Below are 56,656 nucleotides of genomic sequence, written 5' to 3' on the forward strand. Positions count from 1 at the left end.
CCCCACGGGAGGCCGCGCATGAGCATGCACGGCGCACCGCTGCCGCCCCGGTCCTGCCTCGACCGCGGCACGCGCAGCCCGACCAACGACAGCGAGGTGAACGCCATGCGTGCGGCTGCCTGGCATCGCCACGGCGTCGCCGCCCTGCCGATCGCCGAGATCACCGACGACTGGCTGCGTCAGGCCATCACCAACGAAGCCAATCGGCGCTGGGGGCGTCGCAACGGGGAGAACCACGATGGCCGGTAAGCGCAAGACCAAGGCGTCGAAGGCGAAGCCCGATGATCTGGCGAAGCCTTCGAAGTGGCGGCTCCAGCATGGCGGCTTCTCAGAGCCGGTTCGCGAGGAGGATCCCGACACGGGGTCGCCCGTTGCGCATCGACGTGCCGTGGACACGCTCGGGCTGATGCTGGCCAACGGCAACATCACCCCGCAGATGCACGAGGCGGGCTGCATTTTTCGCACGCTGTTCCGCAGCGCGGCGATCGACAGCATGTCCACGTCGCAGCTGATCCGCCTGCCCGGCTCGACGGCAGACCGGCTCTCCAACCGCCAACTCGACGCGCGCCGGCGAGTGCTTGCGGCGATGGATGCGCTCGGAGGACACGACAGCCCGGCCGGCTCCTGCATCTGGTTCGTCGTAGGCCTCGAGATGTCGGTCCGTGAATGGGCGGCCCGTCGAGGCTGGAGCGGCAGGCCAGTGCCGCAGCCAATCGCGGGCGGCATTCTCGTCGCAGCGCTCGGCATTCTGGCCATGCACTTCGGACTGACGCCACGCGAGCAAGCGGCATGAGATGATTCGGCTGCAGAGTTTTGGCTGCCACGGTCTCCACCCCGACACTCGTCAGCGGCGAGTGTGAACACTCGGCGGAACTCAAACATCGCCGCAGTGGCTGTAGAGCCCCGCTTCTTCAGACGCCTTTTGCAGCCCGTCGAGCAGGAGCAATATACTCGAGTCGCTGGCCACCAGAACAAAGGATCCAATGTGCCCGTCCGTGCGCTTTCGATGCAGGAAAGCCAATCGGCTACTGCCCTTCGCTCCCTAGGCATGATCACGCGCTGGGAGTGGATGGCGGCGTTCGATACCAACGGCACAACATGCATCAGCTTCCGCACCGACAAGCTGAGCGACCGAACGGATCCCGATCAGGAGATGCAGGATCATTGGGCGAATGGTGGGTCGGTCATCATTCACCACAACCACCCAAGCGATGAGAGCCTTTCCTGCGCCGATTGGAACGCACTGCTGAAGTTCAGCGTGTCCGAGATCTTTGCACATACGAGCGATGGCTCATGTTTCTATGGCAAGATTCTCAACCCGACGACCACCTCTGCGGCCCTCGTTAACTTTGATGCAGCGGGTAACGCGGGTGAAGGTGTTTTGATCGCCGCTCGTCTGGGCCATCCTCAAGCGCTAGGACACTGCGCCGGGCTGCTGCGCAAGCACGTCGTTGCCGAAGCTCTCTCTTCGAAGGGTCACGTCGACTACCAGTTTAGCCCAGGCCCCATTTGGCAGTCTGTGCTCTCGCCCTGGGCGCAGACCCTGCCGTTGGCGATTCAGGCTGCAGCGAACGAGCTGTGAGAGCTTGCAAGCCGGCGGCCTGATCGATTGACGAGTGGTCCGGCATCGCTCGTTTTCGAAGCTGGCGCAGAAGCGGTGGACGTGATGCTCGAGGTCAGTGGGAGCTCAATGCACCCGAGGTTGCTGTTACAATAGACCCCATGGCGGCGCGCAAATCGAGTTGGCTATGATGGTGACACGTCGAGAAGGTGCGTCGAGCACCGCGGCTCCCGAGCCACTCGCCAGCTGATCAGCCACTGTGGCTCTCGAGCCGCAGGGTCCTTCCTGGCCCCGCCGTATGCGGGGGGCGGAAGCGCGCAACATTCCTAGCGCCAGGCTATTTTTCCAGGTTGCCACGGCGCCGCGTTGCCAGCCCCGTCAGGCGGCACCTTTCACCACCACCATCGATTCCAGCAGGTGCGCATGCCCCAGGCCCCATGGTCTGCGAGCGCCGTCGAGGCGCGCGCGGTCGCTTCCCTGCTGCCCTATGTCGGCAACGCGCGCACGCATTCCGCCGATCAGGTGGCACAGATCGCGGCCAGTATCCTGGAGTTCGGTTTCGTGGCGCCCGTGCTGGTCGATGAGCGCGGCGAGGTCATCGCCGGCCATGGCCGGCTGCAAGCCGCCAAATCCCTCGGCCTGGAGACCGTCCCCACCATCACCCGCGCCGGACTGACCGATGCGCAGAAGGCCGCGTACCGCCTGGCGGACAATCGCATCGCGCTGAACGCCGGCTGGGACGAGGCGCTGCTCGCCGCCGAGGTGGCGAATCTGCAGGAGATGGGCGGTGTCGATCTGGCGCTGACTGGCTTCGACGCAGGTGAGCTTGATCGCCTGCTGGCCGGCATGGAGCCGGTGGCAACGGACCCTGGCAACGCGGCACTTGCCAGCCCGGCCGTTGCCAGCGCCGAGGCCCCTGGCAACGAGGCGCCGGCGGACGATCCCGCGGACGCTGATCCGGAGCCGCCGCGCCAGGCGGTCACCCGTCCCGGCGACCTCTGGCTGCTGGGCGATCACCGCCTCCTCTGCGGCGACAGCACCGACGCCACCTCCGTGGCGCGCGTGATGGGTGATGACCGCGCCGCGCTGCTGTTCACCAGCCCGCCCTATGGGAACCAGCGGGACTACACCACCGGCGGCGGCACCGATTGGGATGCTCTCATGCAGGGCGTGTTCCAGCATCTCGACGCCGCCATACGCCCGGACGGCCAGGTGCTGGTAAACCTGGGGCTGATCCATCGCGACAGCGAATGGGTCCCCTATTGGGCCGCCTGGCTCGACTGGATGCGCGCCCGCGGCTGGCGCCGCTTCGGCCTCTACACCTGGGACCAGGGGCCCGGCCTGCCCGGCGACTGGAACGGCCGCCTCGCACCGGCCTTCGAGTTCGTCTTCCACTTCAACCGCCAGGCGCGCCAGGCGAACAAGATCGTGCCCTGCAAATGGGCCGGCACGCCGAACAAGGGCAGCGGCCTGCGCGCAGCCGACGGGACCATCTCGGAATACCAGCATGCGGGCCTGCCGGTTCAGGACTTCCGGATCCCCGACAATGTGCTGCGCCTGACCCGCCATAAGGGCCGTGGCATCGAGACCGAGCACCCCGCGGTGTTCCCGGTGGTGCTGCCAGAATTCCTGATGCGCACCTACACCGACGAGGGCGAGGTCGTGTTCGAACCGTTCGGCGGCTCCGGCACGACCATTCTCGCCGGCCAGCGCACCGGCCGCCGCGTGTGCGCCATCGAGCTGGCGTCCGCCTATATCGACTTGGCGATCGCCCGCTGGCGGATGCTGCATCCCGACCTGCCGGTGACGCTGGCAGATGATGGCCGCGATTACGAGGCTGTCGCCGCGGCCCGCATGGAGGTCACTGCCGATGCGGCCTGACCTTCAGGTGGAGATGATGCCGGTGGCATCGCTCGCGGCCTATGCCGCCAATGCGCGCATGCACCCCACCGAGCAGGTGGCGCAGCTGGCGGCGTCCATCGCCGAGTTTGGCTTCAACGTGCCGGTGCTCGTAGATGATGCCGGCGTGCTGATCGCGGGCCATGGTCGCGTGCTGGCCGCTAAGGCCCTCGGACTCGACGCGGTTCCCGCCATCCGGCTCGGCCATCTCTCCGAGGCGCAGGCGCGGGCCTTTCGGCTGGCCGACAACCAGCTGGCGCTGAATTCAACCTGGGACGAGAGCCTGCTCGCTGCCGAGTTGCGGGAGCTTCGCGCCGACGAATTTGACCTCGGCCTGATCGGCTTCGACCAGGCAGCGCTGGATCGTCTGCTGGCCGATGCCGCGGGCGACGTCCCGGCTGCCGCCGGTGATCCCGACGCGCCGGCGCCCGAGCCACCGGTCGTGCCGGTCACGCGGGCTGGCGACCTCTGGCAGCTTGGGCCCCACCGGCTGCTCTGCGGCGATGCCACCAGCGCGGTCGACGTCGCGCGCCTGCTGGATGGCGCTACGCCGCATCTGATGATCACCGACCCACCCTACGGCGTGAACTACGATCCGGAATGGCGAAACGAAGCCGGCGTCTCCGCGACGATGCGCACCGGCAAGGTGGCGAATGACGATCGCGCCGACTGGCGGCAGGCCTGGGCGCTGTTCCCCGGCGACGTCGCCTATGTCTGGCACGCAGGCGTGCACAGCCGCACGGTGATCGACAGCCTTGAGGCGACGGGCTTCGTCATCCGCAGCCAGATCGTCTGGGCGAAGTCGCGCTTCGTGCTGGGGCGCGGCGACTATCACTGGCAGCACGAGCCCTGCCTCTATGCCGTCCGCAAGGGCGCGACCGGCCACTGGCAGGGTGCACGGGACCAAGCCACGCTCTGGGCCATCTCCAATGGCGGCGACGAGGATGCCGCCACCGTGCATGGCACGCAGAAGCCGGTGGAATGCATGCGCCGCCCGATCATCAACAACAGCGCCGCCGGCGAGGCGATCTATGATCCGTTCCTCGGCAGCGGCACCACGCTGATTGCCGCGGAGACGACGGGGCGGGTCTGCCACGCGGTGGATATCGACACGCGCTATGTCGATGTGGCGATCCAGCGCTGGCAAAATCTCACCGGCAAGGCTGCGGTGCTGGCGGGTGAGGACCGGGTGTTCCGGGACGTGGCCGCGGCGCGTGGTGTCGCGCTCGCGGCATGATGCGTCAGCGGGGTGCCGTCGCAACCTTCCGGGCGGCATCGAATGCGGCGACAGCGGCGGGCCAATCCAGCCTGGCGTCGTCGCCAAGCGTCTGCACCGACCCGAGGGTTACGCGGCGGCGCGACCAGTAGTTGCCATCCAGCGTGGCGAGCCAGCCGGCCAGCCCCTGCGCGGCGAGCGCCGCCGCGGCTGATTCGACCTCCGCCTCGCTCGGCGGTGCGGCGCGCCCCATGGTCACGTGCCGACCGTCCTGCGCGAGGATGATCCAGCGGCGCTCGGCGGGCATCAGCCCGCCTCCTTCTCGCTCTGCCAGGTGGCGTATTCCACCGTGGCGTAGATCGCCCGTCCGTCGCTGGCGGTGCAGACCTGGATGGTCGCGCGGCCCACGCTGTCGGTGCTGCGCGGCGCGGTGGCGAGCAGCTGCTGCCAGGCGGCGCGATCCTGGGGGCCTTCGGCGGTCTCGTGCGGGAGGGTGGTGGTGGTCATCGTCATCTCCGTCTCGGCGGGGCGGGATGCCCTGCGCGTGACGGACGATTCGCGCTGTGTCGGAACGCAGCCAACTCAATAGAGCGCCGGGAATCTGGATGATCCCCGGCGCTCCTGATCATGTTCAGTGGCGTGGCTGAGATGCTTCATTCCGCCAGGGCGTAGATGGTGAAGGAGCCCTTTGCGCCCGTCTTGTTCGGCCCGACCATCCGCTCGCGCGACTTCACCTCGACCGCGTGGCCCTTCTTCTTCAGCCCGGCAAAGAAGCCGCGGACCGTGTGCTGCGCCCAGCCGGTGGCCTCGGCGATCTGCGCCACCGTCGCCCCTTCAGGGCGGCGGAGCATGGCCAGCACCTGCTCTTGCTTGGTGCCCTCGCGCGGCTTGCGCGGCGCGCCGGGCTCGCGCGCGATGCGGGTGGGCTTGCCGGCGAGCAGGGTGCGGAGCGCTTCCATCGGCGCGTCGAGTGCACCGATCATGTCGCCCTCGCGGTTGGCCTCGTCATCCCAGGTGGCGAGGATGGCCGCGGCGGCTTCGCGCAGGCTGGCGCGCGGCGTGGCGGCGCGCGCAGCGAGAGCTTGGTCGAGCAGGGCGATCTCCTCCGTCAGGGGCGCGGCCTGGGCGGCTTCGGGCGCCGGGGCGTCCTGTGTGGCGGGCTCCGCGGCCGGCGCCACCGTGCGCGCCGTGTCGGGCACGCTGCCCTCGATGCCCGAGCAGTCGGGCTCGCCGGCCCCCGCGTCGCCCTCGTTGGGGTCGATGCCGATGGCGCGCAGCCCCTCGTCGGTGATGCGCGCGACGATCCAGGTGCCGTCCTCATCCTGGCGCCAGCCCAGGCCGACATGCTCCCGCGGGGCGTTGATCTCGGTGAGCAGGTTGTTCTTGATCAGGCTGCGGAAGACCGCGTTGCGGGCTGCGGCGGGCAGGGTCTTCGGTGCGCGGGCGAGGCCCATCTCGTGCTGCGCGGCGGCGCTGAGAATCACGCGCTGGGTGTCGGAAAGCTGGGTCATCGTGGTGGTCTCCGGTTCCGGGTGCCGACCGTCGGCCCCTACTGCCGGGAGCCCCGCCGGCGTGGCCGGTCGGGGCGGTGCGGGAGTGACCCGCGTCAGGCCTGGTATTCGCCGCGGCGGAAATGCTGATCCGCGATGTCCTTCAGCTTCGCGGTGGCATCAGAAAGCCAGGCCGCCTCGCCCCAAAGCACCTCCTCGGGGTCCGCGCCGAAATGGTCCGCGCTGGCCTGGGTGAGTTCGGCGAGGAGGGCGTCGAATTCGGCTTTCTTCGCGAGGAAGGCGGCCAGGCTGCGTTCCTGGTTGCGGGCGGCGCGGGCTTCGCGGTCGGTCATGCTGGTCTCCGTCGTGGTGCAGGGCGGGGTGCTCTGCGTGTGACGGACCATTCGCGCTGTGCCGCGCACGAGCCAAGCAAGATGGAGCAGCGCGGAATTGCTAAGTTTCGGCGGTCTGGATCACATCATGATCATGCCGGTCGCCGGCCTGGAGCGCCTCCCGGCGCACATCATTCTTGCCAATTTTTGCCAAGCCAGGGTATCGTCTGGGATATGGGCACCATGAACGTCTCCCTACCGGATGGGCTGAAATCCTTCGTGGATGAGCAGGTCGCCGCGCGTGGCTACAGCACCAGCAGCGAGTATGTCCGCGAGCTGATCCGCAAGGACCAGGAGCGCGAGCGCCTGCGCGGCCTGCTGCTGGACGGCGCGGCATCTGCTCCGACGGCGCCAGCGGATGACGGCTATTTCGACACGCTCCGCCGCCGCGTCCGCCAACAAACGCAGGCGTGACCGCCAAGCCAGTCATTCCGCGGGAAGCGGCGCAGCGGGATATCGACCAGGCCATCGCCCACTACGTGGCGGAAGCCGGCGCGCCGGTTGCACTGGCCTTCATTGATGCGCTGGAGCGGGCCTTCAGGCGGATCGCGCAGCATCCGGCCGTGGGCTCGCCACGCTACGCCTTCGAGTTGCGGCTGGAAGGGCTCCGCGCCTGGCCGCTGCGGCGCTATCCCTACTTGGTGTTCTACGTCGAGCGGGAGGACAACCTCGACGTCTGGCGGGTGCTGCATGCGCAGCGCGACATCCCGGCCTGGATGCAGGAACCCGAGGCGCCATAGCCCTTCCACTGCGCGGATGCCGCTTCGCTGAATTGATGGAGCCGCACATGCCGGCGAACGTCTCCGCGCCGGCGGAGCGCGTGGCCTCGCAGCGCGAGGTAGCGCGCCGGCTCGGCATCTCGCACACCGCGCTGCAGAAGGCCGCGCAGGCTGGCCGCATCGCGCAGGAGCCGGGCGGCGGATGGGACGTCGAGAAGGTCCGCGCCAGCCTCGCGGCCAGCAGCGATCCGGCGCGCAAGACGGCGGCCATGGTGGCGCCGGCACCGGCACAGCCTTTGCCTCCGCCGGCACCGCCGCGGCCAGCCTTCGTCACCCCGCCCATACCGGAGCCGCTGCCCACGCCATCTGCGGGAGGCAGCAGCTTTCACAATGCGCGCACCGCCAACGAGATGCTCAAGGCGCAGGAGCGCAAGCTCCGGCTCGATGAGCGTCGCGGCCAGCTGGTCGAGAAGGCCCGCGCGCTCATGCTTGTGCACCGGCTCGCCAAGGAGGAGCGCGATGCCATCCTCGCCTGGCCAGCCCGTATCGCCGCGGAACTCGCGGCCGAACTCGGCGTCGACGCCCATCGGCTGCAGACGCTGATGGATGCACGGCTGCGGCAGCACCTGGCCGAGCGGAACGACGTCCGCGTGGCGGTCGCATGATGACCGGCGAGCAGATCATCGGCGAACTCGGCAATTTCGACGGTGCCGCCGAGATCCTGCAGGCCTGGCGCGATGGCATGGCGCCGGAGCCGGCGCTGCTGGTCTCGGACTGGGCGGACAAGCATCGCATGCTCGGCTCCCGCGGCAGCGCCGAGCCGGGGCCGTGGCGGACCAACCGCACGCCCTATCTGCGCGACGTGATGGACGCGCTCTCGCCGGCACACCCGGCCCGGCGCGTGGTCTTCATGAAGGGCGCGCAGGTCGGCGGTACCGAGTGCGGCAATAATTGGATTGGCTACGTCATCCATCACGCGCCAGGCCCAATGCTGGCGGTGCAGCCGACGACGGAACTGGCCAAGCGCTTCTCCGACCAGCGTATCGACCCGCTGGTGGAGGAGACGCCCGCGATCCGGCAGCGGGTCGCCCCGGCGCGCTCGCGTGACAGCGGCAATCGGCAGCTATCGAAGGAGTTCCCTGGCGGCCAACTGGTGATGACCGGCGCCAACAGCGCCGTCGGCCTGCGCTCCATGTCGGCGCGCTTCCTGTTCCTGGACGAGGTCGACGCCTATCCCGGTGACGTTGAGGGCGAGGGTGATCCGGTCGCGCTGGCCGAGGCTCGGGCGCGCACCTTTGGCTGGCGCCGCAAGACGCTGCTGGTGTCGACGCCCACCATTTCCGGCCTGTCGCGCATCGAGCGGGAATACCTCGCCTCCGACCAGCGACGATTCTTCCTGCCCTGTCCGTACTGCGCCACGATGCAATGGCTGCGCTTCGAACGGCTGGTCTGGGACAAGGGCGAGCCGGACAGCGCCCGCTATCTCTGCGAGGCCTGCGACGGGGCGATCGGCGAGCAGCACAAAACGGCGATGCTGGCCGGCGGCGAGTGGCGGCCCACCGCCATCCCTCAGGATCCGCACGCAATCGGTTTCCACATCTCAGCGCTCTACTCGCCAGTCGGCTGGTTCTCCTGGTCGCAGGCGGTGCGGGATTGGGAGGCAGCCCAGGGCGACGACCGCGCCATCAAGACGTTTCGGAACACCGTGCTGGGCGAGACCTGGCAGGAAAGCGGCGAGGCGCCGGATTGGCAGCGGCTCTACGATCGTCGCGAGGAATGGGCGCCGGGCACGGTCGCGGCCGAGGGGCTGCTGCTGACGGCGGGTGTCGACGTCCAGCGCGACCGCCTCGAGGCCAGCATCTGGGCCTGGGCACAGGACCGGCAGTCCTGGCTGATCGAGCACCGCATCCTGGTGGGCAATCCGTTTGAGGCTGCGGTCTGGGACGAACTGCGCGGTCTGCTGGGTGAGACCTGGCGGCATGCCTCTGGCCATCGGCTCGGCCTCGCCATGACGGCGATCGACAGCGGCGACGGCATGACCACCGCCGAGGTCTACAGCTTCGTGCGCCGCGCCGGTGCTGGCCGCGCCATCGCCGTGAAGGGTCAGGACGGGCTGCGCGCGGCGATCGGCCAGCCCTCGGCCACGGAGGTGCGGCGGAACGGCCGCAAGCTGGGTGGCCTGAAGGTCTGGCCGGTCGGCTCGTCCTTCCTAAAGGGCGAGACATACGGCTGGCTGAAGCTGGAGCGGCCGACCGCGGAGAGCGGCGATCCGTTCCCGCCAGGATTCGTGCATCTGTCGCTGCATGCGGCCGGCGAGGAATTCTGCCGCCAGCTCACCGCGGAGCAATTCGTCGCCCGCGCCGGCCGCAACGGCTTTCGCCGGCTGGAATGGGTGAAGACGCGGGAACGGAATGAGGCATTGGACTGCCGGGTCTATGCTCGCGCTGCTGCGGCGGCACTCGGCATGGATGGTTGGGGGGACGGCCGCTGGGCACGGATGGCGGATGCGCTGTCGCTGCCAGCAGGCGAAATTCCCACCGGCGGGAATGTCGCTCCTCCATCGCCGCCGCAGATTGCGACTGACACCCAACGCCCACGCGGCTGGCTGGCGCCACGCAGCGGCTGGCTTCGCTGAGAGGAGGACGATCATGGACCCGACCGTCCTCGCCTGGGCGCTCGCCCAGCCCGCTGGCACGCGCGCCGCAGTCCTGGCCGCCGCCTTCACCGGCGGCACCACGCGCGTGACCTTCGACGGGCGCACCGTGGAATACCGCTCGCTGGAAGAACTGGGCCGCGCCCTGTCGGTCCTGCACGCCGCGGAGAACACTGCGGCCCGCCGCCCCAGCGTGACCTTCGCCAGCTTCTCCCGCGAGGGCAGCAGGTGATGGGCCGTCTCCGCGATGCATGGCACGCGCTCCGTGGTTATGCCGCGGCGCAGGACAGCCGCGCCTCGAGCTGGGCGGCCTCGGGTGGCAACGCTACGGCCGAGGTCGGCGCCGCTGCCCCCACCGTGGCACGCCGCGCCCGCGACGCCGTCCGCAACGACCCCTACGCGGCCCGCATCGTCGATCTGTGGACTGGAAATGCCGTCGGCGCTGGCATCACCACCCGCTGGCCAGACAAGCCGCACGCCGAGGCCTGGCGGCGCTGGTCGGACAGCACCGCCTGCGACGCCGAGGGCCGGCTCGACCTCTATGGCCTCCAGGCTCTGGTCATGCGCGCCGTCGTCGAGAGCGGCGAATGCTTCGTCCGCCTGCTTCCGGCCGACATCACGCCGGCCAATCCGATCGGCCTACGCCTGCAGGTGCTGGAGAGCGACCACCTCGACGTGGCACGTCAGGGCGTCATCGAGGGCGTCCCCACGCTCCAGGGCATCGGCTTGGGCGAGGCTGGCGAGCCGGTGGGCTACTGGCTGCATCGCGTGCATCCCGGCGCGTCCTGGGTTCTGCCGGGCGGCGCCACCTGGTTGAGCAGCCAGCGTGTGCCAGCCCGCGACGTGCTGCACATTTATCGCAAGCGCCGCCCCGGCCAGCTGCGCGATGTCTCCTGGCTGGCGCCGGTGCTAACGCGCCTGCGCGACCTCGGCGACTACGAGGCCGCGCTGCTAATGAAGGCCAAGATCGAGGCCTGCCTGGCCGCGGTCGTCTCGGAGGATGGCGACGACGCGATGACCGGCCCCGCCTCGGGCCTGCTCCGCGACGCGCAGGGCCGCACTGTGGAGAGCTTCGAGCCGGGGATGATCCTCTATCGCCGCGGCATGGGCAGCGTGGAGGTGGTGAACCCTTCCGGCGGTGGCTCCCACGCCGCCTTCGCGCGCCGCGCGCTGGAGGCCTCCGCGGTGGGCACCGGCCTGACCTACGACCAGGTCGCCGGCGACCTCACGCAGGCGAACTACTCCAGCCTGCGCGCCGGCAAGATCGAATTCCGCCGCCTCTGCGAACAGGTGCAGTACGGCATGCTCATCCCGATGCTGGTGCGGCCCGTCGCGGACCGCTTCCACGCGCAGGGCGCGCTGCTCGGGCTGTGGGGCGCCGAGGTGCCGGACGGCCTGTCCCACGTCCCGCCGGCGCACGAGATGATCGACCCGCTCAAGGACACCACGGCGCTGATCGCGCAGGTGCGTGCCGGCTTCGTGCCGCAGCCCGAGGCGGTCGGCGCCTTCGGATACGACTTCCGCCAGGTGGTGGAGATGATCCGCGAGGCCAATGCCTTGCTGGATGAGGCGGGCCTGTCGCTCGACAGCGATCCCCGCCGCGTCGCCAAGTCGGGAGCGGCCCAAGATGCCGCCCAGCTCGCCGCCATCGAAATCGCCGCCACCGGTGCTGCCTCGCCGCGCACCGAGCCTGCCCCAGGAGCATACCCATGATCGCAGGCGCCTACGACTGGACCGATGACATGCTCAAGATCAAGAGCATGCAGAAGAAGTTCCGCGACAGCTTCAACGGCACCGAGATCAACCCGGCCCGTTGGGAGATCGCGGCGACCGGCGGCGGCATCACGCACACCGTGGCCGATGGCGCAGTCACCATCTCCACCGGTACCACGCTCGACGATGAGCTCACCCTCACCAGCCGGACCACCTTCACCATCCCGCTCCGAGTCATGGTGGCGGTGAACATGAGCCAGCGCATCGTCGGCCAGTCCGTCTGGCTCGAGCTGGTCAGCATCGACCCCACCACCGCCCAGCCGGACGGGCGCAGCGCCGCGGGCTGGCGGCTGGATGGCGCCAGCGCGACGCTCGCGAACTACGAGGTGCAGAGCGAGGGCGCCCCGCGCCTCGGCAGCGCCTCCGGCAGCACCATCCCGACCACGGCCCCGGCCGGCTGGTCGGTGCTGGAGCTCGAGCCGACCAACGACGAATGCTACTTCCATGGCCGCCTGCTCGACACCACGGCGGCGCGCTCGAATTCCTATGTCCGGCACCAGCAGATCCCGGAGCCGAATGCGCTGTATCGGTTCCGGATCCGGGTGCGGAACCGCCAGTTCATCAGTGGCGTCTCGGCGGTGGCGAACAATGGCGGTGGCGCGGTGCGTATCACCCGCGCGGCGCATGGCTTTGTCACCAATGATGTGGTGACCGTCGCCGATGTCTCCGGCGTACCCGGCGCGAATGGCACATTCACGATCACGGTGATCGACGCGAACAGCTTCGACCTCGTCGGCTCGACCTTCACCGGCGCTTATCTGAACACCGGCTGGGCTTCGGTCTCGCGCAACCTCGCGCCGGCCTCGAACACCGACATCAAGGTCCAGTTCGTCACCATCGCGGACTATGCTGAGCTGACGACGGAGATCACGGCGGGCCGCGGGCAGTCGGTCGCTGGCCAGGGGCTGGGCGTGAACGTGCTCAGCACCGTGCCGCCGACGGTCACGCCCGTGGGTGGTCAGGCGCGCAACACCAGCGGCGCCGTGCCGATCCTGGCCGCCACCGGCTACTCCGCCAACCCAGTTGCGGTGACCACGGCGCGCGGTGTGGACCTGCTGGCGACGCTGATCGGGGCGCTGGTGACCAAGCCCTACGCCATCCCTGAGGCGGACTGGCAATACGCCGCCGCCGCGGGCGGGATCATCAACACCACCGACGTGGTGCTCCGGGCGGCGGCCGCGGCCGGCATCCGGAACTACGTGACCTCGATCGACATCCGCAACGCGCACGCGACGGTCGCGACGGAGGTGGTGATCAAGGACGGCGCCACCGTGATCTGGCGGCAGCTGCTGCCGGCGGCGATGGCAGCGCCCGTGGAGATCACCTTTCCCACGCCCCTGCGCGGCACCGCGGCCACGGCGATGAACGTCGCCTGCCTCACCACCGGCGCACAGGTCTACGTCAACGCGCAGGGCTTCGCCGCGCCGTAGCGGCGCTGCCCAGGAGAACGCCTCATGACCGAGCCGATCGAACCGGAGGGGCCCAGCCCCGCGCCGGATCGAATGCCCGACGCTGGGCAATCGATCACCGCCTGCCGCGCGCTCGCCGCGCCCGTCACTGTCAATCGGGCAGCCCGCACCGTCGAGGTGGTGTGGTCCACCGGCGCCCGGGCCCGCAACTTCGTGCCGCCCTATGGGCCGATCCTCGAAGAACTCGACATGCGCCCCGAGGCAGTGCGCATGGATGCGCTGCGCTCCGGGCGTGCGCCCGTGCTGGACACCCACCGCCGCGCCGGCACGCGCGACGTGCTCGGCCGCGTCACCGCCGCCCGCCTCGAGGCCGGACGCGGCTACGCCACGCTGCAATTCAGCGGCGCCGATGACGTCGAACCGGTCTGGCAGCGCGTCGCCGACGGCACGCTGCAATCTGTCAGCGTCGGCTACCGGGTCCACCGCTACGAGCCGCGGCCCGACGCAGCAACCGGCCAGACCATCCACCGCGCCGTGGATTGGGAGCCCTACGAGATCTCGATCGTGCCCGTCCCCGTGGACGCAGCCGCCGTCGTCCGTGGCGAGGGGGACCAGGGCACCCCCGCCACCGCCATCGAACCAGCCCTGACCATCCCCGAGGAACCCACCATGCCCGAGACGACGCCGGCTTCGCCGGATCCTGCGCCGGCGCCGCCCGCGCCGCCCACCATCCCGCACCAGGAGGTCCCCGTGACCACGACGCCCGCCAGCACCCCGCCCGCCGCGCCGCCCGAGCCGACCCGCGCCATGCCGCCCACGCCTGACCTCGACGCCATCCGCGCCGAGGCGGAGCGCGCCGCCGTCGAGCGCATCGCCGGCTATGAGCCGGTGCTGGCCGCCGCCCGTGGCCTGGTGACCGCCGACATGCTCGACACCATGCGCGAGGCCGCCATCCGCGACCGCGTCTCGCCCGAGGTGCTGCGCGGCCGGCTGTGGGAGGCCTTCACCAGCGGCGCCGCTCGGCCCTCCCTGCCGGCGCGGCCGGACACCGGCCCGTCCAACGAGGACCCGTCGCAGCTCCTCGACGCGATGGCCGAGGCGCTCGCCGCGCGAACCATGCCCGGCTACCAGGCGCCGGCCACCGGTCGCCACACCGAGTTCCTGGGCTGGCGCCCCTCCGACATGATCGGCGAACTGCTGCGCGCCCGCGGCGAGCGCAACGTGCCGCGCAACCCGACCATCCTCGCCGAGCGCGCCTTCCACACCACCAGCGACTTCCCGGCGCTGCTCTCCGCCGCGGCCAACAAGATGCTGCTGGCGGCCTATGCGCCTGCGGCGCCGACCTACCGCACGCTGTTCCTCCGCCGCGATTTTCGGGACTTCAAGCCGCACCGCCATCTGCGGGTCGGCGACTTCCCGACGCTGCTGCCGCTGTCGGAGAATGGCGAGGTCCAGGCCGGCACCATGTCCGAGAGCCAGGAGCTGGTCTTCCTGCAGACCTTCGCGCGGCGCATCCGCGTCACGCGGCAGATGCTGGTCAACGACGATCTCGGCGCGTTCACCGATTTCGCCTCCATGATCGGCCGGCGCGTCGCCGACTTCGAGAACGCCACGGCCTATGCGCTGGTGAACAGCGCGGCCGGCGACGGCCCCACGCTCATCACCGGTGCGGCGGCGGTGTTCGGCACGGCAGCGGCGCGGGCCAACAAGGCGGGCGCCGGCACCGCGCTGGACCTGCCGAACCTGGCGCTGGGCCGTGCCGCGGTCATGCGCCAGAAGACCCTCGACGGCCTGCCCATCGCGGTCGGCGCGCAGATGCGCCTGTTGGTCGGGCCGAACCAGGAGCTCGCCGCGCGGCAGCTTACCGTATCGGTCCAGGCGACGCAGACCAGCAACGCGAACGTCTATGCGGGCTTCGTGCAGCCGCTCGTCGAGCCGCTCATCCCGGCGAACCGCTGGTACCTGTTCTCGGATCCGCTGGCGGCACCGGTCTATGTCTACGGCTACCTCAATGGGGCGGAGGGGCCGCAGGTGACCACCGGCAATGTCCAGGGCGTGGATGGCGTCGAGGTCTCGGTGATCTTCGACTTTGGTGTCGGCGCCATCGACTGGCGCGGCGCCTGGTTCAACCCGGGCACCTGATCCCGGCTCCTCCCTTCCATCGTGAACCCATGCAGAGGCCGCCCCACCGGGCGGCTTCTGCGTTTCTGGAGACCTCATCCCCATGCGCAACTATGTCCAGCCGGGCGACAGCCTGGCGCTGGCCGTCCCCTATGCGGGCGGCGTCACCTCCGGCCAGGGCGTCCTGGTTGGCGCGCTCTTTGGCGTGGCCGCCGTTGATGGCGTGCAGAACGCCGTCATCGAATGCCAGACCAAGGGCGTCTTCGACATCACCAAGGAGCCGGCGCTGGCCATCACCGCCGGCGCCCGCGTCTTCTGGGACAACACCAACCGGCGCCTCACCACCACGGCCACGGGCAACTTCCAGGTGGGCCTCGCCACGGTGGCGGCGCTGGCGGGCGACGCCACGGTCCGCGCCGTGCTGCTGCGTGTTCCGGCGTCCGGCGCATGAGCCTCGATCCGAAGGCCACGCGGGGCTATCGCAACCGGAACCCGGGCAATATCGAGCACGTCACGGCCAACATGTGGCAGGGGCTGGCCGAGCCGCCCTCGGACGGGCGCTTCTGCCGCTTTATCAGCCATGAGTTCGGCATCCGCGCGCTGGCTGCGCTGCTGGTCACCTACCAGGACCGGCACAAGCTGCGGACGCCTCGCGCGATCATCGAGCGCTGGGCGCCCAAGGTGGAGAATGACACCGCCGCCTATATCGCGGTGGTGGCGCGGCGGATCGGGGTAGGGCCGGACGATGCGATCGACCTGCATCGGTACGATCACCTGCGCCCGCTGGTCGAGGCCATCATCCACCATGAATGCGCCGGCCTGACCTATCCGGCGCCTGTGATCGATCGCGCCCTGACCCTGGCCGGCGTTCCGCCCGCCGCGCCGGCAACGCTCCGCGAGGTGGCGGCGGCCACGGGAACCGGCCATGGCGCGGTCCTGGTGGGCGCGGCGGGCATCGCCACCGCGGTGGCGCAGGCCGCACCGGCCATCCAGGCGCTGGGCACGCTGGCGCCCGCCGTCGCCATCGCGGTCATCGCCGCCGCGGTGGTCGGCGTGCTCGCCTGGCGGCTGCGGCGGCCAGCGTGAGCGCTTTCACCGCGGCCATGGACGCGTTGGCCGCGGATCCGAACATCGGTGCGGATGCGAGCTATCGCGCAGGCGGGACCGGTGCGCCGGTCCTGCTCCGCGTGTTGCGCTCGGCGCCGGACCGGCTCGGCGATGCCTTCGGCACCAGCGTCATCCAGGCCTCGGACGTCCTGACCGTCGCCATCGCCGTCCTGCCCACCGTGGATGCCGACGACACCTTCACCCTCGCCGCCGACACCCTGATCGTCCAGCACGCCGAGCGGGACGCGGCCGGCATCGCCTGGCGCGTCTTCTGCCGCCGATAGGAGCACTGCCATGATCGACCCCGAACGCATCGGCGGCATTGTCGGCGAGGCGCTGCTCGCCGGCGCGCTCGGTGCGCTCGGGGCGATGGCACGCTTCTCCTCCACCGACCGGCCGCTACTGACCCGCGCCTATCTGCTGCACGCGCTGGCCGGCGGCAGCCTCGGCACCGGCGCCTGGCTGATCGCGCACGCGTTCGAGCTCGACGGCTGGTGGCTCTTCGCTGTCGCGTGGCTGGCCGGCACGCTCGGCTATGCCGCGCTGCACGACCTGCTGCTGCGCATCCTCAGCCGCAAATTCGGCGGGCGCTGATCCATGCGGCTTGGTGCCAGCATCGTCGGTGATCTTCGCAAGGTGCTGGCCGATAAGGTGCGCGCCGGTGAGCGCGCGGCCATGACCGCCATCCGCGCCGAGACGGAGCAGGTGAAGGCTGAGTTGCGCAGGCAGGTCACCACCGCCTTCTCCGGCAACGCCCGCGGCATCGCCAATGCCTGGCGGTCGATGATCTTCCCACGCTCCGGGCAGTCGCTGCGGCCTGCGGGGCTGGTGTTCACCAAGGTGCCGAACGTCATCGACGCCTTCGAGCGCGGCGCGCTGATCCGCGCCAAAGGCGGCGGGAAGTTCCTCGCCATCCCGACCGGCTTCAACGCGGCGCGTGGCAGGCGTGGCCGCGGTGAAAAGGGCATGCGGGTCACGCCGGCGCAGATGGTCGCCTCCGGCCAGGCCTTCCTCCGACCGTTTAAGTCGGGCCGGGGCTTCGTCTGGTGCCTGCCACTGCGGCAGGGTGAGCAGACCGGGCGGCGGCGCCGGACCCGGCTTGTGGCCGGCGGCGTCACCGAGGTCGGCACGGCCAACCGCAAGGGGCGAGAGGCCTGGGCCCGCGGGCTGCTGGAACAGGGGATGGTGCCAATGTTCCTGCTACTGCCCCAGGTGAAGCTCGCCCAACGGCTCGACGTGCGCGGCGCGGCTGAGCGTGGGCTGCGCCGGCTGCCGGGGCGCTTCGTGGCGGCCTGGGAGCGCGAGAGCGGGAGGGCCGCGTGAGCGCGCGCGAGACTGCCATCGCGGCGCTGCACAGCCGGCTCGTCACCTCGCTCGCAGTTCGGAACCCCGCGCCGATCGTGCTGCGCGGCGAGACCGTGCCGCAGCGCATCCCCTCGGGCGGCATCGTCATGGTCCGCGACGGCGAGACGGTGGAGGAGACGCCCATCCTCTCGCCGCTGGCCTGGCAGGTCGAGCAGCGTGCCGAGATCGAGGTCACCGTCGCCGGCACCGCGCCCGCCGCGCGCAACACCCTGCTCGACGCGCTGCTGGTGGATGTCGCCGCAGCCATCACCGCCAACCGCACCCTCAGTGGCGCCGTCGAATGGGCGCAGCCCGGCGGCGCGTCCTTCGAGGATGTCGAATTCGAGGGCGCTGCCGCGGCCCGCGCCGCCGCTGTCCCCGTCACCCTCTGGTTCACCGTCGCCGGCTCGCCGCTGGCCTGATCCCCCTCCAGGAGAAAGCCCATGCCCCGTGCCATCGGCGCGAATTGCCGCCTGCTCATGCTGCCCGAAACCACGTATGGCACCGCGCCCGGCAGCAATTGGCGGCGCATGCCGTTCCTCTCCTGCGACCTCGGCGCCGAGCAGCCGCTGCTGGATGCCGACGTTATCGGCGTCGGCAGCAACCGGGACCCTGCCGCGCCCTTCCTCGACACGGTGACCGTCGCTGGCCAGGCGGTGGTGCCGGTCGACCTGATCAACATCGGCCATTGGCTGCGCCTGCTGCTGGGCGCGCCCACCACCACCGGCACGACCAACTTCATCCACACCTTCGGCTCGGGCGCGGCGTCGCTGCCCAGCAACGCGATGGAGATCGGCTATCCCGATGTGCCGTCCTTCGACGTCTGCACCGGGGTGCGCGCCGACACGCTGGAGATGGACTTCACGCCGACCGGCGCGGCGACGGCCACCTTCGGGCTGCTCGGCCAGGGTTCGGTGCGCACGGGTGCCACGTCAGGCGGCACGCCGACCAGCGCCGCCTACACGGCCTTCAACAAGGCGCAGGGGAGCATCACCCGCAGCAGTGTGGCGCTGGCGCAGGTGACCGGCGCGCGGCTCATCTATGCCAACGGCATGGAGGCGGTGCGCACCATCCGCGCCGATCGCCGCGTCGAGGGCGTGGATCCCGGCATTGCGCGCTGCACTGGCCAGATCACCGTGCGCTTCGAGAACACGACGCTGCTCGCCCAGGCGCAGGCTGGAACAGCGGCGGAGTTCGCCCTGGCCTTCACCATCGATGCGAACCGTAGCCTCACGATTGCGCTACACGAGGTCTATCTCGCACTGGCCAAGACCCCGATCGAGGGGCCTGCCGGCGTGGAGGCCAGCTTCGACTTCAGGGCGGCGTTCAACGCCACGGCGACGCGGATGATGACGGCGGTGCTGCGGAACCAGCAGGCGGGGACGGAGTATGCATAATGACTGCCGACGTTTCTGAGACTGGATAAGAACAAAAGGCCTAGGCATGGCTCCCTTTGGGCGCTGAACTAACCAATTCACGTTGGGTCAGTGCGGGTGAGTCAGGATATAAGTTAAAAGGGAGCTGTGCTTTAGTGACAGACGAAGCTCTCTTTCTTCCGCATTATTAACCTTGAAGTTAACAATCGTAGCGTTCCAACTGAATTTTTTAGTTCTTGGTATGGTAGGCCTGCACGCGAGGCTGTTCCTGCCCGGGGGTCGCACGGGTCACGGTCGACTCGAAACAGGTCGCCGCATGTCTCCAGTCGCCGGAGGGCCCTAGCGATGGTGCGCGGCTGCCGAGATAGGCCCAGCGCCCGGGTTCCCTTAGCTTTTTCGGACTGTGATGCGATGCGTTCTAACCGCGTACAAGGATGTTTGCCGCATGCCGCAAGGGGGCCTCGTCCGAAGTGTGCCTCAATATTCAAACGGAGTAGAAATGCTCGAACCGAGCTACATTTTTCGGATAGGCGATGCTACCGTCCAGCTATGCTGTTGTTGCACATCTCCGATATCCACTTCCGGGCACCCGATTGCGTGAACCCGGCGCTCGACGCTGACCGACCGTTCCGTACGCGGATGGTCCAAGACGCCCGTGCGCGAGCAGAAAAGCTCGGGCCTGTCAGCGCTATCCTGATCGGCGGAGACGTCGCGTTCAAGGGAGACCCACAAGAGTACCAGGCAGCGTTCACTTGGTTCAACGAACTGGCCGAGGCCTGTGGCTGCCCGCTCGAGCGCGTGTTCGTCATTCCCGGCAACCATGACGTCGACCGCAGCGTGATCACCCGTACCCCTGCGACCCGCAATGCGCAGCAGGCGATCAGGCAGGCGCCAGCCCATAGCCGAGAGCGCGAGTTAAGGACACAGTTCAGCGATCCGGAAACCGGCCGGGCGTTGCTTGCGCCCCTTACGGCCTACAATGAATTCGCCAAGCTCTTCAGCTGTCAAGTCTATCCGCCCGAGCACCTCTTCTGGAAGCAGGACCTTTCGCTCGGGGACGGCGTGCACCTGCGCATCTATGGCCTCACCTCGACCCTGCTCTCAGGAGCCGGCGGGCGGGACGATGGCCGGGAGAGCCTGTACCTCAGTCCGCTCCAAACCGTACTTGACCCGGTCGATGACGTTGTGAACTTGGTTCTGTGCCACCATCCCCCTGATTGGTTCATGGACCAGGATGAAGTTCAAGACGCCTTCTGCGCCCGTGCCGCCATCCACCTGGTGGGTCACAAGCATCGGCAACGTGTCACGCAGGACACGGACTACATCCGCTTCGCCGCTGGAGCAGTGAATCCCGATCGGAACGAGAGCGGCTGGCAGCCTGGCTACAACCTCATCGACGTCAGCGTGACCGGCTCAGGCTCAGAGCGGGTGATCGAGATCGAAGCTCACCTCCTGCAATGGCAATCGAATCCAGAGCAATACAGACCTGTCCTCACCCGCCAGGGAGAGCCGGTCGTCCGGCACCGAATAAGCATTCCTACGCGGACACATAGGATCGCGGCAACTCGCGACGCGGCCCCGATCCCAGTGGCGGAATGCGAGGTCGCGCCGGCAGACGCTGACGTGGAGGCCGCGATGAGCGATGCAAGCACGCGCAATCTGGTCTTCCGGTTCTGGAACATGACAGTCAGCCAGCGCCGCGACATTGCATTGCGCCTCAAGTTGATTGAACGAGACGAGCTGCGCCTACCTGAGCCGGAACGATATGGCCGCGCGCTATTGCGCGCCGGCGAGCGTGGCCAGATCGAGGCGCTCGCCCACGAGATCGCACAAGTAGAGGGCAGATAATGGCGAACGCACAGCTGCCAGCGATGCATGCTGATTTCCCGCGCTGGCACACGGCGATCGGCCTGGGGGACGACGAAGCCCGCCGACAGGCTCGCTGGGCGGGCGTGAGCACGATCGCAGCGGACGGCGATTCGATGAATATCGAAGCGCTGCTCCGGCTCGCTTACAAGAGCCGACAACCCGCTGCCGCTGCCCAGGTCGCGAAGATTCGCGAAGCCTACAAGGTCGCGGACCCCGCGTTCGAGATGAGCGGGAACGACCGGGAGATGCAGGTGCTTGCAGGCGCCGCCTTGGCGGAACTGATGAATCGTGGGGGCGTGGCGGGAGCCGAGGCTGCACTTGCGGTGAGCGGCGCCGCGCTGGGAGGGGCGCGTAAGGCCAACCTGCCGATCGACCTCCTGGTTCTGGCCGAAGATGCCCTCGACAGGCTTGCGGATTCCGCTCGAACACGCCCCTCGCTCAAGATGCACACCCAGACCGAAGCGCCGAAGCTCGATTTCGCGAAGGCGATCGCCAAGGCCCAGGAAGCCCCGAACGGGCCGGGGTTCGCCGAGGCTCTTGTGCTGGCTGCCGAGGCAACGCGTGCTGCCTTGACCATCATGACGCGGCGGCAGACTAGCGCCGTGAACGCTTTGGACGCGTTCATAAGTGTGCAGGACGAAGAGCTGCAGATGCTGTGGTGGCTCATCGGCCAGCGCAGCGAGGATCTCGACTGCGCCTTCGATGCGGTCCCGGATGCTGCGCAAGCCCTAGTGTTCGCTAAGGAATTGGCTGGTCACACTAACGAGTCCCCGGGTCCCCCATCGATCAAGGGCATCTTGTCGCGGGCCGGACTCAAGGAACGCCGTAAGTTCCCGCTCGCGACAGCGATCAACGCAGTCGACCCGGCGTGGCTGGCGAGCGTCGTCCCTGAGAAAGAGCTTTCCCCCGTCTCGACCCCGATTCACTTTGGCATCAAGCGGCAACTCGAGACGGGGGCCGGCGACGCGTGGGTCGCCGGATGGGCGGCGGCTGTCGGCGTCCCGCCAACGCTCGCTTTTTCGCAGCTGGCCCTCGGCGTCCAGTTCTATCGGGAACGCCTGCTCGTCCTGTTCGGCGATCAGTGATCAGCATGGCCGATGGCGAAGAAGTTGATGATCGGGTTCAATGCGCCAACGCGGATTGCCGCGTGGCCGAAGATGGCAAGTGCGTCGAGGGCTTCGAACTCGTATCTTGTCCACATTACGGGCGCGCGGCAGCCGAACCGGATCAGGCGGCCGTTGATTCCGATGAGCTCGAGGCAACGATCGCGATCGGATTGCCGGGCGCAGATACCTTGACCCCGGACGACGTGTCCCACCTCCTCCGCGCCGGCGAGACGCGGGTCATCGCCGTTATCGGGCCGAGCGACGCAGGAAAGACCAGCCTGATCGCCAGCCTATACGATCTCTTCCAGGACGGTCCGGTGGCCGGCGTGGGATTTGCTCGATCTCGCACGCTGCACGCGTTCGAACGAACCTGTCACGACGCGCGGACTGCCTCGCGCCGAGGCGTCCCGCACGTCAGTCGCACCCCACGCGGCAACGTCCGCTTCTACCACCTCGATCTTACCGGCGGCGTCGCTGGCGAGGCGCTCGCGCTCGCCTTGGGTGACCGGGCCGGCGAAGAGTACCGCGGTGCGGCCGACGATCCCTCAATATCGCGAAGCTTCGCCGAAGTACGAAGTGCCGATTCGCTTACGCTGCTCGTCGATGGGGAGCGGCTCCTGGATGCAGGCGCGCGGCATAATTTGCGCAACGAGCTCACCTTGATCCTCCAGGCGCTCGTCGACGAAGGGTCGGTGAACGCCAGGCAACGTTTGGCGGTGGTTCTGACCAAGCTCGATGCGGTGCAGACCGCAGCAGAGGCGGCCCGCGCGGAAGCTGACTTTCAATCGTTACTCGCCCAGCTCCGCCGCCTCTTCGGGGCTTTGTTCGCTGACATTTGCCCATTTAGGGTTGCGGCCTCACCGAAGACGGACGCTTTGCCACGTGGCACAGGTGTTTCAGAACTCATGACCTTCTGGCTGGAGCCTTCAATCGCGCCCGTTGCTAATCGCGCAAATCCGCCGAACTACGCCCGAGCTTTCGCTCGACTGCGCCCGGTCGCTGAGCCGGAGGCCGAAGCGTGAGCGATCAGTCAGTGATCATCATCGGTTTGCCGGAGTCAGGGAAGACAACTTTCCTGGCCGCACTGTGGCACCTGATCACCGATCGAGACGTCGAGACGAAGTTGCGGTTCCACACGCTCAAGGATGGCGACGCGACGCATCTCAACGAGATCGCCGCGCGATGGCGGGACGCCAAGATCCAGGATCGCACGGCGGTCGGCGGAAGTCGGCTGGTCAGCATGAACTTAAAAGACGCACAGAACTCACCGGTTCGGGTGACCTTCCCTGATGTTCCGGGCGAGGCATACCGGCGAATGTGGGAAGATCGAGACTGCGAGCCGGAGATTAGGGACGTTCTGCGCGCTGAAGGCGTCCTACTGTTTATTCACTCCGATGCGATCGCGCCACCGAGGTGGGTGGTTGACGAGGTTGCCCAATCTAGAGCGCTCGGCCTTGAAGTGCCGGACGGCCAACAGGCACCTTGGCATCCGCGGCTCGCTCCGACACAGGTTCAGTTGGTCGACTTGTTGCAGTTGCTACGAACGCCGCCGCTCGATGTCGGGCCGCGCAAGCTTGCCATCATGCTGTCGGCTTGGGACAAAGCCGAAGGAGAGGAATTGGCGCCTTTCGCCTACGTCGAAGCCAAGCTGCCGCTGCTAGCTCAGTATCTGCGGGGCGGTGCGGACGGGTGGAGGTTCCGTATCTATGGCGTCAGCGCGCAGGGCGGCGACTACGATCCCGTCGACTTGGCCGCGGCGCGTCGGCCGGAAGCTGAGGCGCTGCGCCGGCTGGATCGGCCATCAACGCGCATCCGTCTCGTCAGCGCCGGGCCAGAAAGCCACGATTTAACGGAGCCACTCGCATGGCTCATGGAGTGAGGCGCGCCCCGACGATCAAGGTTCATCAGTCACTCCATGGCTACGCCGACGGCCACCGGCAGCTTGCCGTTTCGGTGCCAATCAAGCCCAAAGACGCGAAGACGATGCTGGTGCTCAGCGATTTGTCGGGGCCAGGAGCCTCGATCGACGCCGCCGGATATCTCACCGGGTACCCGCTGACCGACTCTAAAATGTATGCGTTCGCGCGCACTTGGCCGGCCCCAGAGATGTCGCGCCCCGGCTGCGTCTGGACTCACACACTGCTCCTCGACTTCGGCGATATCGCGACTCTGAGCGACGCGTCGGCGGTCTTGGCGCGGTTTCGCAGACCGGAGAACGGAGACAGCGCGGCGTACACAATGACATTAGAGGTGCCAACGGGTTCCGACGCCGCTCCCGTGCCGGTCGATGCGGGGCCCTATGCGCGAGCGCTGTTGGCAAGCCTGTACGGCAGCCCTCGCAAGCGAATTATCGCGCCTCGCACGGTCAGCAGCGACGTGGACGCGCTCGTCACGGCTCTCTGGGGACAGCAATGGCCGCGGCTGAGGCGGTCCTTCCGATTCTGCACGTTTGCTTTGGCGGATCGCTCGACGGAAGGAGGTGTATTCGATCTTCAGTTCCTGCCGTCCCTAGATAGGAGCGTGCGCATCCGTTTCCCGAACGCCGCGGAGGCAACGGAGCAAGCTGAAGATGACGAGAAATGGCTGGGGGAGGCCCTAGCAGATTTGCTCGCACCCGATGCGCGTGACCTGCGAACCTTCCTGCGACGGATTGGAGGGGACGTCGCGTCGGGGCGTAGCGCGTTCCGGCCGCTCTGTCGTCTCCACGGACTAGTCAACTCGTTCGCGACTACCCCGGCATCGATCGACGCCGCGATCTCCCTATTGGAGGTCGAGCTTGGCTCCGCCCAAGCCCGTGCGGCGAGGAGTTTGGTCGCGTCCGCCGCGCTCGACCACACAGATCGTCTTGATGGCGCCGCAGTGGATTTCATCGTCCGTAACCTCGACTTGGCTGACTTGGCGAACGTGGCGAGGAGCGGCAGAGGACTCGGCGCTCGAATCTGGAAGCAGGACCCGACCCTGCTTGTTGATATGCTCGAGGGCAGCGAACGCCAACAGCTTGTAGCCAGAGACACCCTTGCCGATCTCGATACATCTGATTTGTTGGCTGGGCTTCGGGCGAGTCAGGGGGCGGCTGAAAAGGCCCTGGCGCTCCGCCCAGATTTATTGATTTCGGAGGGACTCTGGCGCGCTAACGTCGTTCCCATTGATCTGGCCTTCTCGACGCTCGCCGACGCACCGGAGCTGCGCCAGCGCGCTGTCGACGCAATGATCATGGCCGGCCGCGATGATCTGAGTACGCGCGCTCTCGGCGAAGTAGGCGCATCCGGGCTGTTGCGGCTAGTCGCACGCCACCACGGGGCGCAGGAACTCGACGGTAGTCGACTACAGAACTGGTTGCGCCCCGCACTTTCTGACCCAGGCACGGTGGCGGAGTTCCTGAGCGAGAAGACAGCCCCTTCGTGGTCCGTTCTCGCCGCGATAGCGGCATTTTTGCCACCGGATGCCGTCCCGAATGACTACGGTGCCGATCCTTGGCTTATTGCTGTACGCGCGGTGGCAGAGTCTCAGCGATCGGAACCTCCCGTTTTTCTGTCGGCGTACCTCTTGAGTCGAGCACTCGGATTTAAGTCTCGCGATCCCGGCGAACTTGCCCAGATTGGATTCGAGCAAGTTCACGATGCGGCCAGCCGTGATCAATTACCAGAAGATGCCTGGCACGTGCTCCAGACCCGGCTACCGTGGTCGTTCAGTTGGTTAGACTGGGACCGGTGTCCGCGCATCCGCGCAGCAGTCGCTGACCTTTTCGTCGATCGTGATTTATCACCCGACGTTTTTGCGCAAGTTGCTGCCAATGATCGCCTTTTCAGCATGCTGATAGATACGGTCGCTCGGCGCGGGCGGGGTCGCCGGTATCTCAAAATTGTGCGACGTTGTATGCAAGAAATGGAGAAAATCTCATTCAGTAACAAGATCCGAGCTATTGATGCAGTAATCAAATAAATAATCATCTTATCGTTGATTTGATTTTTTGTTCTATATTAGACTTGACTAGCAGTAGCTCAGATCAGCGCGGCATCGAAAGTTGCCAAGTATGCGCTCCGGTATCGACGGACCTTTAGGGCGAAGATAGACCCGTTCTTAGCCGATCGGATTTTCAGCCCGACTGATTTTCCCCCAGAGCTCGGCTCGATCAGTGCGTGCCTGCGCCACTGGGGATACCCGTGCCCAACAGCCCTGGAGACCCTCATGCTCACTCTCGACCTTCCGGTCGAGCCGTACTGGCTCGACCTGCCGCGCGGCGTCCGCGTGGAAATCCGCCCCGTCACCACCGCCGTGATGGCCGCCGCCCAGGCCGGCTCCGCGCGCCGCCTCGGCGCGCTGCGAGCCTCCGAGGCCGACCTCGACCCCGACATGGCCCGCGGCCTGGCCTTCGCCTTCCTCGTCAAGGCGCTGGCCCGCCACGCCGTCACCGCCTGGGAGGGCGTTGGCGACGCCGCCGGCAAGCCGCTGCCGCTCTCCCCCGAGGCGGTCGAGCGGCTGATGGACATGGACGAGATGGCCGCCGCCTTCTGGGATCGCGCCACCGGCCCCGTCGCCACCGTGGCGCTGGAGGGAAACGGCTGAGGGCCCGCGCCGAATGGCACTTCGGCCAGGGCCCTGACTACTGCCGCGGCTGCGCGGCGCTCGATCGCGACTGCGGTCTCACCTGTCCCTACGCCGCCCACGCGCCGGCCAGCGTCGAGGGTGCCGCCGTCTGGGCCGCCGGCACCGCCTGTGCCGGGGCGACCATGGCCGGCCTCGACCTCGACATGCCGGCCGCACTCGCCACCGCCCGCGAGATGGGCGCCTCCGGCTGGGCAGCCGCCGAGTTGCTGCTCGCCATGCGCATGGGCCTCGCCGCCGGTGCCGCCGCGCACCGCACTGATCCCCCCGGATCCTGACCACCCGACCAACGCAGGAGGCGTGACGCATGGCTGACGCCACCCGCCGCGTCTCGGTCCGGCTGTCGCTGGACGACGCCGCCCGCGTCAAGCAGGAGCTGCGCGAGGTCGGCGAGACCGGCCAGCGCAGCCTGGAGCGCATCCAGGGCGGCGCCGATCGGGCCTCCCGCGCGCTCGACCTGCTCGACGTCGCCGTGCGTGGCGTGCAAATCGCCGGCCTCGCCGCCGGACTGCGCGCGGTGGTCGTCGCCGGCGACGCGCTCACCCAGTCCATGGGCCGGCTCAACACCGCGCTGGGCTCCGTCGAGCGCGCCGGCGAGATCTACGACCGCCTCTATCGCGACAGCCTGCAGACCGGCGTGGCGGTGCGCGAGAGCGTGGACGCCTTCGCCCGCTTCTCGATCGCCGCGCGCGAGATCGGCGCCACCTCCGACCAGGTCGCCACCCTTGTCGGCGGCCTCCAGCGCATTGCCATCGCGTCCGGTGCCAGCCAGCAGGAAATCGCCTCATCTACCCAGCAGCTCGCCCAGGCGCTCGCCTCCGGCACGCTGCAGGGCGACGAGCTGCGCTCCATCCTGGAAGGCCTGCCAACGCTGGCGCAGGCGCTGGCGCGCGAGCTCGGCGTTTCCATCGGTGAGCTCCGCAAGCTCGGCTCCGAGGGCAAGCTCACCGCCGACACGGTCTTCCCGGCCCTGCTGCGCGCCGTCGAGCGGCTGAACGGCGAGTTCGAGCGTGCCCCGCTCTCGGTCGGTCGCGCCTTTGGGCAGCTCACCGCCGCGGCCGACCAGTTCCTGGCCCGGCTCGACCAGGCGATCGGCCTATCCAACGCCCTGGCCCGCGCGCTGTCCGGTGCCGCCCGCGTGCTGGACGGGGTGCGCCGCGGCTCCGGCCTGCTGCTGCCCAGTGAGCAGGAGGCGGACCGCCGCGCCCAGGCCGAGGCGCTGCGCGCCCAGATCGCCCGCCTCGAGGCGGAGAACGACGGTCGCGACAGCCTGCGCTCGCAGCCGCGACGCGGCAGCATCCGCGGCGGGCTTGTCGGCACCGCGCAGCAGCAGGCCGGGGTGGACCGCGCTGCCCGGCTGGAGGAGCTGCGCCGGCAGTACACGGAACTCCAGGAGGAAATCACCCGCGGCGAGCAGGCCGCCGGCGAACGCCAGCGCACGGAGCAGGAGGCCGCAGCTGGCCAGGCCGCCGAGGCGCGCCGTCGTCGCACGGCCGCCGATGCCGAGGAACTGCGCAAGGCGCTCGACGACCGCTTTCGCATCAACAGTGAATACGACGACCGCGTCCGCCGCCTGCGCGAGGCCGAGGCCGCGGGCGGCATCACCGCAGCCGATCGCACGCGGCTTGAGACGCTTGCGCTGCGCGAACGCGACGAGGCGCTGCGCCGCATCGAGGGCACCACGCGGCGCGTGGCGACCATCCCGCGCCCCGACCGCGAGGCCGAGCGCGAGATCAACGACATCATCCGCGAGCGCGAGCGACTGATCCAGAACAACGAGAACGCCCAGGAGCGCTACACCCGGCGCCTCGAAACCCTCGGGCGGTTGGTGGAGCGCTCCGAGCGCATCGGCCGCCCCATCCCCGACGAGACGGTCTCGCGCGAGGCCAATGCCGCGCTGGAGGAGCTGGAGCGCAGCCAGCAGCGCGTCCAGCAGGCGACCGAGCGCACCAGCAACACGGCGCGCGAACTCGGCCTGACCTTCTCCTCGGCCTTCGAGGACGCGATTATCAAGGGCGAGAGTTTCTCGAAGGTCCTCCAGGGCATCCTGCAGGACATCGCCCGCATCGTCGTCCGCCGTACCATCACCGAGCCGCTGGGCACGGCGGTCACCTCCAGCCTGTCCGGCTTTGACTTCGGCTCGATCTTCTCCGGGATTGGCTCGGCGCTGGGCGGGCTGTTCCGCGCCGAGGGCGGGCCGGTGGCGGGCGGCCAGCCCTACATCGTCGGCGAGCGTGGGCCCGAGTGGTTCGTACCGAACCGCAGCGGCACGGTGCTGCCCAACGGCATGGCGCCGGGTGGGCCGGTGATCAACCAGAGCATCACCATCGATGCGCGCGGTGCCGATGCCGGGGTCGATGCGCGGCTGCGCGTGCTCTCGGCACAGATCGTGCGGCAGGCCAGCGCGGCCACGCTCGACGCTATCCGCCGCGGCGGCAGCGCCACCTCCATCGTGCGTGGATAGGGCAAATGACGGAATACGCCTGGCCAAGCGTGCTGCGTCCGTCGCGGCTGAGCTTCTACCTGCAGCACAACACGCTGCGCTTTGTCTCGCCGGTCACCCGCGTAACGCAGGTGCTGCGGCGCGAGGGCGCACGCTGGGTCGCGGAGGCGACCTTCGAACCGCTGGGGCGCGTGCAGGCCGGCGTGATGGACGGGCTGCTGGCGGCACTTGCCGGCTCCGCCAACACGGTGCGCATCTGGGACTGGCGGCGCGAATACCGCACCGGCGATCCGCGCAGCCAGGGCGATGTGCCGACCGGGCCTTACTCCTTCTCGGACGCCACGATCTTCACGGACGGGACCGGGCTGGTGGTGGGCTCGGGCAATCCGTCGCTGGCGGCAGGGGCACCGCGCGGCGCGCTGTCGATCGTCACCCAGAGCTGGTGGCCCAGCACGATCGCCGTCGGTGCTGGCGACTACATCGGCCTCGGTGGGCGCCTCTACATCGCCACCGCTGCGGTCGCGGCCTCCGGCGCCGGGACCGCCACCATCGCCATCGCGCCGCCCCTGCGCGCAGCGGTCGTGGTGGGCGAGCCGCTGATCCTGTCCCTACCGAGCGTGCCGATGCGGCTGGTCTCGGATGACGAGGCGGCGAACCCGACGCGGCCTGGCCCCTTCGCCGCCGTGACCATCCGCATGGAGGAAGCCCTCTGATGTCCGGCACCCCACGCCTCAGCAACCAGGCAGCCTCCGCAGCGACGGCGCCGATCGCCACGCCCGTCGTCCTGGTAGAACTCGACTTCGCCACCGGCCCCGTTCGCGTCTGGACCGGGCTCGGGCCACTGGACTGGGCGGGGAAGGTGTTCGAGGGCGCCGGCACCATCGGCGCCATCTCGGATATCGAGGAGACGGTGGAGCTGCGCGCCGTGCGGCTCACCCTCGCACTGTCGCCCGTGCCGCAGGAGGTGGTGGATATCGCACTCGCCGAACGGAGCTACCGCCTGCGGCCTGTCACGCTGTGGGGCGCGCTGCTCGATGCGCAGGGCGCCTTCGTGGCGGACCCGTTCCCGCTCTGGGCGGGGCTGATGGACACGATGGAGGTGACGGACGGCGCGGAGCCCTCCGTGGCGCTGGCCTGCGAGAGCCGGCTGGTCGACCTCGAGCGGGCCGAGGTGCGGCGCTACACCGACGCCGACCAGCAGGCGGAATACCCCGGCGATCGGTTCTTCGAGTTCGTCCCCGCCCTCCAGGAGGCGGAGATCCGGCTGCCGATCCAGTGAGGGGCTCGCCCCCGGGCCGGCTGCCCGACTGGTCGGAGCGGCTGGCGGCGCTGATCACGGCGGCTGAGCACCGGCCCTTCGACGCGGCGTGCTGGAACTGCGGGCGCTTCGCCATGGCGGCGGTGGTGGCCTGCACAGGCCAGCGACCCGCCTGGCAGCACCGCCCCACGCTCGCGGAGATGGCCGACACCGCCGGCTTCCCGCGAATGCCAGTGCCGTTCGCCCGGACTGGCGACGTGGTTCTTGCCGCCGATCCCGATCGCCTCGGCGTCGTGCTCGACGCCGGGCGCGCTGCCTTCGTCGGATCCGCGGGCCTGATGCGCGCGCCGATCACGACCTGCGCCGTGGCGTGGCGCATCGGCTGGTGAGGGACTGACAGACCATGCCCGTCGCCATCCCCTTCATCGCCGCCGCCGCGGGGGCCGCCGCTTCCGCCGTCATAGGCGGCGGCGTCCTGGGCGCCGTGGCGGCCGCCGGCGCCGCCCTGGTGGTCTCCGCCGTGGGTGCCGCCGTCTTCCGCCCCAAGTCGCCCTCCGCCGCCCGCAGCGCCAACGTCACGCCAGGGACGGACACCGGGCCCGGCTCCGGCTTCGATCCCCGCACGCCCGGCGCCGGCCGCACGCAATCCTTCCGCCAGCCCATCACCGAGCATCAGATCGTCTTCGGGCGCTGCCGCACCTCCGGCCCGGTCGTGTTCCTGCACTCCGCCACCGACGATGAGGGCCGCGCCGATGGCTTCCTCCATGTCGTCGTGGTGCTGGCCGCGCACCGCGTGCGCGCGATCGGCGAGGTGTTTCTCAACGGCACCGCCTCCACCGACGCGAAGTTCGCCGGCCTGCTGCGCATCGACCGCGCACTGGGCGATCCCGGCCAGGCGGCCAACGCCAACCTCGTCGCAGACACTGGCGGCCAGTGGACCGCGGCCCATCGTGGCCAGGGGCGCGCCTATCTCGCCGTGCGCCTCAAGCTGCGGCCCGAGGCCTTCCCCTCCGGCGCGCCTAGTCTCTCCGCCATCGTCGAGGGGGCGGACACCATCCTCGACCCACGCACCGGCGGGACCGGCTGGTCCGACAATCCGGCGCTGTGCCTGGCCTGGTACCTGACCTCGCCCTTTGGGTGGCGCGCGGCCTGGGCGGATATCGACCTGCCGGCACTCATGGCGGCGGCCAACATCTGCGACGAGATCATGGGCCGGCGCGATGGCACCGCCGAGCGGCGCTACACCGTCAATGGCGCTGTCACCCTCGGCGAGGGCAAGATCGCCATCACCCGCAAGCTGGTCGCCGCCATGGCCGGCGCGCTCGTGGTGAGCGGGGGGCGTTTCTACATCCATGCCGGGGCGCCGGCGCTGCCGGCCGCCACGCTCACCTCTGACGATCTGCGCGGCGACGTCACCATCGTCGGCTCGCGTCCGCGGCGGGATCTCTTCAACGGGGTGCGTGCCGTCTATGTCGAGCCGGCCGCCGCCTGGCAGCCGACCGACGCGCCACCGCTGCTCGCCAGCAACTACGTCACCGAGGATGGCGGCGAGGCGATCTACCGGGACATGGAGTTCCCGCTCACCACCTCAGCGGCGACGGTCCAGCGCCTGATGAAAATCGAGCTGGAGCGCAACCGGCGGCAGCGCGAGGTGGCGATGCAGGCCAACCTCTCGGCGCTGCGGCTGCGGCCCTGGGATGGGGTGACGGTGGCGTTGGAGCGGCTCACGCCATTCCCGGCCCGGGTGACGGGGTGGGCGCTGGCGCCGGATGGCGGGGTGAACCTGCAACTGGCCGAGGAGGATCCCGGCGTCTGGGCGTGGAATCCGGCAGTCGACGAGCGGGCGACGGGGCAGAACCCGTCCGTGGTGCTGCCGAACCCGGGCGTCATCGCCGCGCCGGCGACCATCGTTGTGGAGACGCCGCTGGGGGTGAGTTTCACCGCGATCGCCGTCTCCTGGTCGGCGGTGGGCTCGGCCTATCTCGCCGGCTACGAGATCGAGTTCCGCCCGGCCTCGGTCGCGGTCTGGCAGGGCTATGCGGGCGGCCTCGGCGCCACCGCCGTCGCCATCCCCACCGCGGAACCCACCGCCTTTCGCGTGCGCGCCCAGGCGCGCAGCGGCGCGGTGTCGGGCTGGCGTGAGGCGCTGGTGCCGGCAGCCGCGTCGGGCCTGGCCGCGACCGGCATCGCTGGTGGCGTGCGGCTGTCGGGCGGCTTTCCCGCGGACGCCGTCCGCCTGCAGATCTTCGAGGCGAGCAGCGCCAGCCTCTCCGCCGCGACCAAGCTGGCCAGCGAGCCGACCGCGCTGCCATGGGATCGCACTGGCCTCACCACCGGCCAGACGCGCTGGTACTGGCTGCGCAGCGTCTCGGCCGAGGGCAACGTCTCGGCCTTCGCCGGCCCGGTCACCGCCACCGCATTGTAGGAGGCCCGCCATGCCGGCCCGCATCGACGACCTGCTGGTCCTCAACGCCAACCTCAACAAGACCGACTTCGCCAAGTACCTGCGCGACCGCGAGGCGGTGCTGCCGAACGACTTCGGCGGGCTGGGCGATGGCGTTGCCGATGATCGCACCGCCATCCAGGGGGCCTTCGATCGCGCCGCCGCGGACCAGAAATTCGCGATGATCCCGCCCGGCACATGGAACGTCTCCGGCACCGTGACCCTGCCGGGCGGGGCACGCGGGCTGATCATGCAGGGGACCATCCGCTACACCGGCACCGCACCCACCTCCGTGCTGGTGCTGGGCGATGGCGGCACCATCCGCAACGCGGAGAAGCTCTACACCGGGCTGAATGTCATCCGGCAGACGCTGTCCGACTGGTCCTCCGAGGCCGATATCGGCATCACCGTGCGCAACGTCGATGCCTCGCAGATCGAGCTGCGGCGGGTGGAAGGCTTCACCATCGGCATGCGCACGCTGGGCGATGGCCGCGGCGTGGAGGACAGCACCTTCACGCTGGGCCGCATCGTCAACAACCGGATCGGCCTCGACATCTGGTGCGCGACGGCGACGGCCTGGAACACCTCCATCCGCTACTATGGCGGGCACTTCGCCCAGGCGACCGGTGTGAATGCGGCGCAGGACCGGTTCGGCGTGCGCTTTGGGAATGAGGCGGGCGCCTATTCCAATCACAACCGCCACGTCTTTGACGCGCCGAACTTCGAGCTCCGCCAGGCCGGCAGCAACATCGCCATCCCCTTCCTGAACCAGACCTCCGGCAGCGCCATCATCGCGCGCAACATGCGCATGGAGGCCTGCTCGCCGCTGGCGGCGCGGCACACCGCCGGGGCGCAGGATTGCGAGTACGACATCGCCTGGACCAACACGTACCTGGTCGGCATCGACTACACGGCGACCGCGAACCGCTGCGGCAATGCGGTGATCAATCGGCACCGGGCACCGGCATCGCGGTTCCAGCGCTTCCTCGCCGGCGTTTCGAATACCCGCGCGGCGGCGTTCCGGCAGTCGGCGACGGAGGTGGGTGTCGAGGAGCTGATCACCATCGCCACCTCCACCACCACTGCGACCTTCATGGCGGATTTCTGCTTCAACGGGCTGACCGATCTTACGCCGACCGATCGGGCGGTGACGCTCGCGGCTAACCGCGGGCTGGGCTGGATGCTCGATACCTCCCAGGCGAAGGAATTCGCGCTGGCGCATTGGCTGACGAGCGGCGCCTCGGGCGGGCGCTTGTTTGTGCGCGTGTTCGATGGGGCGGGGAATGTCCGCGAGGACATTGCCGGCGACGTGCTGGCCTCCATCACCACCATGCAATGGAACGGGCCGGCGAAGGGGTGGAACGCCGGCGCGCCGATGGATGATGCCAACTTCAATCGCCGGCAGACCATCCGCGTGGGCGCAGCCGTCGCCTATGCGCAGGTGGGGGTGATCGGGTTTGATGGGCCGATCGACCTGCAATCGCTCCGGCTATACGGGCTGCCGGAAGCGGCACCCGCGGTGCTGAACGGCACGCCGCTGCTCCTGCAGTCGGGCCAGCGGGACTTCGCGGCGGAGGTGTCCTGGGATCTGCCGAGCCTGGCGCCGGGGGCGACGTCCCTGCTCGACGTCACGGTGAACGGGGCGCGGGCGGGCGATCTGGCGCAAGCATCGCTAGTCTCGTCGACGCGGTTCATCGAGCTCGACGCCGCGGTGTGGTCGAACAACACGGTGCGCGTGATGGCGCGGAACATCTCCGCAGCGACGTTCGATTTGGCAGCGGCGACGCTGTCGGTGGAGGTGGTGAAGCGGCGAGTGCCGTGATGCTGGAGCGTGCACTGCACGGCAGCATCCCCCGCGATCAGCACCCGCTGCAGCGACTCTGTTGCAATTTGGACATATCGTGATAGCAACCTATCCCCTGTGATTATTCGCGGGGAAGTTGAGCCAATGCCGACAGCAAAGCCCGAGAAACGACAGTTTCTGGTGCACCTTGAGCCCTCCCTGATCCAGAGAACCAAGATCCTTGCGGTAACGCAGGGCACCACGGCCTCGGCCGTCGTTCAACAGGCTCTGACAGAGCTGATCGAGCGTATTTCTGAAGAGGCCAAACACCCGACCGCCGTGCGAGAGGGCCGGCGCTGATGAAGACGCGGCCAACCAGCAATAAAGCAGGAAGCACATTTTCCGCGGTGCTCGCTGCCCTTTGTCCCTTCGCAACACCTAGCGTCGGGGACAACGGACGGTGACCCTTCTTACCCCGCTTGTTGACCTTATTACGGGCTTGATTGGCCTATTCGACTCGAAAGAAGTGGCCGTCCTCGTTGTCTTGGTCATGCTTGGTCTGTTTGCCGGAGCCACAGCATGGATCTGGCTGCAGCACCGCCGCCATATGGCGAGCCTCGAATCCGCAACTAAGACGCTGCGCGAAGCTCTCGCGCGCACAGACTGGACGAGTGCAGATCGACTGAATGCCGCGGACGCCGCCCTGAAATCAAATCAGGTGGTTGGTCCCGCATGGTCTCAGTACCGTGCATCGTTGCGAGAAGATCCTACTAAACCGGGAACCTACATCAACCTTGTTGAACCATCCTCTTGGTTCGCAGACGGACGCCTTCCTGGCAGCGGCTACGAGAAGTGGATCGCAACGTTTGCGAATGTCTTCCTCTGCCTCGGTCTTCTCTTCACGTTCGTAGGCCTCTCGGCCGCACTCCTCGGCGTCGGCTCAACCGAAACTGCCGAGCAGGTGCAACAGGCCGTCAATCGCATCCTGAATGTCTCATCCGCAAAGTTCATCACCTCTATCGCGGGCATCTTTCTCTACATCGTGTTGGTGGTCTGTGGCCGGCTGGCGAACGCCGGTAGGTCAAAAGCCGCCCGACGCTTCGCCGACGAAGTGCAGAACCTCACCTCGATGATGACGCCCGAGATTCTTCTGATGGATCAACTCGGCGCAGCGCGCGAGCAAACTGATCGGATGAAGCGCCTCGCTGACGACGTTGCGGTCGCCTTTGAGGCACGCCTCAATGATGTTGTTGGCAAGCGGCTGGACGCCCTACCCGGCGCACTTGAGCAGTCCATTCGGCCTGTCGTCAGCGCCATCGAAGGGATGGGAAGTACCCTTAGCAAGGGCGCCGACGATGCACTCGGGCGCGTCGCAGAGCGACTAGAAGCGGCGGCTGAAACAATGCGCGCTGCCCAGGGAGGAATCGGCAGCAGCGGCGCCGAGTTCGGAAGCCAGATTAGTCTCGCGGCCACGACCATGACCGACAGCGTGGCGCGAATGGCCGAAGCTATCGACGGCAAGCTCGCGGGGCTCGAAGGACGCATCGGCCGGGTGAACGATGCCCTTGGCCAGGGCGCCGACAACATCGCCGATGTCTCTCGCGGTCTTTCCGACGCCACAACTGCAGCACTGACGCAGGCCCTCGCTACCATCTCACAACAGGCTGCGAGCGGTGCAGAACAGGCCCGCCTCCAATCGCAGGCCGCCATGCAGCCATTGATGGAGAGCCTACAGGCGCTGGCAGAGCAAATTCGCGAGCGCGCGGCGGAGGGAAGCGGCTCGCTGCGCGAGGGCGGGAAATCCGCGGCAGACGCGATCGCTACCGCAGCGGAAAACATTACCCAGACCATGGCGCGGCTGGAAACCAAGATCGGCGGCATCGATGAGGCGCTCGCCCGGGGCTCGTCTTCAATCTCCAACGCCGGCTCCGAGCTTGGTCGGGCAACTGGAACGGCCCTCGAAGCCGCGCTCAAGACAATTTCCGACCAGGCAGCGCGTGGCGCAGAAGCAGCGCGACAGCAGAGCGAAGCGGCGCTGACGCCACTTATGATGGGGCTGCAGGACTTGGCGAAGCAGATCAAGGAGCAGGCTACTGCGGGCCGCGGTCAGCTGATCGAGGGCAGCGAGACCGCTGCAGGGACACTCGCCGCCGCGGCACAGCAGATGAGCGAGGGGCTTGCCTCCGCAGTGCGGGAGGCAAGCGCCCAACTGCAAGCCGCCGCCGGTGCCATGGCAGCCCGCATGGATGCCGCCGTTGTGCAGTTCCAGGCGCTCGAACGGGCCGTCGCACAGCACGTCGGTCACCTTGATCGAACCGGCACAACCATCGCCACCGCAGGCGTCACCTTCGGAAACGCCACCACTCAGCTCAGGCAGGCAGCCGAGCCGATCCAAGCCACCCTCGCGAGCGTTGATACGTCGGCCCGAAAGGCGGCTGAGGCCCTTGAGGCTACGGACCGAGTCCAGGCGGGGGTGCGCGAAGCAACGGCTGCGATGCAGGAATCAATCACTGGGGCGATGACCAGACTGCAGGAGGCTGCGAGTGCAGCTTCTCTCGCGCTCACATCCTACCAGGATCGCTTCGCCGCGACTGATGACGCGCTCGGACGGACGGTCGAGAAGCTGGTGAACGGCACCGTCAGTCTTGGGGATGCGGCAGCGTCTGCAATCCAAGGGATGAATGCAGAGCTTGGTCGAGCCATGGGCTCGCTGCGCATCGGTGCTGAAGAGATCAAGGAGAACGTGCAGGGCCTCGAGGATGCGACCGTTAAGGTGGCCGATGCGATGCGTGAGCACTCAGCCGCAATGAACAGACTGAGAGTGCGCTCCTGATGTTCAGCCGCACAGCACCTCAGACTGAATCGGAAGAGGCGAAGGACGTCTTCGCGCCAGTCGCTGACCTCATGGTTGGTGTCGTCTTCATCTTCATCGTGCTGATGCTCGCGCTTGTGATGAATCTCCGCAGAGAGGAGACGGTTCCACGCTCAACGTACGAGGCGCTTGTGGCGCAGGCGCAAAGCCTCGAAAGCCGGCTTGCTGCCGAAACACTTCGGGTGCGAGCATTGGAAGCGGAGAAAGCCCAACTCGCGCAGCGTCTGGCTGACGAGGTACAGCGGCGCGAGGCAGCCGAGGCGCGTGTACGTACGCTTCAGGAGGCCAATGCGCGGCTCATCGCATTCGTCCGCTTCGTCCGGGAGAACAACCTTGTTCGGCTCGTTCAGCGTCTTGCGGAGGCAGGGCAGACGCGAGCTGAGATGCTTCGGGAGATGGAGCGCATCCTCAGGCAGGATGAAATTCGCGTGCACATTGACGACCGCGCAGGAACACTGAGGCTGCCCGCCACGGCCTTGTTCGACCCCGGCCAGCCGATACCGACCAGTGAGGGGGCGAGCCTCATCCGCGCCCTTGCACGCGCGATGTCACAGGTTCTTCCCTGCTACTCTTACGCAGCAGGCGTCGACCAACGCAACTGCCAGCCGAGGGACAACACCAGCCGTCTCAGTGCCGTCTACATCGAGGGGCACACCGACGTGAACCCGCTCACGCCGACGGCGCGACTTCGGGACAATTGGGATCTCTCCGCTGCGCGCGCGATCTCGGCTTTCCAAATCATCCGGCGCGAGTCAGAGCAGTTGCAGACTCTCCAGAACCGGGACGGCGATGCGTTGATCGGAGTGAGTGGCTACGCTGAAAGCCGTCCGTCAAATCGGAATGCACCAGACCGCCGTCTGCCCGCTGCCGCCGAGAACGACCGTCGTATTGAGGTTCGAGTGATCATGACCACGAATGAAGACTTCGTGGAATCCGTTCTCCGGGAGCTCAACGGCCGCCTTGAGCAAATCGATGACCTCCTCCAACAACGCTGAGCAACCAACGACCACACTGAGGGGGGAGCTCCGAAAGGAGATACCGCAACTCTTCGCACCTGGTTTCGGGCTACGGCACGATGCCGTAGCGGACGAAGCCGAACAAATGGAGAAGAAGTGGGGAGGTGCGCGCATTGATGCGCAACCTCGTCCCGACGTCTTCATAGTCGTCAAGGCCGCGCTCCAGGCCGGCACCCGCGGCGTTGAAGCACTACCCCCGCGCCTGCTTTCTTATGTGCCCTTCGCGATGCTCTATGGCGCACACACTGGCCGCGGTGACGCAGATACGGTTCGGGCTTTCCTCAGCCGACTGCATGAAGCTGGCAGGTCTGCTCCCCGACGCCTCTGGCCCCATTACCTCCTGAGCCTGGAGCGCGACGACGCTGCGACGAACGAAATTGCGCTGTGGCTCAAGGCGTATCGGGACGGGCTGCCAACGCGGCTCGCTGACTTCACAGAGAAATACGATGCCCTCGACCCTGCAAGCACCCCGGGCAAGATGGCCCGCGAGGTGCTGGTTGGAGATGGCATTGAGACTGATTTTCAAGCGGTAGGCGTCGGGGCGGAGCGCCTGCACACTGCGGCACTCCTGGCCGAAATCCTTGGCGCAATAGGAAGCCAACTACGGAGTGGGGTTCGGCCCGCCGACGCGGTCCGACCGGTGAAGGCGATCCTGCCCGAACAGCGCAAACTTGCCATCGACCAGACACAGGCCCGGGAACCGGCGAAGCGACGCGCGCTCGGCGCCTTCATCGAAGGGCTGATCGCGTGGCAACGTCGCAGTGATCCTGACGACGCTAAGCCAGGCGCGGTCCTCGATCTCATTCTTGAGCTCAATGAGGACCCTCGCTTCGACGCTGTTAGGTGGAACGGCATCGTACCGAAGCCCACGACCGACATCGTCGAAGCCTGGCTTACAAAGCACACGATCGAGGCGTTCTTTCGCGTGGTGAATCAGCTTCGGATCGAGCGCACAGATATGTGGGCCGAGCGAAGAAAATTCTGGATGTCCTATCTACCGTATGTGAGGCGAGCTTGGCTGATTGTCGGTGATCAAGGTGTGCCCTTCGCAAAGCGGGAACGCATTCGCTTTGGTCGCTTCAGCGGCGGAGCCAACGAGGGACATTGCGGGCTGATGCTCGATTTCGGAGATCTGCGCGTACTTGAAATGAACATGAACGGCCGCGCGATCCTATGGCGCCCAGATGATGTCGCGCGTGGCGAGTTCCCGCAGGTGTACGACGAGACACCGTTCGATCGACGTAACTTCCGCGAACCCACTGTGTCCCGTCGTGAGCACTGGGAGAATGGATGCATAGGGCTTGTCCATAATCCACCAGATGGGTGGCAGTGGAAGTTCGCCGACCAGATACAGCAGCGATCCGACCGCGGCATCCGCCCGAAGGGTCTTTGAGAGACTCATGGCGCGCTACAATCTCACCCATTCGGTCAGTCAAGCCGGATTTGAATTCCGGTTGGTGAAGCCGCGCTCGCTTCTTGCCGCCGGCGGCGAGCTGCCGGCATCGGCGTGGACAGACGATCTGCACCCCGGCCTCCCACTCCTTCGGCAAATGACCGAAGCGGGCATCGGGACGCAGTCTGACGTCGCGGTTCTTCTACCGCACGCATCCGTCGCGTTGCTCGCACCAGCAGAGGCGACAGCGCTCGGACTGCCAGCCCCTTGCCCGCACGCCCTCGTCCTTGAGAGCAAGGGTGCTTTCTCAGACACCGAGTTCGCCATCAGGATGCGTTGGGTCTCACAATCGGGTGCCGAGGTGATCGGGCTTCGACGGACAGGCGCGCTACTTGAGACTGTGGTTGATCGCTTCACGCTGCGTGATCCGCTCTATCCACTCGTGGAGGAAATTGAGCGACTGAACGCGTTGTCCACCGCCGCTGGACAAGATCGCACCGAGTCCCTCGACGCCCGTATGGCGCAGCTCGCCCGCGTGAAGCAGGCTCTCGCCGATGCGACAGGCGATGCCGGAGCAGACAAGTACCTGGCACAGCTGACCATCAGTCATGCGACTGGGCTCGGGGTCGACCTCGAGGGTTCCGCGGACGACCCTTACTTTCGCCCCACGCTCTTCGGCGACGTGCCGCCTCCGCCTGGCGCAGCAGATAACGAAGACATCGACACCGAGCGCCAGCCTCTTCTGCCGGAAGAGCAAGCCAGACGTTTTGGCCAGACGCTCTTTCCAAGGGCAGGCGCGTGGACTCACTATAGACTCGATGAGGGCGCCTACGTTGTCCTCGACAAGCCCGTCGTGGCTGCGCTGCGTGTGGTCAAGCGCGTCAACGCCAGCGACCGCGAGACCCGCCGCACATTCAGACGCGACCCATCGTCGTTCCTGCTTCCCGAGATCGTTGCCGCGGGCGGTGCCGGTGACGTCCTTTGCGGCGGTACGGTTCTCGCTCCCGCCGAAGGCGAGGGCTACGGCGCTAGGGTCCTTGGGATCACTGAGTGGGAGGGCAAAGCCTTCTCATTCAAGATCCCAGTCACCACGAATTGGTTCCCTGGCGAGGACGGTTCGGGCGGCGAGGCGATCTCGTCCATCGAGGTACCGGGTGCTGACGAGCCCTTGGTCGTGCGGTCGGGTGAGATCAACAGCGTCATCGCGTCAGTGGAGCAGGCTCGTGCTACCGGCGAGGGCACCTTTACCCATGGAGGAAGGACATATCCGACCCCGGACAGCGACGACTTACTTCAGACCCTTAGGGCTCTTCTCGGGCAGATAGGCCCGACCGATGCCGCGACCGACGCTGATGGGAAGGACAAGGAGGAGCCGAGCGGAGCCCGCCGTCGTCTCGTCCTGCGCGTTTCGGAGAATGAGGAAGACCTCAGTTACCTCGCGCGGCTGCGCGATCCTGACGGGACATTGAATCGCACGGCTGGCCTCGATGTGCAGGGCCTCGTCAGCACCCCTGATCCTCACCAGCGAGAGGCCATCGGTTGGCTTCAACTATGCTTTGTTTCAGGTATGCCTGGCGTGCTGCTGGCGGACGATATGGGGCTCGGCAAGACCTTCGAGGTTCTGGCCTTCCTCCACTGGCTGCGCCAATCGGGCGGGACCGATGGCCGACCCATCTTGATTGTCGCGCCTTCGAAGCTGCTCGACGAGTGGCGCGAGCAGATCGGTGTCCACCTACCACCGATGGCCTTCGGGCGACCTGTCTATGCTTATGATCGCGGCCTGAAGGACATCATCATCGAGAGAGGCGAGGAGACTTCGCTGGGGCGCGCGACCCTCGACCTCGAGCGCTTGCGGAAGGCGGACTGGGTGCTCACGACCTATGAGACGCTGCGTGACCACCAATTCTCATTCTCCCTCGTTCGCTTTCGGGTCGCTGTGTTTGACGAGGCCCAGAAGATCAAGTCGGGCACGAGCATGCTGAACCATTCAGCCAAAGCTCAGCAGCCGGATTTCGTTGTGCTGATGACCGGAACACCCATCGAGAACAGCACGATGGACATTTGGACTCTCCTGGATGTGGCGTGGCCAGGCTTTCTCGGCGTGAGCGGCAAGGACTTCGTGGCGCGGTACGGCAATGGCACCAACGATGACCTGATGGCGGCCCTCAAGGAGCGTCTTGTGGGCCAGACGGTCTGGGGTGAGGGCGCTTCCGCTCGCACCATACCGCCGGTGATGCTTCGACGCTTCAAGACACAGATCCTCACCGGCCTCCCTCCCAAGAACGAGGCACGATGGCAGGAGCTGATGGCTGCGGCCCAGGTTAAGGCCTACGATGCCGTCCTAGAGGATATGCGCGGCGGACGCCTCAAGGCCCTCGCAGCCCTGCAGGCCCTCCGTCAGATCTGTCTGCATCCGGAGTTGCGGGTTCCACGGGATGCGGATGATCGCCGCACCCTCATCGAAGCCAGCGCGCGCTTTCGGGCTCTGTTCAAGGTACTCCGCAAGGCTCGGGAGGCCGACCACGGGGTGCTGGTATTTGTTGATATCCGCAAGGCGCAGGACGTCCTCCAGGCGATGATCCGCGATGAGTTCCGGTTGTCCAAGGTGCCGGATGTGATCAACGGCAACACACCCATCACTGCAGTCGGCGAGATCAAGGCGCGTTTCCAAGCAGGTCGCGGCTTTGGCGTTCTCCTCCTTGGTCCCCGCTCTGCTGGCTTCGGTCTGACGCTGACGCGCGCGACCCAGGTTGTGCATCTCAACAGGTGGTGGAACCCAGCCGTCGAGGATCAGTGCAGCGACCGCACGCACCGAAAAGGCCAGACGGAACAGGTTACGGTACACCTGCCTATCGCGCGCCATCCGCAGCTTGGCGATGAATCATTCGACGTACTTCTCGACCAGTTGCTGATGTTCAAGCGCGAGCAGAGCAAGCGGGTGATCGTGCCGTCTGCACTGACTGAAACTGAACTTGCTGAGTTCTACGCGCGGATGACTGTCGGACCCGGCGCGGCGCGCGGGCAGGGTCTAGACGAGCTCGACCGACAGGACTGGCGGAGCTTTGAGCTCTGGGTAGCACGTCGCTTCCAAGAGTCAGGGTGGCAGGTGAGCGAGACGCCACGCAGCGGCGACGGCGGGGTGGATGTCGTCTGCAGGCACCCGGCCAATCGGCGGGGTATCCTCATTCAGGTCAAGCATAAGGAAATGGGGCTTGGTCAAGTTGCTGACGACGCAGTTGCACAGATCAGCGCAGCGCCTGGCCGATACAAGGGACATCCGTGGCTGAGGGACCCACTCCTGTTGGTTGCCACAAATGGGCGCTTCGATCTTCGCGCACGGACCGCGGCTGAGCAAAGCAACGTGAAGCTGGTTGGCCGAGAGGACATAATGACCCTCGGTTCAATTGCTCAGGAACTCCTGAGTGTTCAGTGATGGCGCGGCGCCAGAAGCGATGTTCTGAGCGTGGACGCCGCCGATCACGTCCGCCAAGAGTAAGCACACGGAGAGGGTTGTTCGCTGGTTCCCTTTCCTACACCACTTCCCCCCACTCTCGTGACGCAGATCAAGGCTGCTTCCCGGCCCGTGGTGGAGTATGCTGCCGCAAACACCCGGGGATCGGCCATGCTGCGGCTGTTGCTGACCTGTTCCATGCTCATCGCGGGCCTGCCCTGCCTTTCCGCCGCCGCCCAGATCGGCGATCCGGTGCCCGGTGAGGCCGTGGCCCGGACTTGGTGCGCCAACTGCCACGATGTGAACCGCGCCCCGCGCCCGCCCGCGACCGACGCGGTGCCCAGCTTCGCGGCCATCGCCGCCATGCCCAGCACCACCTCGATGTCCCTGCGGGTCTTCCTGCAGACCCCGCATGCCGCGATGCCCGACTATCAACTGGAACGGCATGAGCTCGACGACCTGGTGGCCTATATCCTGTCGCTGCGGGCGCCCTGAACATGTCGCCCCAGCCCCGCGAAATGGGCCCTATCGGATAAGGCCCCGCCGGGACTATATGGTGCGCTGCATGGTGATGCCCGCAGCCTGCCCCCGGCCCTGACAGCGGCCCCTCGCAGGCTCTCCCCACCAGCCAGGACATGAAGGACCGCGCGGTATGCCGCCGCCCTCCGTCATGGCCGAGCCGTCACGTCCCCGCGGCGAAGCCGGGGGCAGCGCCACCGCAACCTCACCTCGCGCGCCCCGCGTGAGCCCAGATGAATACGGCCCCAAGATGATTCCTGCACCCAAGAAGCCCGCTGCCACCGCCAAGCAGCCCGAACCCATCATGCTGGCCGATGCCGAAGTGGCGGATATCGCCAAGCGGCACCGCCTGTCGGTCGCCATCGTGACGGAAATCATCCGCCGCGTGGGCACCGGCGAACGCTCCGCGATCGAGCGCGAGATCCGCAAAGGCCTGGCCCGGCGCTGAATTACCCGGGCAGCGCGGCCTCGATGTCGCGCTCCAGCTTCTCCGGCTTCACCGAGGGGCCATAGCGCCGCAGCACCTGCCCATCCGGCGCGATCAGGAACTTCGTGAAGTTCCACTTGATGCGCCGGGTGCCGAACAGCCCCCGCGCCGCGTCGCTCAGGTGCCGGTACAGCGGGTGTGCGCCCGGCCCGTTCACCTCGGTCTTGGCGAAGACCGGGAAGGTCACATCATAGCGGCTCTGGCAGAAGGCCTGGATCTCGGCGTCGCTGCCCGGTTCCTGCCGGCCGAACTGGTTGCAGGGAAAGCCCAGCACCGCGAAGCCGCGCGGGGCGAAACGGCGGTGCAGCGCCTCCAGCCCCGCATATTGCGGGGTGAAGCCGCAGCGGCTGGCCAGATTCACCACCAGCAGGGCTTTTCCGGCATAGTCGGACAGGCGCTGCGGCTGGCCATCGATGGTCTTCAGGGCGGTGTCGAACATGGGCATGGCCGCCGCTGTATCACGATCCGCCCACATGCGCATGGGCGCACGATCCGCCGGCCTGTGCATGGGCGGGATTACCATTCAGCAGAGCCCCCGCGCCCCATGCGGCTTGCCCTGGGGGTGGGCTGCGGCTACTGCCCGCTCCATTATCGGCGCCCCCCTGGTGCCGGTCGCTGACGGCGGAGACAACAATGCAGCGTCGCAACCTTCTTCTGGGCACCGCCTCGGCGGCCGCTGGCTTGGCGCAGCTGCGCCAGGCCCATGCCCAGGCCCCGGCTTTCCCCAGCCGGCCCATCCGGCTCGTCGTGCCCTTCGCGCCCGGCGGCGCGGTGGACATCACCGGCCGCGTCCTGGCCGAGCGCCTGCCCTCCATCCTCGGCCAGACCGTGACGGTGGACAACCGCGGCGGCGCCGGCGGCAATCTGGGCGGGGACGCGGTGGCCAAGGCCGAAAAGGATGGCCACACCCTCCTGCTCGGCACCGTGACCATGTTCGCGGCCAACAAATTCCTCTACCGCCGCTCCATGTCCTATGACCCGATCCGCGACTTCGCGCCGGTCAGCCGGGTGGCGACGGGCACGGTGCTGCTGGTGGTCAACAGCCAGAAGCCCTGGCGCACCTTCGCCGAGCTGATCGACTATGCCCGCCAGAACCCGGGCAAGGTCACCATGGGCTCCTCGGGCACCGGCACGGTCAGCCACCTGACCATCAGCGCCGTGGCGCGGGCGGCCGGGGTGGACATCACCCATGTGCCCTATCGTGGCGGCGGCCCCGCCATCACGGACCTGCTCTCGGGCTCCATCGACCTGATGTTCGACGTCATGCCCGCGCTGATGCCCCATGTGCGTGAGGGCCGGTTCCGCCCGCTCGCCGTCGGCAGCGCAGAGCGCGTGGACTATGTGCCGGGGCTGGAGCAGGTGCCGGGCATGCGCGAACTGCTGCCCAACAGCACCATCGACATGCAGAGCTGGTACGCCGTCACCGCCCCCGCCGGGGTCGCGCCCGACCGCGTGCAGCGCCTGCATGACGCGGTGGTGGAGGTGGTCCGCACCCCCGAATACCGCGCGAAGCTGGAGCCGCTGGGCTTCAAGCCGGTGTGGGACGAAACCCCCGCCGCCTTCGGTGCCTATATGCTGGAACAGGAACAGCTGTGGCGCCGCATCGTCGAAGAGTCCGGCGCGACGCTCGACTGACCGGCGACCGGGGCGGTGCCTGTCACCGCCCCAGCAGCTTGGCGGCCTCGCGCAGCCACAGCACGCTGCTGGCCGCACCCGTGCAGACCAGCCAGTCCCGCCAGCCCAGCGCCTCGGTCGAGAAGGCCTCCCGCAGGGGGGGCACATACAGCACCGCCGCGTGCAGCCCCACCGAGAGCAGGATCGCCCCCCACAGCCAGCGATTGGCGAACAGCCCCGCGAAGGCGCTGCGCTCGTCCGAGCGCGCGTTCAGCACGTTGAACAGCTGGAACAGCGTGAGGGTGGTGAAGGCCATGGTCTGGCCATGGCGCAGGTCGCCCGTGCCCTCGATCAGCCCGCCCGGCATCGCGGCATCCAGCACCAGCAGCGTGCCGGCCGCCATCACCAGCCCCACCTGCAGGATGCCCCACCACATGCGCGGCGTGATCACGCCTTCCCCGCGCGGGCGGGGCGGGCGGGCCATGATGCCGCGCCCGGCCGGGTCCAGCCCCAGCGCCAGGGCGGGCGCGCCATCCGTAACCAGGTTGATCCACAGGATCTGCGTGGCCAGCAGCGGCAGCGCCACGCCGCTGCCCCCAGGGGTGCCCCCAAGGGTGCCCTCTGGCGCCGTCAGCCCGATCACGCCCCCCAGCACCACGCCCAGGAACATCGTCATCACCTCCCCGATGTTCGAGGAGAGCAGGTAGCGCAGGAATTTGCGGATGTTGGAGAAGATGGCCCGGCCTTCCTCCACCGCCGCGACGATGGTGGCGAAATTGTCGTCCGCCAGCACCATGTCGGCCGCCTGCTTGGACACGTCCGTGCCGGTGATGCCCATGGCGATGCCGATATCGGCGCGGCGCAGGGCCGGGGCATCGTTCACCCCATCCCCGGTCATGGCCACCGTGGCGCCCTGGGCCTGCAGCGCCGCCACGATGCGCAGCTTGTGCTCCGGGTTGACCCGGGCATAGACGGAAATATCGCGCACCGCCGCATCCAGCGCCGCGTCGTCCATCGCCTCGATCGCGGCCCCGGTCACCACCCGCCCATCGGCGCTGATGCCCAGTTCGCGCGCGATGGCGGCGGCGGTGGCCGGGTGGTCGCCCGTGATCATGATGGGGCGGATGCCGGCGGCGCGGGCGCGGGCCACGGCGGGCTTCGCTTCCTCACGCGGGGGGTCGCGCATGCCGATCAGGCCCAGGAAGACCAGCTCCCGCTCATCCGGCGCGGCACCAGGGGGCAGGGCGCGGCCGGCCACGGCCAGGGTGCGCAGCGCCTGCCCGGCCATGGCCGCGTTGGCGTGCAGGATCTCCTCCCGGCGCTCGGTGGTCAGCGGGCGGGTGGCCTCGCCCACCCGTTCCAGCGTGCACAGGCCCAGCAGCACATCCGGCGCGCCCTTGGCGAACAGCCGCCCGCCCGCGTGCAGGGTGCTCATCAGCTTGCGTTCGGAGGAGAAGGGCAGCTCCGCCTCGCGGTCCGGCGGCGAGACCCCCGCCAGCCCGGCCTTACGGGCCGCGACCAGCAGCGCGCCCTCCGTCGGGTCGCCCAGCACGGACCAGTGGCCGTCCTTTTCCCGCAGCAGGGCGTTGTTGGCGCATTCCGCCGCTTCCAGCGCGGCTAGCAATTCGCCGTGCTGCGCGGGGGCGATGGGCGCCCCGTCCTCCCGCGCCAGCCGGCCCCGCGGCGTGTAGCCCGTGCCCTCCAGCAGCACGGCCCCGCCGGCGGTGACGATGCGGCACACCGTCATCTCGTTGCGCGTCAGCGTGCCGGTCTTGTCGGAGGCGATGACATCGGCCGAGCCCAGCGTCTCCACCGCCGCCAGGTGGCGCAGGATGGCGTGGCGCCGGGCCATGCGCTGCACCCCCACCGAGAGCACCGCCGTGACCACCGCCGGCAGCCCCTCCGGCACCGCGGCCACGGCGAGCGCCACGCCCAGCAGCAGCACGTCGAACACCGCGCTCCAGCCCCGCACATCGTCCAGCAGCAGGATGGTGGCGACCATCACCACCGCGATGGCCAGCACGATGCGCCCCAGCAGCCGGCCCACCCGGTCCAGCTCGCGCTGCAGGGGGGTGGTCTCGGGCGGGGCGGCCTTCAGCAGGCCGGCGATGCGGCCCATCTCCGTGCCCATGCCGGTGGCGGTGACCACGGCGCGCCCATGCCCGCGCGTGGCCACGGTGCCGCTGAACAGCATGTTGGCGCGCTCCGCCAGAACGGCATCGGCGGGCAGCGGGGCGCTGTGCTTGGAGACCGGCAGGCTTTCGCCGGTCAGCGCGGCCTCGGCGGTTTCGAGGGCCATCGCCTCGACCAGCCGGGCATCGGCGGGGATGGTCGCACCTTCCTCGATGAGGATGAGATCGCCCGGCACCAGCTCCGCCGCCGGGATGCCGCGCGGCGCGCCGCCGCGCACCACCAGCGCCCGGGCGGCGGACATCCGCCCCAGCGCCGCCACGGCCTGTTCCGCGCGCGCGGCCTGCACATGGCCCATCACGGCGTTCAGCAGCACCACGGCCAGGATCGCCATGGCCTCGAAGGGCAGGGGGGTGTCGCGTTCGGCCAGCCACAGCAGGGCGGAAATCAGCGCCGCCGCCAGCAGCAGGATCACCAGCGTGTCGCGGAACTGTTCGAGGAAACGCCGCCAGCCGGGGATGGGCGGCTCCTGGGCCAGCTCATTGGGCCCCAGGCGTTGCAGGCGCTCGCGCGCCGTATCCTCCGGCAGGCCGGTGGCGGCGCCGGAACCGAGCGCCACCAAGACCTCCGAGGCTTCGGAGGCCCAGGGGCCGGCCAGAGGGGGGAGGATCAGAGCGAGGCCCGCAGCAGCAGGGGCATGTCCTCCATCTTGTCCACCACCTTGCTCACCCCGGGCACGGCCTGCATCAGCACGCGCAGCGCCTCACGCATGTGCTCCGAGCGCGCGAAGCCATAGAGCGTGACCACGCTGCCCTCGACGCTGGGATAGACCCAGAAGGTATCCGCCCAGGGCTGTTCGCGCAGGGCCTGCACCACGGCCTTCAGCAGGGAGGTCTGCCCGGAGGTCGCCGGGGTGGCGGGGGCCTCCAGCACCGCGCGCAGCAGGTCGGCGCGGGAGACGAGGCCCACCATCTGCCCCTGCCGCAGCACGGGCACGCGGCGGATGTTGTGCTCCTCCATCAGCCGGGCCACCTGCTCGACGCTGGTGTCTTCCTCGGCCGTGACCAGGTCCTGGGTCATCACGTCCCGCGCGGTCTTGCCATGCGCCTTCACGAAGCGTTGCAGCATCGGGGTGGGGGAGCGGAACAGGTCCAGGAACCAGGTGAAGGGGCCGCGCGGGGCATCGGCCAGGCGGCGGATCAGGTCGCCCTCGGTCACCACGCCCAGCGGGATGCCGCCCGGGCCCACCACGGGCACCGCGGAAATGCCGCGCCCGGCCAGCAGCCGGGCGATCTCGGCCACCGGCATGTCGGGCGGCACGACGACGAGGTTGGAGGACATCAGGTCCTTGGCTTGCATGGCGGCATCATCCCGGTTTGGGGGGGGCCAGTGCCCCCTTGCTGTAGTGACCCTCCGGCATGGCGGCGGGCCTGAACAGTCACATATATGCGAAAGTTAATGTTTGCTTTGATATAGGTCATGCCCGCCCTGGACCCCCCTTCATCCTTCGGGCCGCATGGGGGATCATGCCCGCCAACGATAAGGAAACGGGCCGATGCCGCATGACGGGATGACGACCACCGCCGCCGCCACCACCAACCTGCCGGAGGCCGTGACGGCTTGGCTCGGGGCCTTCGAGCACGCCCTGGCGCGCGGGGACGCCGCCTCCGCCGCCGCGCTGTTCGTGCCCGATGGCCATTGGCGGGATATCCTGGCCTTCGGCTGGGACATCACCACCACCTCGGGCGCCGCCGGCATCGAGGAGAAGCTGAACGCCGCGCTGCCGCGCACCCGCCCGCACCGCTTCCGCCTGGCCGCCGGCCGCACCCCGCCCCGCCGCCTGCGCCGCGCGGGGCAGGAGGTGATCGAGGCCCTGGCCGGCTTCCAGACCGCGACCGGCGCGGCCCATGCCGTGCTGCGCCTGCTGCCCGATGCCGAGGCCCCGGGCGGCCTGCGCTGCTGGACGCTGGCGACCTCGCTCGACAGCCTGCACGGGCATGAGGAACAGACGGGCCAGCGCCGCCCGACCGGCGAGGATTTCTCCCGCAAGTTCGGCGCCGAGAACTGGCTGGACCGCCGCAACCGCGCCCGCGCCTATGCCGGGCATGACCCCACGGTGATCGTGGTGGGGGCGGGGCAGGCGGGGCTGTCGATCGCGGCGCGCCTCGGCCAGATGGGGCTCGATACGCTGATCATCGACCGCCAGGCGCGGGTGGGGGACAATTGGCGCAAGCGCTACCACTCCCTCACGCTGCACAATGAAGTGCACGTGAACCATCTGCCCTACATGCCCTTCCCGCCGACCTGGCCGGTGTTCATCCCCAAGGACATGCTGGCCAACTGGTTCGAGCATTATGTCGAGGCGCTGGTGCTGAATGTCTGGACCGGCACGGCGCTGACGGGCGGCAGCTATGACGAGGCCAGCGGCCACTGGACCGTGACGCTGCGGCGCGAGGATGGCTCGGAGCGGGTGATGCGCCCGCGGCACCTGGTCTTCGCCACCGGGGTCAGCGGCATCCCCATCATACCCAAACTGCCGGGGCTGGAGGAGTTCCGCGGCACGGTCATGCATTCGGGCGCCTATACCGAGGGCTCGGCCTGGAAGGGCCGGCCCGTCTTGGTGCTTGGCACCGGCAACAGCGCGCATGACGTGGCGCAGGACCTGCACGCCAGCGGCGCCCGGGTTTCCATGATCCAGCGCAGCCCGACGCATATCGTGGGCATCCGCCAGGCCCAGGCGGTCTATTCGATCTATGCCGAGGGCATCCCGATCGAGGATTGCGACCTGCTGGCCACCGCCATGCCCTATCCGGTGCTGATCAAATCCTACCAGATCGCCACCGCCCAGGCGGCGGAGGAGGACGGCCCGCTGCTGCGGGCGCTGGCCGCGCGGGGCTTCAAGCTGACGGGGGGCGAGGACGATACCGGCTTCCAGATGATGTATCTGCGCCGGGGCGGAGGGTATTACTTCAATGTCGGCTGCTCGGACCTCGTGGCCGATGGCAGCGTCGGGTTGGTGCAGTATGGCGACATCGAGCGCTTCACCGCCACCGGCGCCCTGCTGAAGGATGGGCGGGAGGTGCCGGCGGAACTGCTGGTGCTGGCCACCGGCTATCGTAACCAGCAGGAGGTGGTGCGCGCGGCGCTCGGCGATGCGGTGGCGGACCGGATTGGGCCGGTCTGGGGCTTCGATGGCGCGGGGGAGCTGCGCAACATGTGGCGGCCCACGCCGCAGCCGGGGCTGTGGTTCACGGCGGGCAGCCTGGCGCAGTGCCGGATCTATTCCAAATTCCTGGCCTTGCAGGTGAAGGCGGCGGAGCTGGGGCTGTCCTGACCGGGCTTTACAGCGCCGGGTGCGGGCGCGAGCCTGCGCCAACACCGGGGAATGGCCGATGCTGAAGCTGCTGGGGCGCAGGAACGCCTTCAATGTCCGCAAGGTTCTGTGGCTGCTGGACGAGCTGGGGCTGGAGTTCGAGCAGGAGGATTGGGGGCGCTTCCACCGCGACACCCAGGTGCCGGAATTCCTGGCGCTGAACCCGCTGGGCACGGTGCCGGTGCTGGTGGATGGGCCGGCGGTGATCCGTGAGTCCCATGTGATCCTGCGCTACCTCGCCTCTCGCCAGCGGGCGTGGGGCTTGTACCCCCAGGAATTGGTGGCGCGCGCCGGGGTGGAAAGCTGGATGGACTGGGTCGCCTATGAGATGACCGGGCCGATGCGCGGCGCCTATCTGGGTGGGGAACAAGGGCTGGAGCCCTGGTGCCAGCCCCATATCGCCGGGCCCGCGCGGGCGGATTACGCCCAGCGCATGGGCGTGCTGGACCGGGTGCTGGCGGCGGGCGCGCCCTATCTGGCGGGCGCCGAGTTCACCCTGGCCGACATTCCGGCGGGCTTCATCGTGCACCGGTGGTTCAGCATGAAGAACATCCCGGACAAGCCGGAGTATCCGGCGCTGGCGGGGTATTACGCGCGGCTGTCGGAACGCCCGGCCTATTTGCGGCATATCAGGAATGGGTTGCCGTAAGGGGGCTGGTGCCGGGTGAGGGGATCGAACCCCCGACCTTCGGTTTACAAAACCGCTGCACTACCGCTGTGCTAACCCGGCCCGGCGCCCGTTCTACGCAGCCCCGGCGCCCGCCTCAAGGCCCCCCGCTTCAAGGTCCTTGGCGCCCCGGTCGGCCGATCCGGCCCAGATGCGTCATCCAGAACCCGCCGGGATATTTCAGCCCATAGCCCAGCGCCCGGTCCGCCCCGATATGCGCGAACCAGATCAGCGCCAGCGGCACCGCCCAGGCCGCCGTGCCCGGCCAGGCCAGCCCCGCCGCCAGCAGCAGCGCGGGCCCGGGCGTGGCATGCACCGCGTTATACACCACCGCCCCCGGGCGTGGCCCGGCCAGATAGGCCAGGATCACCAGGTCCGGCACCAGGATCAGCAGGGCGAACATGCCCCATCCGCCCCCGCTCAGCCCATAGCCGAGCAGGGCGAGGCCCAGCAGCGCCGCCCCCTCCAGCCGCAATGTCCCGCGCACCGCGCCCTCGACCGCCCCATCCGCCATGCCAGTTCCCCCGATCCTCGCCCCGGGCTAGCTTGCCCGCATGCTCGCAGGCAAGCGCATCCTTCTCATCGTCTCCGGCAGCGTGGCGGCCTTCAAGGCGCCGGCGCTGGTCCGGCTGTTGCGGGCGGAGGGCGCGGCCGTCATGGCCATCCTCACCGCCGGCGGCGCCCGATTCGTGACGCGGGAGACGCTGGCGGCGCTCACCGCCCAGCCCGTCCATCAGGATTTGTGGGCGGCGGAGGAAAGCATCGGCCACATCAAGCTGGCCCGCTGGGCGGATGCGGTGGCCGTGGTGCCCGCCAGCGCCAGCATGCTGGCCCGCATGGCCCAGGGGTTGGCGACGGACCTCGCCTCCACCGTGCTGCTGGCTACCCGCGCCCCGGTGGTGGTCGCGCCCGCCATGAACCCCGCCATGTGGGAACACCCCGCCACCCGCGCCAATGTGGCCAAGCTGCTGGCGCGCGGCGTGCGTTTCGCGGGCCCCACCAGCGGGCCGATGGCCGAACCCGAATCCGGCCCCGGCCGCATGCTGGAACCGGAGGAGATCCTGGCCGCCATCCAGGCGCTCTCGGGCCCGCAGCCCCTGGCCGGGCGGCACATCCTCGTCACCTCCGGCCCCACGCAGGAGCCGATCGACCCGGTCCGCTACATCTCCAACCGCTCCAGCGGCAAGCAGGGCCATGCCATCGCGGGGGCGCTGGCGGCGCTCGGCGCGCGGGTCACGCTGGTCTCGGGCCCTGTCATCCAGCCCGACCCGCCGGGGGTGGAGGTGGTGAAGGTCGAGACCGCCCGGCAGATGCTGGCCGCCTGCGAGGCCGCCCTGCCGGCCGATGCCGCCATCTGCGCCGCCGCCGTCGCCGACTGGCGCGTGGCGCAGGAGGCCGGTCAGAAGCTGAAGAAGGAACCGGGCGCCGAAGCCCCGACCCTGGCCATGGCCCTGAACCCGGATATCCTGGCCACGCTTTCCACCCACGCCCAGCGCCCCGCCCTGGTGGTGGGCTTCGCGGCGGAGACGGAGAAGGTGGTGGCCCACGCCCAGGCCAAGCTGGCCCGCAAGGGCTGCGACTGGATCCTGGCCAATGACGTTTCGGCCGATGTGTTCGGCGGCGAGGAGAACACCATCCATCTTGTCACACGGCAGGGGGTGGAGGATTGGCCGCGCCTGCCCAAATCGGAGGTGGCCGCCCGTCTCGCGGCCCGCATCGCAAAGGCCTTTTCATGAAGATCCTGGTTCAGCGCCTTCCCCACGCCGAGGGCCTGCCCCTGCCGAGCTATGCCACCGATGGCGCCGCCGCCATGGACCTGTTGGCCGCCGTGGCGGGGCCGGTGGTGATCGCCCCCGGCGCCCGCGCCCTGCTGCCCACCGGCCTGTGCGTGGCGCTGCCCCCGGGCCATGAATGGCAGATCCGCCCGCGCTCGGGCCTCGCGCTGAAGCACGGCATCGCGCTGGTGAACGCCCCGGGCACGATCGACGAGGATTACCGCGGCGAGGTGGGCGTGATCCTGCTGAACACCGGCACCGAGCCCTTCACCGTGGAGCGCGGCATGCGCCTGGCTCAGGCGGTGCTGGCCCCGGTCACGCGCGGGCATTTCGAGGAAGTGGCCGAACTGCCCGCCACCACGCGCGGGGCGGGCGGCTTCGGCAGCACGGGCACCGCCGCGTGAACCTCGATTTCTCCGAAGCCGAGATCCACCGCTATTCCCGCCACATCCTGTTGCAGCAGGTGGGCGCGGTGGGCCAGGCGAAGCTGCGGGCCGCGCGAGTGCTGATCGTGGGGGCGGGCGGGCTCGGATCGCCGCTGGCCATGTATCTGGCGGCCGCCGGCGTCGGCACGCTGGGGCTGATCGACCACGACACGCTGGAATTGTCGAACCTGCAGCGCCAGATCGCCCACACGACGGAGCGCCTGGGCCGCAACAAGGCCGACAGCGCCGCCGAAACGCTGCACCACCTGAACCCTGAGGTGAAGGTGGAGGTGCATCAGCGCCGGATGGACGCCGCCACGGCGCGGGAGCTCATCCCCCAATACGACATCGTCTGCGACGGCACGGACAACTTCCCCACCCGCTTCCTGCTGGGCGATGCCTGCCACCTGCTGGGCCGCCCGCTGGTCTCGGCGGCGGTGCTGCGCTTCGAGGGGCAGCTCTCGGTCTTCCGCAGCCATGAGGGCCACGGCTTTCCCTGCCAGCGCTGCCTGCATCCCGAACCGCCCCCCGACGGGCTGGTGCCGAGCTGCTCGGAAGCCGGGGTGCTGGGTGCCGTCACCGGCGTGATGGGCACGCTGCAGGCCACGGAGGTGCTGAAGCTGATCCTGGACATCGGCGAGACCCTGACCGGCCGGCTGCTGCTGTGGGATGCGCTGGACGCGCGCATGCGCACCATCCGGCTGAAGCGCGACCTGGAGTGCGCCCTGTGCGGCGAAACGCCCACCATCACGGATATCGCGTGAGCGCGCTCGGCATCATCCTGATCTCGGGCGGGCATGAGCGGGCGCATTACGCGCTGATGCTGGCCACCGCGGCGGCGGCGATCGGGCGGGAGGTGACGGTCTTCGCCAGCAATGCCGGCACCCGCGCCCTGCTGGCCGAACGTCCGCTGGAGGCCGACCCGCGCGAGGCCGAGGTGGTGGCCGCCGGGGTGGCGCCGCTCGGTGCCCTGCTGGAGGCGGCGCAGGAGCTGGGCGTGGCGCTGATGGTCTGCGACGCGGGGCTGGCCACCGAGGGGCTGCGCGGTGCCGCGCTGCTGCCGGGGGTGGAGGTGTCAGGGCTGGTGGGCTTCCTGGCGCGGATCGGCGCCGGGGCCCAGAGTTTCACCCTTTAGTTAGCCGCGCCCGCGCATGTAGCGGCGCTCAGGGCGATAATGCAGCCAGTGGCGCAGGATGGTCAGGATACGCATGGCGAACCTCTTGTGACGGTCGCCATTCTGGCCATGGGGAAAGGCGGGGTTTGGGCCGCCGCGTGGCATCATTGGGGCAAGTGCTGAACGCGGACTTAACCCGCCAGCAGCCCCACCGTGTCCAGCACCATCTTCCCCTCGGTGGGCAGGCCCCGGAAGGCGCGGTGCGCCACCAGAATGGCCAGGATATCGGCCCGCTCCAGCGCCTCGGCCAGCGGCAGGTGCCGCGCCCGCCCGGCCAGGCAGGGCGGCAGGGCGGGCAGATGCGGCTCCACCACCAGCAATTCCAACCCGGGTTCCGCCGCCAGCTCCTCCGCGATCGACAAGGCGGGGCTTTCGCGCAGGTCCTCGATATCGGGCTTGTAGGCCAGGCCCAGCACCGCCACGCGCGGCGCCTTCAGCCGCGCGGCCATGGCGCGCAGGCGGGCGGCGATCTGGCGGGGCTTGGCATCGTTCACCGCGCGGGCGGCGCGGATCAGCGGCGCGGCGTCCGGGGCGGCATCCACCAGGAACCAGGGGTCCACCGCGATGCAATGCCCGCCCACCCCCGCGCCGGGGCGCAGGATCTCCACGCGCGGGTGGCGGTTGGCGAGTGCGATGGCCTGCCACACATCCACCCCCACGGCCTGCGCGATGCCCGCCAATTCGTTGGCGAAGGCGATATTGGCGTCCCGATAGGCGTTTTCCGACAACTTCACGAACTCCGCCGTGCGGCAATCGGTCATCAGGCAGGCGCCGGTGGCGAAGCTTTCATACAGGGTGCGGGCGCGCTCGGCGCAGGCGGGCGTCATGCCGCCGATGATGCGGTCATTGGCGATCAGTTCCCGCACCGCCTGGCCGGGCAGCACGCGCTCCGGGCAATGGGCGATGTGGATCTCGCCGGGTTGGCCCAGCGCCGGCAGGCGCAGATCGGGGCGGGCGGCGGCCAGGCGCGCGGCCAGCCCCTCGGTGGCGCCGACCGGGCAGGTGCTCTCGACGATCACGCAATCGCCGGGGCGCAGCAGGGGGGCGATGGCGTCACCCGCCGCGTGCAGGAAGGACAGGTCCGGCCGGCGTGCCGCCGTGAAGGGGGTGGGCACGGCCAGCAGGTGGAATGCGGCGGCGCGCGGGGCGGGGCCGGCGGCAAGGCGGCCGGTGCGCACCGCGGCCTCCAGCAG

57 protein-coding genes and 1 tRNA gene (2 of these 58 running past the window's edge) are annotated in these 56,656 nt (G+C 68.5%); 48 read left to right on the top strand and 10 right to left on the bottom strand.

Going from position 1 to position 56,656, the window contains the following annotated elements; all coding sequences use genetic code 11:
- From GT007_RS09375 to GT007_RS09400, 6 genes are all read left to right on the top strand, one after another.
- Positions 1-22, top strand: the 3' portion of a protein-coding gene (locus GT007_RS09375; protein ID WP_160121339.1) for a crossover junction endodeoxyribonuclease RuvC. The gene continues 527 nt to the left of window position 1, outside the view; 22 of the gene's 549 nt are visible here — the last part of the coding sequence; the start codon falls outside the window, past its left edge; it ends in the stop codon at positions 20-22.
- Entirely contained in the window at positions 19-249 is a 231-nt protein-coding gene (locus GT007_RS09380) for a hypothetical protein (protein ID WP_160121340.1), read from the top strand. Before GT007_RS09375 ends, GT007_RS09380 begins: the two co-directional genes overlap by 4 nt.
- A complete protein-coding gene (locus tag GT007_RS09385) occupies positions 239-793 on the top strand; it encodes a DUF6456 domain-containing protein (protein ID WP_160121341.1) in 555 nt (184 codons plus the stop codon). The genes GT007_RS09380 and GT007_RS09385 overlap by 11 nt, the downstream gene beginning before the upstream one ends.
- Positions 794-1,048: 255 nt before the next feature.
- Entirely contained in the window at positions 1,049-1,582 is a 534-nt protein-coding gene (locus tag GT007_RS09390) for a hypothetical protein (protein WP_160121342.1), read from the top strand.
- Between the two features lie 345 nt (positions 1,583-1,927).
- Positions 1,928-3,442, top strand: coding sequence for a site-specific DNA-methyltransferase (locus GT007_RS09395; protein ID WP_408015539.1), 1,515 nt, complete (start codon positions 1,928-1,930; stop codon positions 3,440-3,442).
- Positions 3,432-4,697, top strand: coding sequence for a site-specific DNA-methyltransferase (locus tag GT007_RS09400; RefSeq protein ID WP_160121343.1), 1,266 nt, complete (start codon positions 3,432-3,434; stop codon positions 4,695-4,697). Before GT007_RS09395 ends, GT007_RS09400 begins: the two co-directional genes overlap by 11 nt.
- A gap of 4 nt (positions 4,698-4,701) precedes the next feature.
- On the opposite strand, the gene GT007_RS09405 is transcribed toward GT007_RS09400, so the two are convergent.
- From GT007_RS09405 to GT007_RS09420, 4 genes are all read right to left on the bottom strand, one after another.
- Positions 4,702-4,983, bottom strand: coding sequence for a hypothetical protein (locus tag GT007_RS09405; RefSeq protein WP_160121344.1), 282 nt, complete (start codon positions 4,981-4,983; stop codon positions 4,702-4,704).
- A complete protein-coding gene (locus GT007_RS09410) occupies positions 4,983-5,183 on the bottom strand; it encodes a hypothetical protein (protein ID WP_160121345.1) in 201 nt (66 codons plus the stop codon). Before GT007_RS09410 ends, GT007_RS09405 begins: the two co-directional genes overlap by 1 nt.
- Positions 5,184-5,329: 146 nt before the next feature.
- On the bottom strand, positions 5,330-6,187 hold the full coding sequence (locus GT007_RS22375; RefSeq protein WP_236571578.1) for a DUF3489 domain-containing protein: 858 nt from the start codon (positions 6,185-6,187) through the stop codon (positions 5,330-5,332).
- Positions 6,188-6,282: 95 nt separating this feature from the next.
- The gene (locus tag GT007_RS09420; RefSeq protein ID WP_160121346.1) at positions 6,283-6,519 is read right to left on the bottom strand and encodes a hypothetical protein; all 237 of its coding nucleotides are present in this window, start codon (positions 6,517-6,519) and stop codon (positions 6,283-6,285) included.
- 222 nt (positions 6,520-6,741) lie between these two features.
- Here GT007_RS09420 and GT007_RS09425 point away from each other — a divergent pair, with 222 nt between their 5' ends.
- The 35 genes from GT007_RS09425 (at position 6,742) to GT007_RS09590 (ending at position 44,266) form a co-directional block, all read left to right on the top strand.
- A complete protein-coding gene (locus tag GT007_RS09425; protein WP_201451850.1) occupies positions 6,742-6,972 on the top strand; it encodes a type II toxin-antitoxin system ParD family antitoxin in 231 nt (76 codons plus the stop codon).
- A complete protein-coding gene (locus GT007_RS09430; RefSeq protein WP_160121348.1) occupies positions 6,969-7,298 on the top strand; it encodes a type II toxin-antitoxin system RelE/ParE family toxin in 330 nt (109 codons plus the stop codon). Before GT007_RS09425 ends, GT007_RS09430 begins: the two co-directional genes overlap by 4 nt.
- 47 nt (positions 7,299-7,345) lie before the next feature.
- Complete coding sequence (locus tag GT007_RS09435; RefSeq protein ID WP_160121349.1) at positions 7,346-7,942, top strand: elements of external origin; 597 nt, start codon at positions 7,346-7,348, stop codon at positions 7,940-7,942.
- Entirely contained in the window at positions 7,939-9,912 is a 1,974-nt protein-coding gene (locus GT007_RS09440; RefSeq protein WP_328798942.1) for a phage terminase large subunit family protein, read from the top strand. Before GT007_RS09435 ends, GT007_RS09440 begins: the two co-directional genes overlap by 4 nt.
- Positions 9,913-9,925: 13 nt before the next feature.
- Entirely contained in the window at positions 9,926-10,162 is a 237-nt protein-coding gene (locus tag GT007_RS09445) for a phage head-tail joining protein (RefSeq protein WP_160121350.1), read from the top strand.
- On the top strand, positions 10,162-11,643 hold the full coding sequence (locus GT007_RS09450) for a phage portal protein (RefSeq protein WP_160121351.1): 1,482 nt from the start codon (positions 10,162-10,164) through the stop codon (positions 11,641-11,643). Before GT007_RS09445 ends, GT007_RS09450 begins: the two co-directional genes overlap by 1 nt.
- Complete coding sequence (locus GT007_RS09455; RefSeq protein ID WP_160121352.1) at positions 11,640-13,133, top strand: ubiquitin-activating E1 FCCH domain-containing protein; 1,494 nt, start codon at positions 11,640-11,642, stop codon at positions 13,131-13,133. The genes GT007_RS09450 and GT007_RS09455 overlap by 4 nt, the downstream gene beginning before the upstream one ends.
- A 156-nt stretch (positions 13,134-13,289) precedes the next feature.
- Positions 13,290-15,254 (top strand): prohead protease/major capsid protein fusion protein, encoded by a 1,965-nt coding sequence (locus GT007_RS09460; protein ID WP_236571579.1) that lies wholly within the window; start codon positions 13,290-13,292, stop codon positions 15,252-15,254.
- A gap of 82 nt (positions 15,255-15,336) precedes the next feature.
- Complete coding sequence (locus tag GT007_RS09465; protein WP_160121354.1) at positions 15,337-15,684, top strand: DUF2190 family protein; 348 nt, start codon at positions 15,337-15,339, stop codon at positions 15,682-15,684.
- Positions 15,681-16,319: a structural protein gene (locus GT007_RS09470; protein ID WP_160121355.1), complete on the top strand. Its 639-nt coding sequence runs from the start codon at positions 15,681-15,683 to the stop codon at positions 16,317-16,319. Before GT007_RS09465 ends, GT007_RS09470 begins: the two co-directional genes overlap by 4 nt.
- On the top strand, positions 16,316-16,624 hold the full coding sequence (locus GT007_RS09475; RefSeq protein ID WP_160121356.1) for a head-tail joining protein: 309 nt from the start codon (positions 16,316-16,318) through the stop codon (positions 16,622-16,624). The genes GT007_RS09470 and GT007_RS09475 overlap by 4 nt, the downstream gene beginning before the upstream one ends.
- A 10-nt stretch (positions 16,625-16,634) precedes the next feature.
- Positions 16,635-16,934, top strand: coding sequence for a hypothetical protein (locus GT007_RS09480; RefSeq protein ID WP_092963389.1), 300 nt, complete (start codon positions 16,635-16,637; stop codon positions 16,932-16,934).
- A 3-nt stretch (positions 16,935-16,937) separates the two neighbouring features.
- Positions 16,938-17,663 (top strand): DUF6441 family protein, encoded by a 726-nt coding sequence (locus GT007_RS09485; protein ID WP_160121357.1) that lies wholly within the window; start codon positions 16,938-16,940, stop codon positions 17,661-17,663.
- Positions 17,660-18,106, top strand: coding sequence for a hypothetical protein (locus tag GT007_RS09490; RefSeq protein WP_160121358.1), 447 nt, complete (start codon positions 17,660-17,662; stop codon positions 18,104-18,106). Before GT007_RS09485 ends, GT007_RS09490 begins: the two co-directional genes overlap by 4 nt.
- 21 nt (positions 18,107-18,127) lie before the next feature.
- Positions 18,128-19,081, top strand: a complete 954-nt coding sequence (locus GT007_RS09495; protein ID WP_160121359.1) for a phage tail tube protein — start codon at positions 18,128-18,130, stop codon at positions 19,079-19,081.
- Between the two features lie 528 nt (positions 19,082-19,609).
- On the top strand, positions 19,610-20,908 hold the full coding sequence (locus GT007_RS09500) for a metallophosphoesterase (protein ID WP_160121360.1): 1,299 nt from the start codon (positions 19,610-19,612) through the stop codon (positions 20,906-20,908).
- The gene (locus GT007_RS09505; RefSeq protein ID WP_160121361.1) at positions 20,908-22,014 is read left to right on the top strand and encodes a GTPase-associated system all-helical protein GASH; all 1,107 of its coding nucleotides are present in this window, start codon (positions 20,908-20,910) and stop codon (positions 22,012-22,014) included. The genes GT007_RS09500 and GT007_RS09505 overlap by 1 nt, the downstream gene beginning before the upstream one ends.
- A gap of 5 nt (positions 22,015-22,019) precedes the next feature.
- Positions 22,020-23,057: a TRAFAC clade GTPase domain-containing protein gene (locus tag GT007_RS09510; RefSeq protein WP_236571583.1), complete on the top strand. Its 1,038-nt coding sequence runs from the start codon at positions 22,020-22,022 to the stop codon at positions 23,055-23,057.
- A complete protein-coding gene (locus GT007_RS09515; RefSeq protein ID WP_201451851.1) occupies positions 23,054-23,914 on the top strand; it encodes a TRAFAC clade GTPase domain-containing protein in 861 nt (286 codons plus the stop codon). The genes GT007_RS09510 and GT007_RS09515 overlap by 4 nt, the downstream gene beginning before the upstream one ends.
- Entirely contained in the window at positions 23,899-25,977 is a 2,079-nt protein-coding gene (locus GT007_RS09520; RefSeq protein WP_160121363.1) for a GAP1-N1 domain-containing protein, read from the top strand. Before GT007_RS09515 ends, GT007_RS09520 begins: the two co-directional genes overlap by 16 nt.
- A gap of 246 nt (positions 25,978-26,223) precedes the next feature.
- On the top strand, positions 26,224-26,601 hold the full coding sequence (locus tag GT007_RS09525; RefSeq protein WP_160121364.1) for a hypothetical protein: 378 nt from the start codon (positions 26,224-26,226) through the stop codon (positions 26,599-26,601).
- A 164-nt stretch (positions 26,602-26,765) separates the two neighbouring features.
- Positions 26,766-26,918, top strand: coding sequence for a hypothetical protein (locus GT007_RS22180; protein ID WP_201451852.1), 153 nt, complete (start codon positions 26,766-26,768; stop codon positions 26,916-26,918).
- Between the two features lie 29 nt (positions 26,919-26,947).
- The gene (locus GT007_RS09530; RefSeq protein ID WP_160121365.1) at positions 26,948-29,104 is read left to right on the top strand and encodes a tape measure protein; all 2,157 of its coding nucleotides are present in this window, start codon (positions 26,948-26,950) and stop codon (positions 29,102-29,104) included.
- Between the two features lie 5 nt (positions 29,105-29,109).
- On the top strand, positions 29,110-29,796 hold the full coding sequence (locus tag GT007_RS09535) for a hypothetical protein (RefSeq protein WP_160121366.1): 687 nt from the start codon (positions 29,110-29,112) through the stop codon (positions 29,794-29,796).
- A gap of 146 nt (positions 29,797-29,942) precedes the next feature.
- Positions 29,943-30,362, top strand: coding sequence for a hypothetical protein (locus GT007_RS09540; protein ID WP_236571580.1), 420 nt, complete (start codon positions 29,943-29,945; stop codon positions 30,360-30,362).
- Positions 30,359-30,730, top strand: coding sequence for a DUF6950 family protein (locus GT007_RS22930; RefSeq protein ID WP_160121368.1), 372 nt, complete (start codon positions 30,359-30,361; stop codon positions 30,728-30,730). The genes GT007_RS09540 and GT007_RS22930 overlap by 4 nt, the downstream gene beginning before the upstream one ends.
- Positions 30,731-30,744: 14 nt before the next feature.
- Positions 30,745-32,766, top strand: a complete 2,022-nt coding sequence (locus GT007_RS09550) for a phage tail protein (RefSeq protein ID WP_160121369.1) — start codon at positions 30,745-30,747, stop codon at positions 32,764-32,766.
- A gap of 10 nt (positions 32,767-32,776) precedes the next feature.
- Positions 32,777-34,606 (top strand): pectate lyase family protein, encoded by a 1,830-nt coding sequence (locus GT007_RS09555; protein ID WP_160121370.1) that lies wholly within the window; start codon positions 32,777-32,779, stop codon positions 34,604-34,606.
- A gap of 126 nt (positions 34,607-34,732) precedes the next feature.
- Complete coding sequence (locus tag GT007_RS09560) at positions 34,733-34,927, top strand: CopG family transcriptional regulator (protein WP_160121371.1); 195 nt, start codon at positions 34,733-34,735, stop codon at positions 34,925-34,927.
- Between the two features lie 100 nt (positions 34,928-35,027).
- A complete protein-coding gene (locus GT007_RS09565; protein ID WP_160121372.1) occupies positions 35,028-37,400 on the top strand; it encodes a hypothetical protein in 2,373 nt (790 codons plus the stop codon).
- A complete protein-coding gene (locus tag GT007_RS09570) occupies positions 37,400-38,434 on the top strand; it encodes an OmpA/MotB family protein (protein WP_160121373.1) in 1,035 nt (344 codons plus the stop codon). Before GT007_RS09565 ends, GT007_RS09570 begins: the two co-directional genes overlap by 1 nt.
- The gene (locus GT007_RS09575; RefSeq protein ID WP_160121374.1) at positions 38,412-39,848 is read left to right on the top strand and encodes an EH signature domain-containing protein; all 1,437 of its coding nucleotides are present in this window, start codon (positions 38,412-38,414) and stop codon (positions 39,846-39,848) included. Before GT007_RS09570 ends, GT007_RS09575 begins: the two co-directional genes overlap by 23 nt.
- Positions 39,849-39,855: 7 nt before the next feature.
- Entirely contained in the window at positions 39,856-43,281 is a 3,426-nt protein-coding gene (locus GT007_RS09580) for an SNF2-related protein (protein WP_160121375.1), read from the top strand.
- 189 nt (positions 43,282-43,470) lie between these two features.
- Positions 43,471-43,794 (top strand): c-type cytochrome, encoded by a 324-nt coding sequence (locus tag GT007_RS09585; RefSeq protein ID WP_160121376.1) that lies wholly within the window; start codon positions 43,471-43,473, stop codon positions 43,792-43,794.
- Between the two features lie 274 nt (positions 43,795-44,068).
- Positions 44,069-44,266, top strand: a complete 198-nt coding sequence (locus GT007_RS09590; RefSeq protein ID WP_160121377.1) for a hypothetical protein — start codon at positions 44,069-44,071, stop codon at positions 44,264-44,266.
- 1 nt (position 44,267) lies between these two features.
- Here the strand turns inward: GT007_RS09590 and GT007_RS09595 are convergent, their stop codons facing one another.
- Positions 44,268-44,744: a glutathione peroxidase gene (locus tag GT007_RS09595; protein ID WP_457852339.1), complete on the bottom strand. Its 477-nt coding sequence runs from the start codon at positions 44,742-44,744 to the stop codon at positions 44,268-44,270.
- A gap of 194 nt (positions 44,745-44,938) precedes the next feature.
- On the opposite strand from GT007_RS09595, the gene GT007_RS09600 reads away from it, so the two are divergent.
- On the top strand, positions 44,939-45,940 hold the full coding sequence (locus tag GT007_RS09600) for a Bug family tripartite tricarboxylate transporter substrate binding protein (protein ID WP_160121379.1): 1,002 nt from the start codon (positions 44,939-44,941) through the stop codon (positions 45,938-45,940).
- Between the two features lie 22 nt (positions 45,941-45,962).
- On the opposite strand, the gene GT007_RS09605 is transcribed toward GT007_RS09600, so the two are convergent.
- A complete protein-coding gene (locus GT007_RS09605; RefSeq protein WP_160121404.1) occupies positions 45,963-48,722 on the bottom strand; it encodes a cation-translocating P-type ATPase in 2,760 nt (919 codons plus the stop codon).
- On the bottom strand, positions 48,719-49,408 hold the full coding sequence (locus tag GT007_RS09610; protein ID WP_160121380.1) for a CBS domain-containing protein: 690 nt from the start codon (positions 49,406-49,408) through the stop codon (positions 48,719-48,721). Before GT007_RS09610 ends, GT007_RS09605 begins: the two co-directional genes overlap by 4 nt.
- Positions 49,409-49,604: 196 nt before the next feature.
- Between GT007_RS09610 and GT007_RS09615 the strand changes: the two genes are divergently transcribed.
- Both GT007_RS09615 and GT007_RS09620 read left to right on the top strand, forming a co-directional pair.
- Positions 49,605-51,383 (top strand): flavin-containing monooxygenase, encoded by a 1,779-nt coding sequence (locus tag GT007_RS09615; RefSeq protein ID WP_201451854.1) that lies wholly within the window; start codon positions 49,605-49,607, stop codon positions 51,381-51,383.
- 58 nt (positions 51,384-51,441) lie between these two features.
- Positions 51,442-52,071: a glutathione S-transferase family protein gene (locus GT007_RS09620; protein WP_160121381.1), complete on the top strand. Its 630-nt coding sequence runs from the start codon at positions 51,442-51,444 to the stop codon at positions 52,069-52,071.
- Between the two features lie 6 nt (positions 52,072-52,077).
- On the opposite strand, the gene GT007_RS09625 is transcribed toward GT007_RS09620, so the two are convergent.
- A tRNA-Thr gene (locus tag GT007_RS09625) sits at positions 52,078-52,152 on the bottom strand.
- Positions 52,153-52,201: 49 nt separating this feature from the next.
- Positions 52,202-52,603: a DUF4260 family protein gene (locus GT007_RS09630; RefSeq protein ID WP_160121382.1), complete on the bottom strand. Its 402-nt coding sequence runs from the start codon at positions 52,601-52,603 to the stop codon at positions 52,202-52,204.
- Between the two features lie 40 nt (positions 52,604-52,643).
- Here GT007_RS09630 and coaBC point away from each other — a divergent pair, with 40 nt between their 5' ends.
- Genes coaBC through GT007_RS09650 form a run of 4 tightly spaced genes read left to right on the top strand, consistent with a single transcriptional unit; the run spans position 52,644 to position 55,424 of the window.
- Positions 52,644-53,825, top strand: a complete 1,182-nt coding sequence (coaBC, locus tag GT007_RS09635) for a bifunctional phosphopantothenoylcysteine decarboxylase/phosphopantothenate--cysteine ligase CoaBC (protein WP_160121383.1) — start codon at positions 52,644-52,646, stop codon at positions 53,823-53,825.
- A complete protein-coding gene (gene dut / locus GT007_RS09640; RefSeq protein ID WP_160121384.1) occupies positions 53,822-54,268 on the top strand; it encodes a dUTP diphosphatase in 447 nt (148 codons plus the stop codon). Before coaBC ends, dut begins: the two co-directional genes overlap by 4 nt.
- Positions 54,265-55,053 carry a HesA/MoeB/ThiF family protein gene (locus tag GT007_RS09645; protein WP_160121385.1) on the top strand — a complete coding sequence of 263 codons (789 nt, stop codon included), beginning with the start codon at positions 54,265-54,267 and terminating at the stop codon, positions 55,051-55,053. The genes dut and GT007_RS09645 overlap by 4 nt, the downstream gene beginning before the upstream one ends.
- The gene (locus GT007_RS09650) at positions 55,050-55,424 is read left to right on the top strand and encodes a DsrE family protein (RefSeq protein WP_160121386.1); all 375 of its coding nucleotides are present in this window, start codon (positions 55,050-55,052) and stop codon (positions 55,422-55,424) included. Before GT007_RS09645 ends, GT007_RS09650 begins: the two co-directional genes overlap by 4 nt.
- A gap of 170 nt (positions 55,425-55,594) precedes the next feature.
- Here GT007_RS09650 and wecC read toward each other — a convergent pair whose 3' ends face one another.
- Positions 55,595-56,656, bottom strand: the 3' portion of a protein-coding gene (gene wecC / locus GT007_RS09655) for a UDP-N-acetyl-D-mannosamine dehydrogenase (protein ID WP_160121387.1). Its footprint extends 162 nt past the window's final position; only the last 1,062 of its 1,224 coding nucleotides appear in the window; its start codon lies off the right edge, out of view; the stop codon is at positions 55,595-55,597.

The organism is Rhodovarius lipocyclicus, from assembly GCF_009900765.1.
In the GTDB taxonomy this organism is placed as follows: Bacteria; Pseudomonadota; Alphaproteobacteria; order Acetobacterales; family Acetobacteraceae; genus Rhodovarius; species Rhodovarius lipocyclicus.

What these genes read in the sequence shown, in the direction of transcription:
- GT007_RS09380 (WP_160121340.1), top strand. Translation starts at nt 19, where the DNA reads ATGAGCATGCACGGCGCACCGCTGCCGCCCCGGTCCTGCCTCGACCGC.
- GT007_RS09410 (WP_160121345.1), bottom strand. Translation starts at nt 5,183, where the DNA reads ATGACCACCACCACCCTCCCGCACGAGACCGCCGAAGGCCCCCAGGAT.
- GT007_RS09465 (WP_160121354.1), top strand. Translation starts at nt 15,337, where the DNA reads ATGCGCAACTATGTCCAGCCGGGCGACAGCCTGGCGCTGGCCGTCCCC.
- dut (WP_160121384.1), top strand. Translation starts at nt 53,822, where the DNA reads ATGAAGATCCTGGTTCAGCGCCTTCCCCACGCCGAGGGCCTGCCCCTG.
- GT007_RS09580 (WP_160121375.1), top strand. Translation starts at nt 39,856, where the DNA reads ATGGCGCGCTACAATCTCACCCATTCGGTCAGTCAAGCCGGATTTGAA.
- GT007_RS09425 (WP_201451850.1), top strand. Translation starts at nt 6,742, where the DNA reads ATGAACGTCTCCCTACCGGATGGGCTGAAATCCTTCGTGGATGAGCAG.
- GT007_RS09445 (WP_160121350.1), top strand. Translation starts at nt 9,926, where the DNA reads ATGGACCCGACCGTCCTCGCCTGGGCGCTCGCCCAGCCCGCTGGCACG.
- GT007_RS09400 (WP_160121343.1), top strand. Translation starts at nt 3,432, where the DNA reads ATGCGGCCTGACCTTCAGGTGGAGATGATGCCGGTGGCATCGCTCGCG.
- GT007_RS09550 (WP_160121369.1), top strand. Translation starts at nt 30,745, where the DNA reads ATGCCCGTCGCCATCCCCTTCATCGCCGCCGCCGCGGGGGCCGCCGCT.
- GT007_RS09420 (WP_160121346.1), bottom strand. Translation starts at nt 6,519, where the DNA reads ATGACCGACCGCGAAGCCCGCGCCGCCCGCAACCAGGAACGCAGCCTG.
- GT007_RS09595 (WP_457852339.1), bottom strand. Translation starts at nt 44,744, where the DNA reads ATGTTCGACACCGCCCTGAAGACCATCGATGGCCAGCCGCAGCGCCTG.
- GT007_RS09575 (WP_160121374.1), top strand. Translation starts at nt 38,412, where the DNA reads ATGACCTCCTCCAACAACGCTGAGCAACCAACGACCACACTGAGGGGG.
- GT007_RS09405 (WP_160121344.1), bottom strand. Translation starts at nt 4,983, where the DNA reads ATGCCCGCCGAGCGCCGCTGGATCATCCTCGCGCAGGACGGTCGGCAC.
- GT007_RS09555 (WP_160121370.1), top strand. Translation starts at nt 32,777, where the DNA reads ATGCCGGCCCGCATCGACGACCTGCTGGTCCTCAACGCCAACCTCAAC.
- GT007_RS09390 (WP_160121342.1), top strand. Translation starts at nt 1,049, where the DNA reads ATGATCACGCGCTGGGAGTGGATGGCGGCGTTCGATACCAACGGCACA.
- GT007_RS09455 (WP_160121352.1), top strand. Translation starts at nt 11,640, where the DNA reads ATGATCGCAGGCGCCTACGACTGGACCGATGACATGCTCAAGATCAAG.
- GT007_RS09500 (WP_160121360.1), top strand. Translation starts at nt 19,610, where the DNA reads ATGCTGTTGTTGCACATCTCCGATATCCACTTCCGGGCACCCGATTGC.
- GT007_RS09530 (WP_160121365.1), top strand. Translation starts at nt 26,948, where the DNA reads ATGGCTGACGCCACCCGCCGCGTCTCGGTCCGGCTGTCGCTGGACGAC.
- GT007_RS09560 (WP_160121371.1), top strand. Translation starts at nt 34,733, where the DNA reads ATGCCGACAGCAAAGCCCGAGAAACGACAGTTTCTGGTGCACCTTGAG.
- GT007_RS09510 (WP_236571583.1), top strand. Translation starts at nt 22,020, where the DNA reads ATGGCCGATGGCGAAGAAGTTGATGATCGGGTTCAATGCGCCAACGCG.
- coaBC (WP_160121383.1), top strand. Translation starts at nt 52,644, where the DNA reads ATGCTCGCAGGCAAGCGCATCCTTCTCATCGTCTCCGGCAGCGTGGCG.
- GT007_RS09630 (WP_160121382.1), bottom strand. Translation starts at nt 52,603, where the DNA reads ATGGCGGATGGGGCGGTCGAGGGCGCGGTGCGCGGGACATTGCGGCTG.
- GT007_RS09480 (WP_092963389.1), top strand. Translation starts at nt 16,635, where the DNA reads ATGATCGACCCCGAACGCATCGGCGGCATTGTCGGCGAGGCGCTGCTC.
- GT007_RS09485 (WP_160121357.1), top strand. Translation starts at nt 16,938, where the DNA reads ATGCGGCTTGGTGCCAGCATCGTCGGTGATCTTCGCAAGGTGCTGGCC.
- GT007_RS09440 (WP_328798942.1), top strand. Translation starts at nt 7,939, where the DNA reads ATGATGACCGGCGAGCAGATCATCGGCGAACTCGGCAATTTCGACGGT.
- GT007_RS09615 (WP_201451854.1), top strand. Translation starts at nt 49,605, where the DNA reads ATGCCGCATGACGGGATGACGACCACCGCCGCCGCCACCACCAACCTG.
- GT007_RS09610 (WP_160121380.1), bottom strand. Translation starts at nt 49,408, where the DNA reads ATGCAAGCCAAGGACCTGATGTCCTCCAACCTCGTCGTCGTGCCGCCC.
- GT007_RS09495 (WP_160121359.1), top strand. Translation starts at nt 18,128, where the DNA reads ATGCCCCGTGCCATCGGCGCGAATTGCCGCCTGCTCATGCTGCCCGAA.
- GT007_RS09600 (WP_160121379.1), top strand. Translation starts at nt 44,939, where the DNA reads ATGCAGCGTCGCAACCTTCTTCTGGGCACCGCCTCGGCGGCCGCTGGC.
- GT007_RS22375 (WP_236571578.1), bottom strand. Translation starts at nt 6,187, where the DNA reads ATGACCCAGCTTTCCGACACCCAGCGCGTGATTCTCAGCGCCGCCGCG.
- GT007_RS22180 (WP_201451852.1), top strand. Translation starts at nt 26,766, where the DNA reads ATGGCCGGCCTCGACCTCGACATGCCGGCCGCACTCGCCACCGCCCGC.
- GT007_RS09525 (WP_160121364.1), top strand. Translation starts at nt 26,224, where the DNA reads ATGCTCACTCTCGACCTTCCGGTCGAGCCGTACTGGCTCGACCTGCCG.
- GT007_RS09585 (WP_160121376.1), top strand. Translation starts at nt 43,471, where the DNA reads ATGCTGCGGCTGTTGCTGACCTGTTCCATGCTCATCGCGGGCCTGCCC.
- GT007_RS09470 (WP_160121355.1), top strand. Translation starts at nt 15,681, where the DNA reads ATGAGCCTCGATCCGAAGGCCACGCGGGGCTATCGCAACCGGAACCCG.
- GT007_RS09570 (WP_160121373.1), top strand. Translation starts at nt 37,400, where the DNA reads ATGTTCAGCCGCACAGCACCTCAGACTGAATCGGAAGAGGCGAAGGAC.
- GT007_RS09590 (WP_160121377.1), top strand. Translation starts at nt 44,069, where the DNA reads ATGATTCCTGCACCCAAGAAGCCCGCTGCCACCGCCAAGCAGCCCGAA.
- GT007_RS09450 (WP_160121351.1), top strand. Translation starts at nt 10,162, where the DNA reads ATGGGCCGTCTCCGCGATGCATGGCACGCGCTCCGTGGTTATGCCGCG.
- GT007_RS09535 (WP_160121366.1), top strand. Translation starts at nt 29,110, where the DNA reads ATGACGGAATACGCCTGGCCAAGCGTGCTGCGTCCGTCGCGGCTGAGC.
- GT007_RS09520 (WP_160121363.1), top strand. Translation starts at nt 23,899, where the DNA reads ATGGCTCATGGAGTGAGGCGCGCCCCGACGATCAAGGTTCATCAGTCA.
- GT007_RS09620 (WP_160121381.1), top strand. Translation starts at nt 51,442, where the DNA reads ATGCTGAAGCTGCTGGGGCGCAGGAACGCCTTCAATGTCCGCAAGGTT.
- GT007_RS09385 (WP_160121341.1), top strand. Translation starts at nt 239, where the DNA reads ATGGCCGGTAAGCGCAAGACCAAGGCGTCGAAGGCGAAGCCCGATGAT.
- GT007_RS09505 (WP_160121361.1), top strand. Translation starts at nt 20,908, where the DNA reads ATGGCGAACGCACAGCTGCCAGCGATGCATGCTGATTTCCCGCGCTGG.
- GT007_RS09435 (WP_160121349.1), top strand. Translation starts at nt 7,346, where the DNA reads ATGCCGGCGAACGTCTCCGCGCCGGCGGAGCGCGTGGCCTCGCAGCGC.